This window comes from Cupriavidus sp. 05L411, assembly GCF_056398045.1.
Genome location: NZ_JBFTOQ010000028.1, coordinates 1 through 57,671, shown reverse-complemented (window position 1 = coordinate 57,671; position 57,671 = coordinate 1). Strand labels below are relative to the sequence as shown.

The 57,671-nt window shown below is 63.1% G+C and carries 49 protein-coding genes and 4 pseudogenes (1 of these 53 running past the window's edge); 34 read left to right on the top strand and 19 right to left on the bottom strand.

What is annotated here, in order from left to right:
- From AC1DQR_RS27560 to AC1DQR_RS27540, 5 genes and pseudogenes are all read left to right on the top strand, one after another.
- Window positions 1–515: the end of an efflux RND transporter periplasmic adaptor subunit gene (locus tag AC1DQR_RS27560; RefSeq protein WP_477134118.1), read on the top strand. It extends 685 nt beyond the left edge of the window; the window shows 515 of its 1,200 coding nt (coding positions 686–1,200); the start codon falls outside the window, past its left edge; it ends in the stop codon at window positions 513–515.
- Entirely contained in the window at window positions 512–3,703 is a 3,192-nt protein-coding gene (locus AC1DQR_RS27555; protein WP_477134117.1) for an efflux RND transporter permease subunit, read from the top strand. The genes AC1DQR_RS27560 and AC1DQR_RS27555 overlap by 4 nt, the downstream gene beginning before the upstream one ends.
- Window positions 3,700–5,091: an efflux transporter outer membrane subunit gene (locus AC1DQR_RS27550; RefSeq protein ID WP_477134116.1), complete on the top strand. Its 1,392-nt coding sequence runs from the start codon at window positions 3,700–3,702 to the stop codon at window positions 5,089–5,091. Before AC1DQR_RS27555 ends, AC1DQR_RS27550 begins: the two co-directional genes overlap by 4 nt.
- 91 nt (window positions 5,092–5,182) lie before the next feature.
- Window positions 5,183–5,344 (top strand): hypothetical protein, encoded by a 162-nt coding sequence (locus tag AC1DQR_RS27545; RefSeq protein WP_477134115.1) that lies wholly within the window; start codon window positions 5,183–5,185, stop codon window positions 5,342–5,344.
- Window positions 5,345–5,449 (top strand): annotated as a pseudogene (locus tag AC1DQR_RS27540) (IS5/IS1182 family transposase); the annotation flags it as partial. It lies immediately after the preceding gene.
- Window positions 5,450–5,725: 276 nt separating this feature from the next.
- Here AC1DQR_RS27540 and AC1DQR_RS27535 read toward each other — a convergent pair.
- The 8 genes from AC1DQR_RS27535 to AC1DQR_RS27500 form a co-directional block, all read right to left on the bottom strand.
- Entirely contained in the window at window positions 5,726–6,310 is a 585-nt protein-coding gene (locus tag AC1DQR_RS27535; protein WP_477134114.1) for a PPC domain-containing DNA-binding protein, read from the bottom strand.
- Window positions 6,311–6,375: 65 nt separating this feature from the next.
- Entirely contained in the window at window positions 6,376–7,659 is a 1,284-nt protein-coding gene (locus AC1DQR_RS27530) for a TRAP transporter large permease (RefSeq protein WP_477134113.1), read from the bottom strand.
- 16 nt (window positions 7,660–7,675) lie between these two features.
- Window positions 7,676–8,203, bottom strand: coding sequence for a TRAP transporter small permease (locus AC1DQR_RS27525; protein WP_477134112.1), 528 nt, complete (start codon window positions 8,201–8,203; stop codon window positions 7,676–7,678).
- A 17-nt stretch (window positions 8,204–8,220) separates the two neighbouring features.
- Window positions 8,221–9,153: an amidohydrolase family protein gene (locus AC1DQR_RS27520; protein ID WP_477134111.1), complete on the bottom strand. Its 933-nt coding sequence runs from the start codon at window positions 9,151–9,153 to the stop codon at window positions 8,221–8,223.
- 19 nt (window positions 9,154–9,172) lie between these two features.
- A complete protein-coding gene (locus AC1DQR_RS27515; protein WP_477134110.1) occupies window positions 9,173–10,165 on the bottom strand; it encodes a TRAP transporter substrate-binding protein in 993 nt (330 codons plus the stop codon).
- 74 nt (window positions 10,166–10,239) lie between these two features.
- The gene (locus AC1DQR_RS27510; protein WP_477134109.1) at window positions 10,240–11,430 is read right to left on the bottom strand and encodes a fumarylacetoacetate hydrolase family protein; all 1,191 of its coding nucleotides are present in this window, start codon (window positions 11,428–11,430) and stop codon (window positions 10,240–10,242) included.
- Between the two features lies 1 nt (window position 11,431).
- Window positions 11,432–12,403, bottom strand: coding sequence for a tripartite tricarboxylate transporter substrate binding protein (locus AC1DQR_RS27505; RefSeq protein ID WP_477134108.1), 972 nt, complete (start codon window positions 12,401–12,403; stop codon window positions 11,432–11,434).
- A gap of 111 nt (window positions 12,404–12,514) precedes the next feature.
- Entirely contained in the window at window positions 12,515–13,654 is a 1,140-nt protein-coding gene (locus tag AC1DQR_RS27500) for an iron-containing alcohol dehydrogenase (RefSeq protein ID WP_477134155.1), read from the bottom strand.
- A 320-nt stretch (window positions 13,655–13,974) separates the two neighbouring features.
- Between AC1DQR_RS27500 and AC1DQR_RS27495 the strand changes: the two genes are divergently transcribed.
- From AC1DQR_RS27495 to AC1DQR_RS27475, 5 genes are all read left to right on the top strand, one after another.
- Window positions 13,975–14,754, top strand: coding sequence for an enoyl-CoA hydratase-related protein (locus tag AC1DQR_RS27495; protein WP_477134107.1), 780 nt, complete (start codon window positions 13,975–13,977; stop codon window positions 14,752–14,754).
- A gap of 37 nt (window positions 14,755–14,791) precedes the next feature.
- Entirely contained in the window at window positions 14,792–16,024 is a 1,233-nt protein-coding gene (locus AC1DQR_RS27490) for a CaiB/BaiF CoA transferase family protein (protein WP_183032518.1), read from the top strand.
- 62 nt (window positions 16,025–16,086) lie between these two features.
- The gene (locus tag AC1DQR_RS27485) at window positions 16,087–17,067 is read left to right on the top strand and encodes a tripartite tricarboxylate transporter substrate binding protein (protein ID WP_183032517.1); all 981 of its coding nucleotides are present in this window, start codon (window positions 16,087–16,089) and stop codon (window positions 17,065–17,067) included.
- A 4-nt stretch (window positions 17,068–17,071) separates the two neighbouring features.
- On the top strand, window positions 17,072–18,007 hold the full coding sequence (locus AC1DQR_RS27480) for an amidohydrolase family protein (protein WP_477134106.1): 936 nt from the start codon (window positions 17,072–17,074) through the stop codon (window positions 18,005–18,007).
- Entirely contained in the window at window positions 18,004–18,411 is a 408-nt protein-coding gene (locus AC1DQR_RS27475; protein ID WP_477134105.1) for a thioesterase family protein, read from the top strand. Before AC1DQR_RS27480 ends, AC1DQR_RS27475 begins: the two co-directional genes overlap by 4 nt.
- A 28-nt stretch (window positions 18,412–18,439) precedes the next feature.
- On the opposite strand, the gene AC1DQR_RS27470 is transcribed toward AC1DQR_RS27475, so the two are convergent.
- Window positions 18,440–19,363: a transcriptional regulator GcvA gene (locus AC1DQR_RS27470; RefSeq protein WP_477134104.1), complete on the bottom strand. Its 924-nt coding sequence runs from the start codon at window positions 19,361–19,363 to the stop codon at window positions 18,440–18,442.
- A gap of 1,306 nt (window positions 19,364–20,669) precedes the next feature.
- Here AC1DQR_RS27470 and AC1DQR_RS27465 point away from each other — a divergent pair.
- A pseudogene (locus AC1DQR_RS27465) lies at window positions 20,670–20,964 on the top strand (DUF4172 domain-containing protein); the annotation flags it as partial.
- A 192-nt stretch (window positions 20,965–21,156) separates the two neighbouring features.
- Here AC1DQR_RS27465 and AC1DQR_RS27460 read toward each other — a convergent pair.
- Window positions 21,157–21,390, bottom strand: a complete 234-nt coding sequence (locus AC1DQR_RS27460) for a hypothetical protein (protein WP_477134158.1) — start codon at window positions 21,388–21,390, stop codon at window positions 21,157–21,159.
- A gap of 78 nt (window positions 21,391–21,468) precedes the next feature.
- On the opposite strand from AC1DQR_RS27460, the gene AC1DQR_RS27455 reads away from it, so the two are divergent.
- From AC1DQR_RS27455 to AC1DQR_RS27425, 7 genes are all read left to right on the top strand, one after another.
- Window positions 21,469–22,200 carry a hypothetical protein gene (locus AC1DQR_RS27455; protein ID WP_477134103.1) on the top strand — a complete coding sequence of 244 codons (732 nt, stop codon included), beginning with the start codon at window positions 21,469–21,471 and terminating at the stop codon, window positions 22,198–22,200.
- Between the two features lie 297 nt (window positions 22,201–22,497).
- Window positions 22,498–23,847: a short-chain fatty acid transporter gene (locus AC1DQR_RS27450; protein WP_477134102.1), complete on the top strand. Its 1,350-nt coding sequence runs from the start codon at window positions 22,498–22,500 to the stop codon at window positions 23,845–23,847.
- Window positions 23,848–23,912: 65 nt separating this feature from the next.
- Window positions 23,913–24,209 carry a YciI family protein gene (locus AC1DQR_RS27445; protein WP_183035488.1) on the top strand — a complete coding sequence of 99 codons (297 nt, stop codon included), beginning with the start codon at window positions 23,913–23,915 and terminating at the stop codon, window positions 24,207–24,209.
- A gap of 82 nt (window positions 24,210–24,291) precedes the next feature.
- Entirely contained in the window at window positions 24,292–25,338 is a 1,047-nt protein-coding gene (locus AC1DQR_RS27440) for a cyclase family protein (RefSeq protein ID WP_477134101.1), read from the top strand.
- Between the two features lie 56 nt (window positions 25,339–25,394).
- Complete coding sequence (catC, locus tag AC1DQR_RS27435) at window positions 25,395–25,679, top strand: muconolactone Delta-isomerase (protein ID WP_006157429.1); 285 nt, start codon at window positions 25,395–25,397, stop codon at window positions 25,677–25,679.
- Window positions 25,680–25,741: 62 nt separating this feature from the next.
- A complete protein-coding gene (gene pcaD / locus AC1DQR_RS27430) occupies window positions 25,742–26,521 on the top strand; it encodes a 3-oxoadipate enol-lactonase (protein ID WP_477134100.1) in 780 nt (259 codons plus the stop codon).
- Window positions 26,522–26,975: 454 nt separating this feature from the next.
- Window positions 26,976–28,100, top strand: coding sequence for a Fic family protein (locus AC1DQR_RS27425; RefSeq protein WP_477134099.1), 1,125 nt, complete (start codon window positions 26,976–26,978; stop codon window positions 28,098–28,100).
- A gap of 489 nt (window positions 28,101–28,589) precedes the next feature.
- On the opposite strand, the gene AC1DQR_RS27420 is transcribed toward AC1DQR_RS27425, so the two are convergent.
- Window positions 28,590–28,964: a hypothetical protein gene (locus AC1DQR_RS27420; RefSeq protein ID WP_045237334.1), complete on the bottom strand. Its 375-nt coding sequence runs from the start codon at window positions 28,962–28,964 to the stop codon at window positions 28,590–28,592.
- A 387-nt stretch (window positions 28,965–29,351) separates the two neighbouring features.
- Between AC1DQR_RS27420 and AC1DQR_RS27415 the strand changes: the two genes are divergently transcribed.
- Both AC1DQR_RS27415 and AC1DQR_RS27410 read left to right on the top strand, forming a co-directional pair.
- Window positions 29,352–29,675: an H-NS histone family protein gene (locus AC1DQR_RS27415; protein ID WP_416046761.1), complete on the top strand. Its 324-nt coding sequence runs from the start codon at window positions 29,352–29,354 to the stop codon at window positions 29,673–29,675.
- A gap of 1,042 nt (window positions 29,676–30,717) precedes the next feature.
- Window positions 30,718–32,040: an NAD(P)/FAD-dependent oxidoreductase gene (locus AC1DQR_RS27410; protein WP_477134098.1), complete on the top strand. Its 1,323-nt coding sequence runs from the start codon at window positions 30,718–30,720 to the stop codon at window positions 32,038–32,040.
- Between the two features lie 419 nt (window positions 32,041–32,459).
- On the opposite strand, the gene AC1DQR_RS27405 is transcribed toward AC1DQR_RS27410, so the two are convergent.
- Window positions 32,460–33,080 carry a TetR/AcrR family transcriptional regulator gene (locus AC1DQR_RS27405; RefSeq protein WP_477134097.1) on the bottom strand — a complete coding sequence of 207 codons (621 nt, stop codon included), beginning with the start codon at window positions 33,078–33,080 and terminating at the stop codon, window positions 32,460–32,462.
- Between the two features lie 344 nt (window positions 33,081–33,424).
- Here AC1DQR_RS27405 and AC1DQR_RS27400 point away from each other — a divergent pair, with 344 nt between their 5' ends.
- The 11 genes from AC1DQR_RS27400 (at window position 33,425) to AC1DQR_RS27350 (ending at window position 48,264) form a co-directional block, all read left to right on the top strand.
- Window positions 33,425–34,846, top strand: coding sequence for an MFS transporter (locus tag AC1DQR_RS27400; RefSeq protein WP_267601920.1), 1,422 nt, complete (start codon window positions 33,425–33,427; stop codon window positions 34,844–34,846).
- Window positions 34,803–37,097, top strand: coding sequence for a beta-glucosidase (locus AC1DQR_RS27395; protein WP_477134096.1), 2,295 nt, complete (start codon window positions 34,803–34,805; stop codon window positions 37,095–37,097). Before AC1DQR_RS27400 ends, AC1DQR_RS27395 begins: the two co-directional genes overlap by 44 nt.
- A gap of 196 nt (window positions 37,098–37,293) precedes the next feature.
- Entirely contained in the window at window positions 37,294–38,058 is a 765-nt protein-coding gene (locus AC1DQR_RS27390) for a class II aldolase/adducin family protein (RefSeq protein ID WP_477134095.1), read from the top strand.
- 129 nt (window positions 38,059–38,187) lie between these two features.
- Window positions 38,188–39,384 (top strand): porin, encoded by a 1,197-nt coding sequence (locus AC1DQR_RS27385; protein WP_477134094.1) that lies wholly within the window; start codon window positions 38,188–38,190, stop codon window positions 39,382–39,384.
- A 136-nt stretch (window positions 39,385–39,520) separates the two neighbouring features.
- The gene (locus tag AC1DQR_RS27380; protein ID WP_477134154.1) at window positions 39,521–40,726 is read left to right on the top strand and encodes a formylglycine-generating enzyme family protein; all 1,206 of its coding nucleotides are present in this window, start codon (window positions 39,521–39,523) and stop codon (window positions 40,724–40,726) included.
- 26 nt (window positions 40,727–40,752) lie between these two features.
- Entirely contained in the window at window positions 40,753–42,618 is a 1,866-nt protein-coding gene (locus tag AC1DQR_RS27375; protein WP_477134093.1) for a sulfatase family protein, read from the top strand.
- Between the two features lie 107 nt (window positions 42,619–42,725).
- Window positions 42,726–44,288 carry a sulfatase-like hydrolase/transferase gene (locus AC1DQR_RS27370; protein ID WP_477134092.1) on the top strand — a complete coding sequence of 521 codons (1,563 nt, stop codon included), beginning with the start codon at window positions 42,726–42,728 and terminating at the stop codon, window positions 44,286–44,288.
- A gap of 61 nt (window positions 44,289–44,349) precedes the next feature.
- Window positions 44,350–45,117 (top strand): SDR family NAD(P)-dependent oxidoreductase, encoded by a 768-nt coding sequence (locus tag AC1DQR_RS27365; protein ID WP_477134153.1) that lies wholly within the window; start codon window positions 44,350–44,352, stop codon window positions 45,115–45,117.
- Complete coding sequence (locus tag AC1DQR_RS27360; protein WP_477134091.1) at window positions 45,114–45,992, top strand: SMP-30/gluconolactonase/LRE family protein; 879 nt, start codon at window positions 45,114–45,116, stop codon at window positions 45,990–45,992. The genes AC1DQR_RS27365 and AC1DQR_RS27360 overlap by 4 nt, the downstream gene beginning before the upstream one ends.
- A 141-nt stretch (window positions 45,993–46,133) precedes the next feature.
- A complete protein-coding gene (locus tag AC1DQR_RS27355; RefSeq protein ID WP_477134090.1) occupies window positions 46,134–47,654 on the top strand; it encodes a sulfatase in 1,521 nt (506 codons plus the stop codon).
- 418 nt (window positions 47,655–48,072) lie between these two features.
- Entirely contained in the window at window positions 48,073–48,264 is a 192-nt protein-coding gene (locus tag AC1DQR_RS27350) for a hypothetical protein (RefSeq protein WP_477134157.1), read from the top strand.
- A gap of 224 nt (window positions 48,265–48,488) precedes the next feature.
- Here the strand turns inward: AC1DQR_RS27350 and AC1DQR_RS27345 are convergent, their stop codons facing one another.
- The 7 genes and pseudogenes from AC1DQR_RS27345 to AC1DQR_RS27315 all read right to left on the bottom strand — a co-directional run.
- Window positions 48,489–49,007 (bottom strand): NADH-quinone oxidoreductase subunit B family protein, encoded by a 519-nt coding sequence (locus AC1DQR_RS27345; protein WP_477134089.1) that lies wholly within the window; start codon window positions 49,005–49,007, stop codon window positions 48,489–48,491.
- Window positions 49,007–50,551, bottom strand: coding sequence for a hydrogenase large subunit (locus tag AC1DQR_RS27340; RefSeq protein ID WP_477134088.1), 1,545 nt, complete (start codon window positions 50,549–50,551; stop codon window positions 49,007–49,009). Before AC1DQR_RS27340 ends, AC1DQR_RS27345 begins: the two co-directional genes overlap by 1 nt.
- Window positions 50,552–50,555: 4 nt before the next feature.
- Complete coding sequence (locus AC1DQR_RS27335; RefSeq protein WP_477134087.1) at window positions 50,556–52,010, bottom strand: hydrogenase 4 subunit F; 1,455 nt, start codon at window positions 52,008–52,010, stop codon at window positions 50,556–50,558.
- 1 nt (window position 52,011) lies between these two features.
- The gene (locus AC1DQR_RS27330) at window positions 52,012–52,671 is read right to left on the bottom strand and encodes a formate hydrogenlyase (RefSeq protein WP_477134086.1); all 660 of its coding nucleotides are present in this window, start codon (window positions 52,669–52,671) and stop codon (window positions 52,012–52,014) included.
- Between the two features lies 1 nt (window position 52,672).
- Complete coding sequence (locus AC1DQR_RS27325) at window positions 52,673–53,620, bottom strand: respiratory chain complex I subunit 1 family protein (protein ID WP_477134085.1); 948 nt, start codon at window positions 53,618–53,620, stop codon at window positions 52,673–52,675.
- Between the two features lie 7 nt (window positions 53,621–53,627).
- The gene (gene hyfB / locus AC1DQR_RS27320) at window positions 53,628–55,652 is read right to left on the bottom strand and encodes a hydrogenase 4 subunit B (RefSeq protein ID WP_477134084.1); all 2,025 of its coding nucleotides are present in this window, start codon (window positions 55,650–55,652) and stop codon (window positions 53,628–53,630) included.
- A 132-nt stretch (window positions 55,653–55,784) separates the two neighbouring features.
- Window positions 55,785–55,934, bottom strand: a pseudogene (locus AC1DQR_RS27315) (ribbon-helix-helix protein, CopG family); the annotation flags it as partial.
- Between the two features lie 395 nt (window positions 55,935–56,329).
- Here AC1DQR_RS27315 and AC1DQR_RS27310 point away from each other — a divergent pair.
- The 3 genes and pseudogenes from AC1DQR_RS27310 to AC1DQR_RS27300 all read left to right on the top strand — a co-directional run.
- Entirely contained in the window at window positions 56,330–56,767 is a 438-nt protein-coding gene (locus AC1DQR_RS27310) for a universal stress protein (protein ID WP_477134083.1), read from the top strand.
- 152 nt (window positions 56,768–56,919) lie between these two features.
- Window positions 56,920–57,342: an ACT domain-containing protein gene (locus AC1DQR_RS27305; protein ID WP_477134152.1), complete on the top strand. Its 423-nt coding sequence runs from the start codon at window positions 56,920–56,922 to the stop codon at window positions 57,340–57,342.
- Window positions 57,343–57,503: 161 nt separating this feature from the next.
- Window positions 57,504–57,671: pseudogene (locus AC1DQR_RS27300) on the top strand (IS5/IS1182 family transposase); the annotation flags it as partial.

The following is a 57,671-nucleotide window of genomic DNA, read 5'->3' as shown; positions in this document are numbered from 1 at the left end:
TCAGGTACACCCGGGCACAAGGACCTTCCGGCCAAGGCGGGGGCGTGGGGACCGGGCAGGAAGTCTTGATCTCGCTGCCCGGTGATCTGCGGCCCACCCTCATCGGCAAGATGAACTTCATCGAGAATCGCCTCGACGGTTCCACCGGGACTCTCAGGCAGCGCGCCAGGGTGCCGAATCCGAAACTCGCGTTGAGTCCTGGCCAGTTCGGCCGCGTTGAGCTTTCCAGCAGCACGCCGCATGACGCGCTGCTGGTGCCCGATGCCGCCGTCGCCACTGACGCCACCCGCCGCGTGCTCTACCTCGTCAAGCCGGACCAGACGGTTGAAGTGCGTGCAGTGACGTTGGGCAAGTTGTTTGGCAACATGCGGGAGATTTCGTCAGGGCTGCATGCGGGTGATAACATCGTCGTCGAAGGTTTCCAGCGTGTGCGTGCCGGCGAGACCGTCAAGTCCCTGGTCCGGGCCCCGGAGCCTACACTTGCGAAGCAAGACGCGCCGGAGGCCAAGCCATGAATATCGGCCGCATATCCGTGGAGCAGCCGGTACTTGCCATCGTGCTGTCCATCGTCCTGACCATCGTCGGTGGCCTGGCCTACTTTTCACTCGCTGTGTCGGAGTACCCCGAGATCGCCCCTCCCACCGTGGTGATCCAGGCCAGCTATCCTGGCGCTTCGGCCGAAACGGTTTCAGAGACGGTGTCGACGCCGATCGAGTTGGAGGTCAACGGTGTGGAGGACATGATCTACATGTACAGCCAGACCACCTCCGACGGCGGCCTTAATATCACCGTCACCTTCAAGCCTGGCACCGACGTGGACAAGGCGCAGGTGCTGGTGCAGAACCGTGTCGCGCTGGCCACACCGCGCTTGCCGGAACCTGTCCAGCGCAGCGGGGTCTCCGTGCGCAAGTCGTCGCCGACCCAGTTGGCTACCATCTTCCTCTATTCGCCAGATAAGAGCTTCGACCAGCTCTACGTCTCGAACTACGCCATTCGCAACGTGGCCGATGCCCTCAAGCGCATCGACGGCGTTGGCGATATCAATCCGTTGGGTGCGCGTGAATACTCGATGCGCATTTGGCTGGATCCGGAGCGAGTTGCCTCGTTCAACCTCAGCCCGGGCGACGTGATAGCGGCGGTGCGCGCGCAGAACACGCAGGTTGCGGGCGGTGTTGTGGCACAGCCGCCGATCACTTCCCAGGCCTTCCAGCCGAACCTCATCTTCGAAGGGCGTCTGAAGGAACCCGCCGATTTCAGCAATATCGTCGTCAAGCAGGGCGAGGCCGGGCGTGTGGTCCGTCTCAAAGATGTCGCCCGCGTGGAAGTCGGCGCGCTCGCCTACGCCACCGACAGCTATATGCTGCGCAATCCCACCATTGCCCTTCAGGTGTTGCAGCGGCCGGGTGCGAACGCCGTAGCCACCATGGCGGCTGTGCAGAAGAAGATGGCCGAACTCAGCAAGGACTTCCCCAAGGGTATTGTCTACAACATCGGCTACAACCCGACGGAGTTCATCGGTGACAGTATTGACGAACTGGTGAAGACTATCTACGAGGCGGTGATACTGGTCGTGCTCGTGGTCCTGGTCTTCCTGCAGGGATGGCGGCCCTCCATCATTCCGATTCTCGCCATTCCGGTGTCGCTGGTGGGGACTTTCGCGGTGATGGCGATGCTAGGTTATTCGATCAATAACCTGACGCTGTTTGGCCTAGTCCTGGCGGTGGGCGTCGTGGTGGACAACGCCATCGTCGTGGTGGAGAACGTCGAGCGCCACCTGGCTACCGGCGCAAGCCCGAGGGACGCGACGCTGCTGACAATGAAGGAGGTAGGTGGCGCCTTGTTCGCCATCACGCTGGTGCTTTGCGCGGTGTTCGTGCCCACCGCCTTCATCACCGGCATCTCGGGGCAGTTCTTCCGGCAATTTGGCGTGACCATCGCCGTATCCACCGCGATTTCGTTCTTCAGCTCGATTACGCTGTCTCCGGCACTGGCGGCGGCGATCCTGAAGCGGCACGAGCATGGTGAGGAGCATGTGGCCTCAGGTGGTCAGCTGGCCGGGCTGCGCCGGCGCGCCCAGCGCGTGGCAGCGGGGTTCAACCAGGGATTCCAGCGCTTGTCCGAAGCTTACGGGCGGCTGGTTCGCCGCGTCGTGGCCGTGATACCGGCGATGCTGTGCCTGTATGTGCTGCTGATCGGCGCGACTATCTATCTGCTGGCATCGACGCCGAAGGGCTTTATCCCGCAGCAGGACCGTGGCTACCTAGTGGTACTTGTCCGGATGCCGGACGGCGCCACACTGGAACGCACCAGCGGAATGGCGAGAAAGATCGAGGACATTGCCCTGCAAGTTCCGGGTGTGGCGAGGGTGCCTGTTTTCTCCGGCGTCTCTGCGGCAACAGGCACCAACTCCGCCAACAATGCCGGCCTGTTCCCCGTGTTCAAGCCGTGGGCCGAGCGTAAGCCGCTGGGTCTCACCATCGAGAAGATCGCTGCAGATTTGCGCGGCCGTCTTGCGGGAATCACGGAAGCGTCGATCGTGGTCGCCATGCCACCACCGGTGCAGGGGCTCGGGAGCACGGGCGGTTTCGCCATGCGCCTGGAGGACCGTGGCGGTCTTGGTACCGCGGCCCTGGCCAAGGCAACCGAAGACCTGATCGCGGCGGCTAACAAGACTCCCGGTATGGTCGGGGTTTACTCACCCTATTCCGCTGCCACGCCGCAAGTCTTCGTCGAACTGGATCGCGAGAAGGCGGAAATGCTCGGCGTGCCAAGCCAGGAGATCAACGATGCGGTGGAGACGTACTTCGGGTCCACCTATATCAACGACTTCAACATCATCGGTCGCACCTACCGGGTCACTGCACAGGCAGACTTGCCGTTCCGTGTAACTGCCGAAGACCTGGCGCGCCTGAAGGTGAGGAACAAGGACGGGAACATGGTGCCGATCGGAAGCGTGACGCGTATCGAGGAAAAGCCGGGCGTAGATCGGGCCCCGCGTTACAACCTCTATCCCGCCACCGAGATCAGCGGCGATACCGAGCCTGGACTTGGTTCCGAGTATGCGATCAAGACCATGGAAAAACTTGCCGGTGAAGTCTTGCCTCCGGGCATTGCCTTCGAATGGACGGACCTGTCCTATCAGCAGACCACGGCGGGAAATTCCGGCCTGCTGGTTTTCCCGCTGTGCGTGCTGCTGGTCTACCTCGTGCTTGCCGCGCAGTATGGCAGCTGGAGCCTGCCGGTATCGATCCTGCTGATTGTGCCTATGTGCCTGCTAGCAGCCTCGCTGGGCGTTAAGAGCATGGGGCAGGATATCAATATCCTCACGCAGATCGGTTTCATCGTGCTGGTCGGGCTGGCGGCAAAGAACGCGATCCTGATCGTGGAAGTCGCACGGCAGCTCGAGATGCAGGGCGTCGCCTTGATCGAGGCGGTGGTGGAGGCATGCCAGCAACGGCTGCGCCCCATCATCATGACCTCGCTCGCCTTTATCCTGGGGGTGCTGCCGCTGGTGCTCTCCGAGGGGGCGGGTGCCGAGATGCGCCAGGCAGTGGGCGCCGCCGTATTCTTTGGCATGATTGGCGTCACGTTGTTTGGCCTACTCTTTACGCCCGTTTTTTATGTGGGCATTCGCAAGCTGGCTACGCGTCGGAAGACGCCACTGGCCGTCGGGCCGATGCTGGCGAAGGAGGTGGCGGAATGAAAGCGATACGCTTGATACCGGCTTTACTGGCAACGGCGGCACTGCTGACGGCCTGCGCCAGTCCTCAGCTGACAACGCCCACGCCATTGCCGCTGTCGGATGACTATGCCAATGCGTCGTTGACCAGCAGTGCGAGCATTCCGGACCTCGCCAACTGGTGGCAGGGCTTCAAGGATCCCGTGCTGGACAAGCTGGTTATGTCCGCCCTGGCTGAGAACCTGGACCTGAAGACGGCGGTTTCCCGCATTGATGCGGCCCGTGCATTGCGTGCCGGTGCCGCCGCGCAGGGGCTGCCGGACATCGGTCTGACCCTTGACGCCGGGAGGCAAAGGCAGTCCGCCGCGCAAGCGCCATTGGGCTTCCCGAGCACCGCCAACACGTTTGGTGCAGGCCTGGACGCAGCGTGGGAGATCGATATCTTTGGGCGTATCCGGCAGGGCGTGGTAGCGGCGGACGCCGATGTGCGTTCCGCACAGGAATCGGCGCAGGCAGTCAGGATCGCCGTGACCGCCGAGGTGGTGCAGACCTATCTCGCAGCGCGCAGCCTGGAGTACCGGCTGGCGCTGGTCAGCGAGAACGCACGCAACCAGACGGAGACGGAGAAGCTCACCCGCCTGATGTTCGAGGCCGGTGCGCTGCCGCTGGCGGATGTCGACCGCGCGCAAGCCCAGGCACAGACGACCCTCGCCCAGTTGCCATTGCTCGAACTGGAGCGGCAGAACGCGCTGCATCGTCTGTCCATCTTGGTGGCGGCCACGCCAAAGGACGTCTACGAGCAGATGGAGCCGCTCTCGGCGCGGCCGCGGTGGACGCCGCCGGCGGGCATTGGCACGCCAGCGGACCTGTTGCGCCGGCGTCCGGACGTCAGGGCGGCCGAGGCCAGAGTGGTCGCTGCGTACGCTAGGGTTGGCGTGGCGGAGGCGGACTTGCTGCCGCACCTGCAATTGGTTGGCGCAATCGGCGGCGTGGTCGACGGATTTTCTGGCGCGACGCTGGCTCGCTCGATTGCCTGGATGCTGGGCGCGGGCGCAGGCGCTCCAATCTTCGATGGCGGCCGCCGCCGCAGCGTGGTCATGCTGCGGCGCGCGGAAGCGGAGCAGGCGCTTTTCGCGTATCGTGCGGTTGTGCTCAGGGCAGTCGCCGAGGTCGAGAGTGCAGTTGCTGCGTCGGCTCGGAACCGAGACCGAGTGGCCCGGCTGGAAAGCGCGGCCTCAAGCGCTCGGTCTGCCTACGAGCAGATCAATCGCGCCTGGCGGGCAGGGGAGACGCCGTTCATCGATACGCTGCAAGTGCAGCGCGCACAGTTGGAGGCCGAGGATGCATTGTCCATCGCGCAGACGACGGAACAGCAGAGCCAGGTGAGTGTGATAACTGCATTGGGGCAGTAATTTTGCCGTTGCTGCGCTTGCGCAGTGACGGCAATGTCCGAAACCGCCGCTTAACCTAGGCACGTGCAGTGCCAGATCGAAGGACCATGTCATGAACTCACTCCGCCGCCAATTCCTTGGCCGTACCGTCACCTGCGTTGCCGCCGCCGGGCTGGTCAATGTGGCGCCACGCGCGCTAGCGCAGGCTGCGCCGCCGGTGGGCGGCCAGCGCGTGTTGGGCGTGTTGCCGATCGCCGAGCTTTCCCTGACGTGAAAGCTGTTTGACGAGATCGGAATTATGCTGCGCGAGCGCGGGTTGTTGATGAAGGAAGGGACCATTGTGAATGCCACCATTATCGCAGCGCCATCATCGACCAAGAAAGGCTGCACCCTGGTGAATGTACCTTCAGTTGGATGATTCGCTGGCGACGCCTGGTCATGGACCTCGTGCGGTGTCCCGATGTATCCGAGGCCATCTCGATGCTATCTTTTCCACCTCCGAACGTTAGAGTACATCTGCGGCGAATCTTCGAACGAGCTCGTAAAACCCGCTGCGTCCGAATGCCATCAGTTCCTAGCCGGATGTGGTCAAGGCGAGGCCATCACTTCTGTATATCCAGATGAACCTAGCCCCAAAGAAGATCTCACCTGCCGCCTACAACCCCAGAACATTTGCCCCAATGTTCGGATCAATCTCTCGTTCAAGACGTTGCGGATAAACAGTTACTGTAATCTCCAGCGATCCTGTCCCAACCTCCATCGCCAGGATATGCCCCCCGTAGGTGTCAAACAGCTTGTCCCCGGCAACCCCATGCGCATGAATAGAGGGTTTCCCATCTTTCCACGCCAGACTCCCTACAATACTCGCCATCTCCACATTCGGGAAAGTCTTCGGATTGAACGCCTTCTTTTCCGCATCCCAGAACCCAAAGGTCACATTGGCAAAGCCGATGGCGCTCAGGCTCGCGCTGGGCACGCGCTCACAGATGGCAAACGCTTCTATCTGCGCAAACACGTTGTCGCCCATACGCAGCACCAGCAGGTAGCCCGTTGGTGTTTTGATATAGCGCTTGACGCTGGCACTCGGGTAGGCGGGGTTCTGGCTGGCGGCCTGCGCGGCGGCGCATTCGCTCGATTGCGCGCGGGCGGGCGCGGACGAAAGGCCGAGCGCAAGGATGGCCACTGTCGCCAGGGCCATGCTGTGCCTTGGCAATTTGTTGGCGGTAGATGTTTGCTTCATGTGAGACTCCTTCTTGGGTACGTAGGTGGCAGTCATTGTTTGTATCGCGTCAGTCATGAAAGGGACTAGCGCAGCCAACTCGCGGGCACGAGGATGAGTTGGGGGAATAGTACGAACAGGAACATCAGCGCGGTGAGCGCCAGCAGGAAGGGCCACACGCCCGCGATCACACTATCGAGGCTGCAGCGCGAGGTTCCGGCCACCACGTTGAGCACGGTGCCCACCGGCGGTGTCAGCAGCCCGATGGCGTTGTTGAGGATGAACATCACGCCGAAGTACACGGGGTCGATGCCGGCTTTGGTGATCACGGGCATCAGGATCGGCGTCATGATCAGCACGGTGGGCATCAGGTCTAGCGCCGTGCCGACGATGATCACCAGGACCATGATCACGAACATCAGCAGGATCTTGTTGTCGATGAAGGGATCGAGCAGCGCCGTGACCTGCGCCGGGATATTGGCGATGGTGATGAGCCAGGCGGAGACCAGCGCGCAGGCAACCAGGAACAGCACCGTGCTGGAGGTCTTGGTGGCGGTGACGATCAGGCGGGGCAGGTCGCGCAGTTTCAGCTCTCCGTATACGAAGCGGCCGACGGCCATGGCGTAGGCAACGGCAACCACGGCGGCCTCGGTGGGCGTGAACACGCCGATCTTCATGCCGCCGATGATGACCACCGGCAGCACCAGCGCCCACACACCGTCCATCAGCGCCTGCCGCAGTCGGCGGAACTCGAAGCGTTGCGTGGCAGCAGCGGAGGCCGATTCCTTGCGGGCGCAGACGTACCACGTGGCGGTGAGCGTCAGTGCCATCATGGCGCCTGGCGCAATGCCGGCGAGGAACAACTTGGTGATGGATACCTGCGCCACCACGCCGAACACCACGATGGCGATCGATGGGGGGATAACCGGCGCGATGATGCCGCCCGCTGCGATCAATCCGGCGGAGCGCGGCACGTTGTAGCCGGCGTTGCGCATCATGGGGATGAGCAGTGCGGCCACCGCGGCTGTGTCCGCCACGGCCGAGCCGGAGATGCTGGCCACCACCGTAGCGGCGATGATCGCCACATAGCCGAGGCCACCGCGCACGTGGCCGACGGTAGCTTCCGCCACCTTGACGATGCGGCTCGACAGCCCGCCGGCGTTCATCAGCTCGCCGGCGAGCATGAAGAACGGGACGGCCATCAGCGGGTAGTTGTTCACGCCCTCCAGCATGTTCTGCGCAATGATCTGCGTATCGAAATTGCCGAGGTGGAACATCAGCGCGATGCCCGACACCAGCAGCGAGAATGCGATCGGCATGCCGAGCGCCATGGCGCCCAGCAAGGAGCCAACGAATACAACGATAGTCATGACAGGCTCCAGGAAATCATTCGCCGCTGACGCCGGACTCCGGCACCAGTTCCGCGCGTGGCATGCGCCCGCTCAGCAAGCGCCACAGCGAGTGCGCCAACAGGCCGGCCATGCCCAGGCTGCTGAACAGCAGGCAGGCGTAGACCAGGCCGATGGGCACGCCTGTCACCGGGGCCATGTCGTCCATGCCGATCACCACCAGTTTCCACGCGCCGTTGGCCAGCAGCAGGCAGCAGGCGAGCGCGCCGGCGTCCGAGATAAAGCGGCACAGGCGCTGTCCCGGCTCGCCGAGTCGGGACACGATGGTGGACATGCCAAGGTGCGCCTTGTCGCGCATGACCAGAAGGGCGCCGGTCAGCGTGAGCCACATGAAGACGAAGCGCGAGGCTTCCTCCGAGAATGCGATGCCTGAGTTGAAGGCGTAGCGCAGCACCACATTGGCGAACACCAGCACGATCATGACGGCCATCATGGCCACCATCGCGCCTTCCGCCGTGCGCACCATGACGCGGGTCACGGTGGGCTCGTCGCTTGTCGTTTCCATATTCGTTGTCTCTCTATTCATTGATTCGTCTGGCCGATCCGGTAGAAGCGCAGCGCGTTGCCGTGCCACACGGCGTGCGTCGCCTCAGCGCCCAGGCCATCCAGTCCTGCGGCCACCGTCGCGATCACTTCCCCGATGCCGGCGCGCAGCCCGGACACCGGCAGGTTGCTGGCAAACATGCAGCGCTGCCAGCCGAAGATGTCCAGCGCCTGCCGTATGACGCGCGCATTGCCGGCCTGGTCCCACGGTGCATCGGGAAGGCCGAATTCGGAGAGCTTCACGTGCACGTTGGGTAGGCGCGCTAGCGCTTCCATGCCGCCGCGCCACGCGGCAAGGCCTGCGTCGGAGCGGTCCCATGGCAGCCCGGTGTGTTCGAGCACCACGCGCAGCGTGGGAAACATCGCCGCCGCATCTGCCGCCTCTTGCAGATGCCAGAACGGCACGCGCAAGTCCCACGACAAGTCGTGCGTGGCCAGCAGGCCGAGGCCTCTCAGCCAGCGCGTATCCTGCAGCGTGCCGGCTTGCCCGCGCACGCTCTGGTCAGCGCGCCGGCTCGTCACCGGCTTGCAGCGCACGCCGCGCACCAGCGGAAAAGCCGCCTGCGCCAGCAAGCGCTGCTCCAACTCGGCGCCGTTGAAATCCGCGTGTGCCACGATGGCATTCGGAAAGCCGTGAACCGCGTGGATCCGGTGGAGCCAGCCGGTCTCCGCGAGGGACTCGTCGGGATGGCGCTCGGCTTCCACGTGCACGGTGGCGGCGATCGGCATGTTGCCCCAGCGCCTCTGGTAGGCGTCCGGGCCAAAGTCCTCACACAGCGTGGCGTAGTCGCCGAGGAAGAAGGCTTGCGGGTCGTACTTCTCCTGCAGCCACGGATAACGCGCGTCGTCGCTGAAGCGCCAGAGATGATGATGTGCGTCTACAATGACTGACGGCGAGGGCAGCGTTTGCATGTCCGGTCTCCGCGCGGCTTTAGCGTTGGGCGTCGATGGCGCGCAGCACGGTGTCGCCGTTTTTCTGCACGTAGAGCTGGCGCGTCTCTTCCTTGACGATCTTCTTGAGGCTAGCCACGTCCGGATGCTCGTTGACCTGCATGCCCTTGGCGCGCAGCTGGGCGATGGCCGCCGCTTCATTATCGGCGTTGAGCTTGCGCTGGAACGTGGCGGCGGCCGCGGCTTCTTCCAGCAGGATCTTCTGGTACTCCGGCTTGAGCGAGTCGAACTTCGCCTTGTTCATCAGTACCACAAGCGCGGTGTAGGCGTGGCGCGTGAGCGATAGGTATTTCTGCACCTCGTACATCTTGGACGACAGCATCAGCGTGGGCGGGTTTTCTTGCCCGTCCACCGCACCGGATTCCAGCGCACCGAAGACCTCGGCGAACGGCATCGGCTGAGGGCTTGCGCCGAGCAGCTGGAACGCCTTGATATGCGACGGGTTCGGCGTGGTGCGGATCTTTAGGCCGCGGATATCGTCGGCCTTGTTGATCTGGCGCTTGTTGTTGCCCAGGCTGCGAAAACCGATCTCCCAGAAGGCCAGGCCCTTGATCTGGTGCGAGCCCAGTTCATCGAGCAGCCCGCGGCCCACCGTGCCGTCCAGCGTGCGATAGGCCTGCGGGCCGTCGTCGAACTGGTAGGGCAGGTCCAGCACATTGAGCTTGGGCACGAGCCCGGTGACGAACGGATTGCCGGTGGCGCCGATATCGATGGTGCCGCTGCGGATGCCGGTGACCAGCGTGGTGTCGTTGCCGAGCTGGCTGTTGGCAAAGACTTGGATCTCGACAGCGCCTTGCGTGCGCTCCTTGACCTTCTTGCTGAACGATAGCGCGGCCAGGTGCTGGGAGTCGGTTTCGGGCACGGTATGGCTGAAGCGCAGCTTGATGGGTGTTTGCGCGTTGGCCAGGGTGGCTGTGGTGGTGGTGGCCGCGAACATCGCGGCCAGCACGATACGCGAGATGGCGTGTCTCATGGTGTCTCCTTCGAATTGTGTGTCGGTGTGGCGAGCCCGGGTGGTCCCGGGTCTCGCTGGGTCGGGCGAAAGGCTCAGGGAGGGGGGCCGAGCAGGCCGCGGCGTGCGAGGTTGCTCATCAGGGCGCCGATGCCGAACCGCCATGGCGGCAGGTTGGCGCTGCTGCCGACCCAGTTGACGAGGCCGCCGAGCCGAGCCGTGCGGATGGACACGCGGTCGCCCAGGTGATGCGTAAAGCCGGCGCCGGGCGCGTCGCGGTCCTGCACGGGCGCGAACATCGTGCCGCAGAACAGCATCATGCCGTCCGGATACTGGTGGTGCGGGCCCATGGCGTGGCCGACGAGTTCCTGCGGCGAGCGGCTGATCTGCGTCATGGAGCTGGCACCTTGCAGCACGAAGCCGTCGTCGCCTTCGATGGTGAGCTCGATGTCGGTCGCGCAGATGTCGTCGATGCCATACTCCGCGTCGCACAGGCGGATCCAGGGGCCGATGCTGCACGAGGCATTGTTGTCCTTGGCCTTGCCCAGCAGCAGCGCGCTGCGTCCTTCGAAGTCGCGCAGGTTGACGTCGTTGCCGAGCGCCGCCCCGACGATGGTGCCACGCGAGGATACCGCGAGCACCACCTCCGGCTCGGGGTTGTTCCACGACGAGCCCGGATGAATGCCCACGTCCACACCTGTGCCCATCGACGACAGCGGCGCCGCCTTGGTGAAGATCTCCGCATCCGTACCGATGCCCACTTCCAGGTATTGGGACCACAGCCCCTGGGCGAGCAGCACCTCCTTGATGCGCAGCGCCTGCGGCGAGCCCGGGCGCACGGCAGCGAGCCCGGCGTCGGCAAGGTGTGCCACGCTCTGGCGGACCGTCTCGGCCTTCGCGGCATCGCCGCGCGCCTGCTCCTCGATGACGCGCTCGATCATGCTGGCGGCAAAGGTTACGCCGGCAGCCTTCACGACCTGGAGGTCGTTCGGCGCGAGCAGGTGCCGGTAGCGGGGATCGGGGCTGTGCTCGCAGGTGGATGCCAGCCAGTCTGCTACCAGCCCAAGCGATGCACCTTCGGCACGCCTGACCGCGTCGGCCGGGTCAGGCAGATCAAGCAGGCTGGTGATGGTCGGATGCAGCGCGCTTAGGTCGAACAACTGGCCGTTGCGCACGACGACCGGCGTTGGGCCGCCTTGCGGTCCCGGTAGCCACACGCGGCCAACCAGCACCGCCTGCGCGGCGTCGCGCGGCAGGGTTTCCTCGATGGTGATGCGGCGCGCCATGTCAGACCTTCACCTGGCCGTCTTTGACCACCTTGGCCCACTTGGTGAGCTCGGCGCCGATAAAGGTGCCAAAGCGCGCGGCGCTACCGCCGCCATCCTCGGCGCCGAAGCTGGCCAGCTTGTCCGCCACCTCCGGCATCGCCAATACTTTGTTCATGTCGGCGTTCATCTTTTGCACCAAGCTCGGCGGCATGCCGGCGGGGCCGACCAGCCCGTACCAAGTGCTGGCGTCGAAGCCGGGGAAGCCCGATTCCGCGACGGTGGGCACGTTGGGGAAGCTCTTGGCGCGCCTGGGCCGGGTCTGTGCAATGGCGATCAGCTTGCCGCCCTGGATCTGCGGCGTGGCCGAGGTCATGGTCTCGAAGCTGAAATCGATCTGCCCGCCGATCAGGTCGGTGAGCATGGGCGCTGAGCCGCGATACGGCACATGCATCGCATCCACGCCGGCACGCAGCTTGAACAATTCGAGCGCCAGGTGCTGCGCCGCGCCCGCGCCAGACGAACCGAACGTGATCTTGCCCGGACTCTTGCGGCACTGGTCGATTACATCCTTCAGGGTCTTGGCGCCTTCCCGCGTATTGCAGATCAGCAGATTGGGCGTGACGCCCACCAGCATGATGGGCGTGAAGTCGCGCTCGACCACGTAGCCCAGCTTGGGATACAGGCTGGGCGCGATGGCGTGGTTGCTGATGTTGGTCATCAGCAGCGTGGTGCCGTCGGCGGGCTGCTTGACCGTATACTCGGCGGCAATCACGCCGGCGGCGCCGGGACGGTTGTCGACGATGACCGACGTATGCCAGAGCTCGCCGAGCTTGTTGGCCATCACGCGCGCCATCACATCGGTGCCGCCCCCGGGCGGAAAGCCCACGACGATGCGGATGGGGCCGGTTGGCAGCGCCTGCGCAAAGGCCAGGGGTGCAGCCAGCGAGGCGGCGCCGGCGGCCGTGGCAGTGAGGAACGTCCTGCGTAGCATGGCTTGTCTCCAGTTTGTTTTTATAGGTACAGCGGACTTCTTTGCGCTCTTATGCGGCGCTGGTTTGCCCCTCTCTCCTGCAAGCGGGAGAGAGGGGCAAACCACAAACACCTACATCGCCTCAGCCAGCATCGCCGCGTACTCCTCCGCGCTCGCAATGCGCGGATTGGTCTTGTGGCAGTGATCCGCCAGCGCGCCTTCAATAATCCGGGGGAACAGGGCGCTCGTCACGCCAAGCGCTGCCAGCCCGTTCGGCAGGCCCAGCTGTTGGTTCATGGCGACGATGGCCGAGCCGATGGCTTCGGGGCCGTCGAGTTGCATCGCCTGCGCCATGCGCTCCAGGCGCTGCTCGTCGCGCACCGAGGGGGCTGACGCATTGAAGCGGATCACGGTGGGCAGCAGGATGGCGTTCAGGGTGCCGTGGTGCAGCAGCGGATTGATCCCGCCTAGCGAATGGCTCAGGCTATGCACGCAGCCCAGCCCTTTCTGGAAGGCCAGGGCGCCTTGCATCGACGCGCTCATCATGTTCAGCCGCGCGCTGCGGTCTTGCGGCGAGGCGGTGGCGGTCTCGATATGCAGCCAGGCGCGGCGCAGACCGTCGAGTGCTATGCCGTCGGCGGGCGGGTTGAACGCCGGCGCCAGGAAGGTCTCGATGCAGTGGGCGATGGCGTCCATGCCGGTGGCTGCCGTCAGCCGTGGCGGCAGGCCAAAGGTCAGGTCCGGGTCGCAGATGGCTACGCGCGGCACCAGGTAGGGCGAGAGCACGCCCACCTTGCGTCCGTCGTCGAGGATCAGCACTGCGCCGCGGCCTACCTCGCTGCCGGTGCCGGCCGTGGTTGGCACGGCGATCAGCGGGGCGGTGGCTGCAGTGATGCGTGCCACGCCGCCTTCGATGGCGGCAAACGTTTTGAGCGGACCCAGGTGCGTGGCGCACACGGCAACCCCCTTGGCCAGGTCAATCGGCGAGCCGCCGCCTACCGCAATGATGCCGTCGCAGCGGTGCTCGATATAGAGCGCCACGGCTTCGCGCATGGCGCGCTCGGTCGGGTTGGAGGGGGTGCCGTCGAAGACGATGGCCTGGATGCCGGCAGGCAGTTGCGCCAGCACGCGCTCCAGGATGCCCGCTGCCTTGACGCCGGCATCGGTGACCACCAGCGGGCGCGCGATGCCAATGCGCTCGCATTCTTGCGGCAGCAGCGCAATCGCGCCGAAATCGATCTGGATCTGGGTGATGTAGTTGATCAGGGCCATGTTATCTGTTGTCTCCATGCGGTATGTGCTGTGCGTGCTGGGCGGCTTCTCGGACATTGCAGAGCGCTGCGTTGGTGACGAAGTCTAGAAACAAGCCGCCTGCGCCACAACGTGGATTTACTTGAAGCAGGCCCAAGTTTTTTTCATAGGCACGCCGGTCAGGCGGGGGCGTAGTTTTTCTTGAAGAACCGCTGAGTTTTTCTCGTTTGGCGGGCGGCGGCGGAAACCCTAGACTTCGCAAGGTCAAGGCACCGCCTCGAGCCTGCGCTAGCGGCAGGCGCCACCCAACATCCGCCGACATCCATCGACAAAAACAAACCATGAGACAAGCCATCCTGATCGAGTACGACGAGCGCATCGCCACCATTACGCTGAACAACCCGGACAAGCTGAACGCGCTCGACCTGGGCATGTGGCAGGGCCTGACCGACGCGTTCAAGTCGTTGTCAGCCAACGATGACCTGCGCTGCATCGTGCTGCGCGGCGCGGGCGACAAGGCCTTTGCCGCCGGGGCGGACATCGAGGAGTTCACCCGCATGCGTTCCAGCTCGGCGCAGGCGCAGGACTACGCGCAGATCACCCACGCGGCCATGGAGGCGATTGCCGGCAGCCGTCACCCTACGGTGGCGATGATCCAGGGCGCTTGCGTAGGCGGCGGACTGGAGATTGCCTCGATGTGCGACATGCGTATCTGCGGCGAGTCCAGCCGCTTCGGCGTGCCGGTCAACCGGCTCGGCCTTGTGATGTCGTATGGCGAGCTTGGCGGCTTGATGGCGCTGGCCGGCCCGGCCGTGGCGTTGGAGATCGTGCTGGAAGGGCGCGTGTTCGGGGCGTCCGAGGCGTTGGAGAAGCGCCTGGTCAACCGGGTTGTTCCGGATGCCGAGGTGCCGGTCGAAGCCTACGCCGCGGCACGCCGCATCGGCCAGGGTGCGCCGCTGGTCGCCCGCTGGCACAAGCAGTTCGTGCGCCGGCTGCTGAACCCCGCGCCGCTCAGTGCGCAAGAGCACGCCGAGGCCTATGCCTGCTTCGACACGGAGGACTTCCGCATCGGCTACCAGGCCTTCGTCAACAAATCGAAGCCAGCCTTCCAGGGCCGCTGATCCGCACGCCTCCCGTTACCAAGCCATAAGGTTTCCAATGAATTTGCCTTTGTCGAACATCAAGGTCCTCGATGTCAGCCAGATCATGGCTGGCCCTTTTTGCTGCATGCTGCTCGGCGACATGGGCGCGGACGTCATCAAGGTGGAAACGCCGGGCGTCGGCGACCAGACCCGCAAGGCCATGGGTTTCCGGCTCAAGGGCGAGGACAGCGGCGGCTTCCTGGCGCTGAATCGCAACAAGCGTAGCGTGGAGATCGACCTGAAGAATCCCGCCGGGCTGGAAGCGTTCTATGAACTGGTGCGCGGCGCCGATGTATTGGTGGAGAACAACCGCCCCGGCGTGGCCGCACGGCTGAAGATCGATTACCCGGTGCTGCGCGAGATCAATCCGCGGCTGGTCTATGCCAGCATCTCGGGCTTTGGCCAGACCGGCCCGTGGGCGCGCCGGCCCGGGCTGGACCTAATCGCGCAGGCGATGTCGGGCGTGATGAGCGTGATGGGCCATCCCGATGGGCCACCGGTGAAGTCGAGCGTGCCGATTGCCGACCTGGGCGCGGGCCTCTTTAGCGCCTACGGCATCCTGAGCGCGATCATCGGGCGCGGCCATACCGGGCAAGGCCAGTATGTGGACGCATCGCTGTTTGAAACCGCGCTGGGCCTGTCGGTGTGGGAGTCCGCCGAGTACTGGGGCACGGGCACGGTGCCGGTGCCGATCGGCAGTGCCAACCGCATGAGCGCGCCTTACCAGGCCGTGCGCGCGGCAGACCGGCACTTTGTCATCGGCGCCGCCAACCCCAAGCTGTGGGCCGCGCTGTGCGAGGTGATCGAGCGTACCGACCTGCTGCGGGATGCGCGCTTCACCGACAACGCAGCGCGCATCCGCAACCGCGATGTGCTGATCCGCGAAATCGAAGGCGAGTTCGCGCGCAAGCCCGCCGACGAATGGGTGGACGCCTTGCTCGCCGCGGGCGTGCCGGCCGCGCCGATCTACACCTATGACGAGGCGCTGGTGAGCGAGCAGGCCGTGGCGCGCGAGATGGTGCTGGAGATCGACCATCCCGTGGAAGGCCGCGTGAAGGCGCTCGGCTTTCCCGTTAAGCTTAGTGGCACGCCGCAGCAGGTCCGCTATCCGGCGCCCTTGCTCGGGCAGCACACGCAAGAGGTACTTGGCGAATTTGGCCTGGATGACATGGCGATCGAGGCACTACGCGAACGTGGCGCTTTCGGCCAGCCGGTTGCGCCACAAACGCTGAAAAACGGTACGGCTTGAGCAAGCCGGGGCAATAGAAGACACCAGAAGCACAAAGCATAAGAATCACGGAGACAAGCATCATGAAGTTCTACTCACACCCGTGGCGGGTGACGGCTTACGCCCTCATCGCCACCGTCGCCGGCTGGGCAGGCGTTGCCGCCGCGCAGGGCGATGCCTACCCTAATCACCGCATCGAGCTGATCGTGCCCTGGCAAGCCGGCGGCGGCGCGGATGTGGTCGCGCGCGCCTTGTCCGCTGCGGCCGCCAAGCATCTGTCGCAGCCGCTGGTGGTCATCAACAAGCCCGGCGCCACCGGCGCACTCGGCCTGGGCGAAGTCGTGCACGCCAAGCCGGACGGCTACAAGCTGGTGCTGTCTTCCAGCGAAGTGACCTTCCTCAACTACCTGGGCCTGGCCAAGTTTACCTACCAGGACCTGGTGCCGATCGCGCGGCTCAACGCGGATCCGGCAGCCATAGTGGTGCGCGCGGACGCACCCTACGCCACGCTGGAACAGTTCCTTGCGGAGTCTCGCAAGCCGGATTCGAACATCCGCGTGGGCAATGCCGGGCAGGGTTCCGCCTGGCACATGGCCGCCGCCGCGCTGGCGGAGAAGACCGGTGCCAAGTTCAATCACATACCTTATCCCGGTGGCGCGCCGGCCACAATGGCGCTCCTCGGTGGCCATATCGACGCGGTGACGGTGAGCACGGCCGAAGTCGCCACCTACGTGGCGGCGGGCAAGCTCAAGGTGCTGGCGGTGATGGCGGACAAGCGCGTCGCCGGCTACGAGAACGTGCCGACGCTCAAGGAGCGCAATATCGACCTCTCGATGGGCATCTGGCGGGGCATTTCGGCACCCAAGGGCACGCCGCCGGAAGTCATCAACATCCTCAAGGCTGCCGTGGCCAAATCCGTGCAGGAGCCGATCATGCGGCAGACGCTGGAGAAGCTGCACTTCAGCACGGATACCTACGCAGACGATGTGACGCTGCAGGCCGTGATGGCGAAGGAGTCCGCGCAATACAAGCAACTGGTCAGCCGGATCGCGGTGAAGGAATAGCGCGATGCCCGATTTCACATTCGATCAGCCGTTTATCGATGCGCATCATCACTTCTGGGACTTGCAAGCTAATTCTTATCCGTGGCTGCAGGGTGAAGAAGTCAGCGGGTTCCGCTACGGCGACTACTCCGCCCTGAAACGCAACTACTTGCCGGTGGATTTCGAGCGCGACACGCACGGCTTCGCGCCCGCGCAGACCGTGCATGTGGAAGCGGAATGGGCTCGCGCCAATCCGGTGGACGAGACCGCGTGGCTCACCGCACTGGCGGAGCGCGCGGGCCGTCCCTCTGCGCTGGTCGCGCACGCGCAGCTGGACCGTGGCGACGTGGCGGAGATCCTGGCGGCGCAAGCCGCCTTTCCGATGGTACGCGGGATCCGGCAGAAGCCGGTGACCAGCGCCACCCGCGAGGGCGCTGCGCGCGGCTTGAAGGGATCGATGGACGACGAGCGCTGGCGGCAGGGCTATGCCTTGCTGGCGCGCCACGGCCTGTCCTACGACCTGCAGGCGCCATGGTGGAACCTGGACCAGGCTGCGGCGCTGGCACGGGATTTTCCCGCTACGCAGATTATCCTCAACCATACGGGCTTGCCGTCGGACCGTAGCGAAGTGGGGCTGAGAGGCTGGCGCGATGCCATGGCGGTGCTCGCGGCGCAGCCCAATGTGGCGGTGAAGATCTCGGGGCTCGGGCTGCCGGGCTGCGCCTGGGAGGCGACGGATAACGTGCCGGTGATCCGCGATGCCATCGCGCTCTTCGGGACCGAGCGCTGCCTGTTCGCGAGCAACTACCCGGTGGACAGCCTGGTGGCCAGCTACGCGACGATCCTCGCCGGCTTCATCGAAGCCATCGACATCTATCCGCCAAACGATCAGCGCAAGCTGCTGCACGATAACGCGGCGCGCATCTACCGGCTTGCCGGTATTCCTGAGGAATCAAGATGAAAGACAGCCTGAAAACCGGTGCAGCGGCGACGCGCTCCCTGACCGTCGACCGCCCACGCACCATTGACTTCCTGGGCGAGACGCTGCGCATCTACGCCACGCCGGAGCTGATCCGCGATATCGAGCAGACCTGCCTGGACTTCCTGCAAGACCACGCGGACGCGGGCGAGAGCTCGGTCGGCACCGAGGTATCGATCCGGCACAGTGGTGCGACGCTGCTTGGCGGCGAGGTCCGGATCAACGCGGAGGTCACTGCCATCGAGGGCCGCAGCGTCACGTTCCGCGTGGCGGCCAGCGATGGCATTGAAGAGATCTGCACCGGCACGCACAGCCGCTTCATGGTGAACGTGGACAAGCTACGTACGCGGGTGCAAGCCAAGGCGGCGCGGGGACGCACCGGCTGAACCGCCGGCGCGGCGGGCTCAGGCAGGTTCAAGCGTGTTCGAGGTTGTCGCCTGCGGCGACCTCGGCACGCAGCCAGTTGACGAAGGTGGTCACGCGCGGATCGCTCAGACGTTCTTCCGGGAACACCACGAAGTAAGAAAATTCCACCGGCAGGTGGATCTGCTCGAACAATCGCACCAGCCGCCCTTGCCGCAGGTCTTCCTCGACCCAGTTCTTCTTGACCAGCGCCACGCCGAGGCCGCTGGTGGCGGCATTGATCACCAGGTGGCTCGGCCAGAACGACGGCCCGCGCGATGCGTCCACATCGGTCACGCCCGCATGGCTGAGCCACATGGACCAGTCCGGATTGCTCACATCGGTATAGGTGCTGTCGTCATGCAGCAAGGTGTGGTGCTTCAGGTCGCCCGGTTCCTTGAGCGGGCGGGGCCCGGCCAGCAGCGCGGGGCTGCACACGGGAATCACCTCGACCGACAAGCATAGCTCGGAATGCAGGCCTGGATAGTTGCCGCGGCCGTAACGGATGGCCAAGTCGAAATCGTCGCGGTCGAAGTTGATAGCGTGGTTGGAGGTGGAGACCTTGAGGTCGACCGCGGGGTAGTCCTTCATGAAGCGGTCCATGCGCGGGATCAGCCATTTCACGGCAAAGGTCGGCGGCATGTTGACCTTCAGTGCCGGCAGGTCCTTGCTGTGCAGGCGCTGCGTCGCGTCGGCCAACTGCTTGAACGCCTGCTGCACGCTCGGTAGGTATGCCATGCCGGCTGGTGTCAGCACGAGCGACTTGGCCTCGCGTAGGAACAACTGCACGCCAAGGCTTTCTTCCAGCGTCTTGATCTGGTGGCTGACGGCGGACGGCGTGACGTAGAGCTCGTCAGCCGCCCGCGTGAAGCTGAGATGCCGGGCCGCAACCTCGAAAGCTCGTAGAGGATTCAGAGGGGGCATTTGTCGCGACATGCGGGTCTTTCCAACGGAAACCAAAAGCAAGGGATCGAAAAAGCTGGCCTGGACGGCAATGCACCAAAACCAGGGTATGGCCCGGACCGAGGGGCGACACCAAGTTTGCCAGACTAGCAGTTAGCGCTTTCAGATGGAATAGGGATGAGCCCCGAGGGGGCAAGGCGAGAGGAAAGGGACGGAAGCATGGCCTGCGGGTCGCGCCCCGGGACGCTAGTCGCCGATGTCAAGCGTATCCCACCGGCTGCCGTGTCGTCCGCGTCATGAAAACGCAGCAGTATGAGCGCGGTGGGTGATCACACAGCGAGGTTCTCTTGGGCTCCATATTCGACTTGCCGGCCAAGTTGGCTGAGTTCAATGGGATCTCCTTTCTGCCGGACTCATAATCCGGTTCGACGGCCATCACGCTATGTTCAGAAGCTGCAGCGCCTCTCCTTTGGTGTCGGCTCGCACGGTCGTCATGCAGTTCTCCATTCGCATTCGTTCGCACAGGCAGATCGTCTGCCTGCTTCCGTCACCTATCGGCGCCGATCTTGCAGAGCATCATGGCAGGGGTATCGGTCATTGCTTGCAGGCACTGGTACCTATCTTGAAAGGGGTTGCAACGATGGTATGTGCGGGGAATCTGGCGCTGGCATGCCGGTGTGAGGATGCACGAGAGCGTGCCGAATATCCTTTGTGAGGGTCCTCTTGGCTATTAAAATGCAATTAATCGCCTGGATTTCCTCTCCAACCTTAAACCGGGGTTTGGCGGCACCGACCATTTGGCAGGTGAGCGACGTGGCGTGAGGGGCGGCCGGAAGGGCCTTCAGCGAGAGCGTGACATGTCCAATCCGCTGACGCGCCTGCGTGGCTTCGTGCCGCGCATCGCGCTCGCTGTGCAAATAGGCTGGTGGACCGAAGCGCCCTCCCATCTCAAGTGGCGAACATTGTCCTATCCGTCCGCCGTCCCAGCAAAACTGAACCGCGCTTGCCGGGCGTCGGGGAAACGGATTCCTTCACGACATGAAGATCTGTTGGGAGTGCCGGCGCCTGAGTCCAATGGAACCGCATCTTGCTTCATGTGGGCCTTTTTTCCGCGGTGGCGCCGATCCGGTGCCGTACCGATCACGCACGCGCTGGGCATGTGCCTGGATCGTGCCCGTACTAGGTGACCGTCCCGCTCGCCTTCCTGCAGTGAATATCAGGGCTATCACCGTACTATATGCAGTGAATAACTTGCGTCTGCGGAGAAAGCAGCTCATAAGCTCCGCATGGAAAGCGGAGATTGGACATCTGGTAGGCCAATGACTGGCCAAGCTGACACTTGGCGGCCCTGGCAGGGTCGATGGCCGAGGTTAGTCGCGCCCAAGCATTGCTGATGGGGCGCTTATCTGATGTCGGCATGGCGCTGCGCGATCAGGCGAGTTTCGCGGTCGCTCACGGAGGACGTGGTCAAGACCAGTGAGATCGAGGGCGAACAGCTCGGTGTCGCATCCGTGTGTTCGTCCATCGCCCGCCGCTTGGGCGTGGACATCGGCGCACTGGCCACAGTCTATCGTCACGTCGAAGGCGTGGTTGAAATGGTGCTCGACGCGGCCACCAATTGCCATGCACCGGTTCCTTGCATCCATTTGACGACGACAACGGCCATATACCCCGTACGATCGTGGCGCGTGCCGATAGCAGCCCACAGCGTTTCCACAGCCTGTCAGCTCAGATCCACGCGAACACCTCACTTTTGCGGAAACTATTGCTTACATTCGAGCTGCAATGCAGTGCGTATTCTTACTCTAAATGGAGGTCAAAATAAATCAGGAAGACTTATGAAATCCATTCTTGTGATGCTTGCCGCTTCTGTAGCGCTGCTCGGCGGCTGCGTTGTGGCGCCGTACGGTGATGAGCACCGCGGCGGCGGTTACTACGGCGGAGAACCCCACGGGGAGCATGATAAGGACCATGGCGATCGCGATCACGGCGATCGGCGGAACTACGGTGGGGATCGCGATGGGCGACACGATCAGTACTAAATTTCGAGCTGTGGTCACGCACGGTCCTTTTTGTTGAGCGAGTCGGCCACGCCGGCGCACTTCGTCTTGTACTTAGGCGGCTTTGGCAAGTGCTGCATGTCGGCCATCGGGTGTGCCAGCACGTCCATCTGCGCACACGGCCACATGCGGTCGGTGTCGCGCGCGCGGATTTTCGACGCCTCGTCCAACGTGTATTTGCCTCCCTCGTTGAGTCGCGTGATATCGCCGCTGTGGTCCTTGCCTCACCACATCACGCGGTTGCGGACGAACTGGTGGAACATCGGCACTGCGGGCGACGGTTCACTGCCCGTAGCAGACAGCACGCCCTGGGGCCAGTGGGTTGTGCAGCCGGCGGCGTACCAATCGCCGCCTGTCTTCGTGGCGGCCGGTTGCCTGCAGAAGGGGCATGGATTCGGCTTCTCGGCGCCCTTGGATATGGCTGGGTCCATTGGCGGTTGCGGCGTCGACGCACCTCCGAACGGCGTTGATAGTAAGTTTCCCTTGGCCTCGGAATGCTGCGCGGATGCGTCGCTGCGATTCTGTCAACGATTCACCGTTGGGATCGGCTACCAAGGCGCGGAAGGACGCAACGAAACGCTCCGCATTGCGTTTGTGCTCTTGCGCAATCAGGAACCGCTCGGTATCTGCGCCTCAGCCGCCAGCATCTTCCACGATCTGGCTCAGGGCGCGCTTGTCCTTGCCGGGCTGCGCTGTGGCCAAGAGGGCGTGGGCCTTTCCTTTCATCCATCCATGGCGTCGTGGCGGGCGCGGGTGACGCGGTCGTATGGAAACGCGTTCGTCGACCTCTGTAATCTGGGCAGAACTTGAACTCAACAGTCTATTCATACATAGACATAGCCTCATGAATCCCGCGATCCATTTCATCGAGGCTGCGGGCGTGTTTCGGCTAACGAGACAATGCTCCTCTCCGACCGGGTCTCGTTGGACTCGCAATGTCGCGCTGCACAAATTTCGTATATTTTCGTAAATCGCAATAATTCGCTGTTTTGTTGACTTGACGCCACAAACCTAAGCGTCTAGGATGCGCGCAACCGCCACATAGGTTCGCATATAGAACTAATGTTCGATATACGATGAGTTTGGCTACATTTAGGGGACAGTGAAGTGAACAAGATTGCCGGGTTCTTTACAGAACTGATGCGCCGGTATTTGCCGGATCCGTTTGTTTTCGCCATCGGGCTGACGCTGCTGACGATGGTTATGGCGATGCTAGTGCAAGGCCAGGCCGCGCCCGCCGTGATAGTTAGCTGGGGCAAGGGCTTCTGGAATCTGCTCGCGTTCACTACGCAGATGGCGGTGATCTTGGCCATGGGCTACGTGCTGGCCACCGCGCCACTGACCGACCGCCTGCTCGACCGGATCGTCGGCAAGGTCAACACGCCGCACGGCGCCATCATCGTCGCCACCCTGGTGGGTGGCATCGGCAGCTACCTGAACTGGGGCTTCGGTCTGGTCATCGGCGGCATCATCGCCAAGAAACTGGCCCGCCGCGTCAAGGGTGTGCACTACCCGCTGATCATCGCCTCGGCCTATAGCGGCTTCACGATGTATGGCCTCGGCCTGTCGGCCAGCATCCCGGTGCTGATCTCCACCAAGGGGCACCCAATGGAAAAGCTGATGGGCGTGATCCCCTTGTCGGAAACCATCTTTTCCACGCCGATGCTGCTAACCAGCCTGGCGGTCATCGTCACGCTGCCGCTGCTCAATGCCTGGCTGCACCCACGCGACGCCAAGGACGTGGTCGAGTTGGACACGCGCGCCGAGGACAAGGCCGAGGCTGCCGCTGCCGCTGCCGTCTCGCACAGCATCGGCGGCGACGGCACACTGGCTTGGCGCATGAACAACAGCCGGTTGCTGAGCCTCGTGATTGGCGTGTGCGGGCTCGCGTACGCCGTGCTGTACTTCACGCAGGGGGGCACACTGGACCTGAACCTGATCAACTTTCTGATCCTGTTCATCGGCGTGCTGCTGCTGGGCACGCCCGTCAAGTACGTGGCGAAGCTCAATGAGGGCATCAAGACGATCTCCGGCATCATCCTGCAATACCCGTTCTACGCCGGCATCATGGCGATCATGGCGGGCTCGGGCCTGGTCGATACCATATCGCGCGTGTTCGTCGATATCGCCACGCCGCAGACGCTGCCGTTCTGGGGCCTGGTCAGCTCGTTTGTGATCAACTTCTTCGCGCCGTCGGGCGGTGGTCACTGGGTGATCCAAGGTCCGTTCATGATCGACGCCGCCAAGGCGATCGGTAGCTCCGTGAGCCAGACCTCGATGTCGGTGATGCTTGGCAACGCCTGGAACGATCTTGTGCAGCCGTTCTGGATTCTGCCCGCGCTGGCGCTGTCCAAGCTCAGCCTGAAGGACGTGATGGGCTATACCGTCATCATGATGTTCTGGGTGGGCTTCATCTTCATTGTGTCGATGCTCTTGTGGGGCGCGCAGATCGTCTGACGACACGTCCGCTCTTTTTTTTGCCACGGCCCGCTGCCGGCGGGCCATTGACCAGGCGATGCTAGATGCCTTACTTTATCGAGACTTGGGACAAGCCGAACCACCAGACGGTCCGCCAGGCGACCCGCCAAGTCCACCTCGAGTTCCTTGAGCAACACAAGCAACTGCTGCTCGCGTGCGGTGCCAAGCTGAACGACGACGGCAGCGATGCGGGCGGCGGTGTCTATATCATTGATGTCGATACGCGTGAAGCAGCCCAATCGTTCATCGACGCCGACCCCTTCACGAAAGCCAGCCTGTTCGCCGAGGTCCGCATCACGCGCTGGCGAAAGGCCTATCTCGACGGCACCTGCTGCCTCTGAACCGCAATCAACGACAGGCCTCGGCGCCACGCGCGCGGCATGACATCATGCCGCCCCAGCCCGCTACTGGAAAACGCAAGCCATGCGATGGAAGAATCGGCCGGAAGGCTCCAACTGGGGCGACTTCGGCCATGACGACCAGCTTGGTCGCCTGAACCTGCTCACCGCCGAGCGGATCCGCGCCGCGGCGCGCGAAATCCGCACCGGCCAGCGCTTCTGCCTGTCATTGCCGCTGGACTATCCCGGCGGCAACGGTCTCAACGTCCGGCGACATCCGCCGGTACTGCGCCCCACGTACCGTGAGGATATCGCGTACGTCAACTTTCCCCTCACCAAGGTGGATCCTCGCGCGACCGACGTGCTCAGCGACGACCAAGTGTTGTTGTCGCTCCAATATTCGACCCAGTGGGATTCGCTGGCCCATGTCGGCGCCCTGTTCGACGCCGACGGCGATGGCGTGCCGGAGCGCGTCTACTACAACGGCTACCGTCCCAATGCTGACATCGTCGGACCGGTCGACTACCGCGAGGACGATGGTTTCGCTGCTCACGCTTGCGGACATGATCACAGCCGCGCCAATGCGCTGGGCATCGAGACCCTGGCCGAGCACAGCATCCAGGGCCGTGGCGTGTTGGTTGACCTGGCCGAGTATTTCGGGCGGGAGTTCCGGACGATTGGCTACGATGACCTGATGCGCTTGATGGAGGCCCACCAGGTCGATGTCGAATCAGGCGACATTCTGGTACTGCGCACCGGCTTTGCCGAGATGGTGCTGGAAATGCAGCGCGAACCCGACCCTCATCGCTTGCACAACAGTTGCGCCGCGCTAGATGGCCGCGACGAACGGCTGCTGCAATGGATCACCGACTCCGGCATCGCCGCCATCGCGGCCGATAACTACGCCGTCGAACGATTCCCGGCGCGCGAGGCGGCCGGCGCTGCGCCGGCGTTGCCGCTGCACCACCATTGCCTGTTCAAGCTGGGATTGCCGCTTGGCGAACTCTGGTACCTGCGCGAGTTGGCGACGTGGCTGCGCAGCCACCGCCGCACGCGATTTTTCCTCACCGCGCCGCCGCTGCGGTTGCCGGGCGCAATGGGTTCGCCCGTCACGCCCGTCGCCACTGTCTAGGCGTTAGGCACCGGTCACCCCAATATCCCCAATACCGCTAGCAAAAGGAGACCTCTATGTTGTTCATGGCCGAAATGACCGTCCGCATTCCGCACGATCTCGATCCGCAAGTCGCCGAGAAACTGAAGGCGAACGAAAAAGCGCTGTCGCAGCAGTTGCAGCGGGAAGGCAAGTGGCGCCATCTGTGGCGTGTGGCTGGAAAGTACGCCAACGTCAGCATCTTCGATGTGCGCGACAACGACGAGTTGCATACGCTGCTGACGTCGCTGCCGCTGTATCCGTACATGGAGATCAGCGTCACGGCGCTGGCCCAGCACGGCTCGGCCATTGCCCAGAACTAAGACTGCCGTTCCGTCAATCCGGCGCGCGCCTTGTCCGTCGCGCCCTTAACCTGCTATCGTTCATGCCCTTTGCTGAATTTTCCGGCGTGCGCCTGCACTACCGCCTCGACGGGGACGACACGCTTCCCGTTCTCGTTCTGGCCAATTCGCTTGGCACCAACCTCGACATGTGGAATCCGCAGATCGAGGCCTTCGCTAAACACTTCCGCGTGCTGCGCTACGACACGCGCGGCCATGGCCAGTCGTCCGTCACGCCTGGTCCGTACACGATCCCGCAGCTCGGCGAAGATGTGATCGCATTGCTCGACGCATTGAAGATCGATCGCGCGCATTTCTGCGGCCTCTCGATGGGCGGTATCACGGGCATGTGGCTTGCGTTGAACCATGCCGGCCGATTCGACAAGGTTGTGCTGTGCAACACGGCTGCCTATATTGGCCCACCGGAAAACTGGACGAATCGCGCAGCCGCGGTGGAACGCGACGGTGTGGGTTCGATCGCCGACGCCGTGGTCGACAAATGGCTGACGCCGGGCTATGCCGCGGGCCAGCCCGCGTTGGTGCAATTGCTGCAAGCCATGTTGTCCGCCACCGATGCCGCCGGCTACGCCGCCAACTGTCGCGCGGTGCGGGACTCGGATCTGCGCGATACCGTGGCGGGCATTACCCGCCCGACGCTGGTGATCGCCGGCTCCGGCGACATCCCCACGCCGCCGCGCGACGGCCAGTATTTGGCGCAGACGATTCCGGGCGCACGTTATGCCGAACTGGACGCAGCGCACCTTTCGAACCTCGAACAGGTCGAACGGTTCACGGACACCGTGCTGGAATTCTTGCAGAATTGAGCTGTTCTGGCTGGAATGCTAGGGAGGCACCTCCCAGCGGAGGACTGCGGAGTGAGAGCCGAACGGGGGGCTTTCGCATCAGGGGGACGCCCACTTCATCCACGCTATGCGAGATGTACCGTTCTGAATGGCCAGGATTTACACAATTTCAAGCATTGGTATCCGCCTGAAAGTCGAATCGATGGATTTGTGGCTGCAACTCCTGCGTTATAGAAGGCGGCCTCGATTTGGCCATTGGGCGGCCAGAAGGGTATTCAGCGTGAGCGAGACGCCCGCCCAATCCGCCGGTACGGCATCAGATTGGTGCCACTGTGGAAACGGCCCACGCAAAGCTGGGTTCCCGTGCTAGATGACCGTTCCGCTTTGCCTTCCTGCGGTGAATACCAGGGTCTATCACCGTATTATGTGCGGTGAATAACTTGCGGCTGCGGAGAACGTGGCTCATAATCTCCGCATGGAAAGCGGAGATTGTGCATATATCTGGCAGGCCAGTGAGTGGCCGAGCTGGCACTACGATCTGGCGGCCCTGGCAAGGCCAATGGCCGAGGTTAGTCGCGCCCAAGGACTACTGATGGGGCGCTTGGCTGATGTCGGCATGGCTCTACGCGATCAGGCAAGTCTCGCGGCGCTCACCGAGGACGTGGTCAAGACCAGCGAGATCGAGGGCGAACAGCTCAGCGTCGCATCCGTGCGTTCGTCCATCGCCCGTCGCCTGGGTGTGGATATTGGCGCACTGGCCCCTGTCGATCGTCACGTCGAAGGCGTGGTTGAAATGGTGCTCGACGCGACCGCCAATTGCCATGCACCGGTCACTCGGGAGCGATTGTTTGGCTGGCATGCCGCACTGTTCCCCACCGGCTGCTCTGGCCTTGCGCGGATCAAGGTCGGTGGCTGGCGTGACGACACCAGCGGTCCGATGCAGGTGGTGTCCGGCCCCATCGGCCGGCAACGTGTGCATTTCGAAGCGCCGCCAGCCAATCACCTGGAAGCTGAAACAAGCCGATTTCTCGACTGGGTCAATGGTGCATCGAACGATCCTCCTCTGCTCAAGGCAGGCCTCGGCCATTTGTGGCTCGTCACCTTGCATCCGTTTGACGACGGCAACGGCCGTATAGCCCGGACGATCGGCGACCTGTTGCTGGCGCGTGCCGATGGTAGCCCACAGCGTTTCTACAGCCTGTCGGCGCAGATCCAGCGGGAGCGCAAGGCCTACTACGATATCCTGGAGCGGACCCAGAAGCGGTCGATGGATGTCACCGAGTGGCTGGCCTGGTTCCTCGATACGCTGCATCGCGCCCTCGATCAGGCGCAGAACACCCTTGATGCTGTGCTGGTCAAGGCGCGGTTCTGGCAGCGCTGGGCGACCACGCCACTGAACGAGCGGCAAGTGAAGCTGCTCAACCGACTGCTCGATGGCTTCGAAGGCAAGCTCACCAGCTCCAAGTGGGCGGCGATCGCCAAATGCTCCCCGGACACCGCGCTGCGTGACATCACTGATCTGCTCGCACGTGGCGTCTTGCGGAAATCGGATGCAGGCGGGCGCAGTACCAGCTATGAGTTGGACGACCTATCCGAGTAGGCACCCCGCCGACCGATCTAGTAGCGAGCGCGCTCATGCCGCGGCAAACGAGCCGGTGAGCGGTGACTACAAGCGAATGTCGAGGGCAATGTGGATAATGTGCTTTCCGAACGACTGTTGCGCCAGCATCGTCCCGCCCATGCGCTGTTCCAAGTTGACCGCGGGAATCCGTAGAGTGCTGTGCGGAGGCCGGGTAGTTGAGTACTGTCTTGTCGAATGTCTAGTGCTTCGCATAAGGCGCTTCGTAACGTGCGCGTTGGGAACGCACCGGTGCAACATTGACCGCTTGGGACACCCGTCCTTGAGTTGAGCGCACGTCGTCTGCTTGCCTGCACTCGAAGTAGCAGCATAACGAAATCAGAGGCCTCAAGGTTATGGCCTGACCACGGTTACACGGCACATTGCACTTTTTTGGGGCGGCTTGTACGCCCAGGCTTTTTCTGCACTAAGGTGTCAAGTCCGGTGGCAGGGTGCCAGGGGGAAACGTATTTAATCTTCCCATACCGCCTCCACTTCCCGCATCAAACGCCCGGCAAGGATATAGTCACCCAGTTTGGACGCCTTCGCCTCCAAGCTCTCCAGCGCGGCTGTCGGCAGTTCGCTCAACTCAAACTGGCAATAGAGGTTTCGCTGCCGGAAGGTCGCTTTTGGCCGCATTAGGCCGGCAACCAATGCCGTTGGAGATTTGACTGCGACGTTCTCTTGCCCGCGATATTCCACGCGTATCCCTGCCTTCTGGCCGAGCCGACCAAGTTCAATCGCATCTTGCCAGCCAGCCTCATAGTCCAGTTCCACCACCGTCACGCCTTCTGTCCCAAGGAGTCTTAGTGCCTCCCCTTTGGTGCCAGCTCGAGCTGTCGCCATTTACTTCTCCACTCACATTCTCGGCGCACAGGCCCTGCGCCCTCACAGTATTGTAGCCGCCGGGGGAGCCATCGAGCCCGATGGCCCTCCCGGAGATTGACAGGTGGGGGCACTGCAGAATGCGGGGGCGGACTTGGTGGCACAAGGAGAGGGGAGCCGCGATTTCGTCGCTCTTCTGAAACACCCTTCATTCAGCTAGTTGGATGTTCGCCTGGCCAGATTCTCCCAGTGCCACGGTCACAGCGAGGCCCTTGTTGGCTGCTTGTTCTGAATTCACTCGCCAGAATTCTGGCTTAATATTGGCCGGTGGAATACAAGCAAGGAGTTGATGAAAGTTCGGTGTTGTGTTGTAGGATATCGAACTGATCTTAATTGATGGAGACCGACATGGCTACCTACAAACAATTGCTGGCAGAAAAAGAAAAGCTCGAAACCCAGCTCGCTGAGGTTCGTCAAAGCGAGGTCGCTGGAGTTATCGCGAAGATCCAGGGTTTGATGGCGGAGTACGAACTAACCGTTGAGGACTTGGCTCCGAAACGACGCCGTGGGCGCCCAGCAGCTAGCGATCAGGCTAAGGCTCCGGCAAAAGAGAAAACCTCGCTGCCGCCAAAGTACATGGACCCGAAGACCGGCGCCACTTGGACCGGACGTGGTCGTGCACCGGCGTGGCTGGGGAAGAATCGCGACAAATTTCTGATTCCAGAGGCGTGAGCACGAATACCGGAATCCGTTTGCCGAGTTGAAATTCCTTGGCTTGAGGAGTTGCTGCCAAAGCTGTTTCTTGGCGTCAGCGACGCGGCAATATCCCCGCACGTCTAGGTTTGCCCGCTCACTAGTTGCGTTTCTTTCACATCGCGGCATTAGTGAAGCGGGTAGTCTTTTTTGCGCGTACTGAGCAATATAAAGAGATGGATTTTTTGCGGTCCGTCCTCGCCACGCTAGTGACTCCCGGGTCAGACAAGGCGTCCCCAGGAAGGCTCGTAGCCGGAGAGCTGATCAAGCGCGGCACGCGCACCAACATCAAGGCATCGACGCAGTAACGCTGGTTTCCCTCGGGGGATTTAACGGGAAGCCGGTAGAAAAAGGGGTGTAGGCGGCAGGGTTGGCGCCCACACCCTCGAGGAATGGCAACACGGGGTCAGTCAAGTCGCCGTTGGCAAGTATGTTGCATTGCAGCAGTTTCGGTATCCCGCAAATGGAGGGATTGTCCGAGGGGAAAAATAGTCCCCCCGACAAATGGCTGGGGAGGCTGGGCAGGGCCGCTCGATGATAAGAGGGCCTACCGCTTGCTGTGCCCAGCAATCGCTTGACCTTGTCCAATTGGGACGCTGGTGCGACCAGCGTACTTGCTAGTCATAGAATCCCATCCGCGCCTACGATCGGGTCAAAAATGCTCAGGGCAAGTGGGGCGCTGTGCATGAGGATGGTGGCGTCCGAGAAGCTTCCAGCTGTGCGCGCCTGGCCTGTCAGCGCTCTTCTACGTTTCCGGTGTGCTCAGCGTACCGGTCAATGTCGTCATTGGGGTGCTCTGGATTGGCCTGAAGGCACTTCCCGGGCCGCTGTGAGTGGTGGCACAGGCGTCGGCCAGGGTGCTGATTTTGCAGATCGAAAAAGGCCTGACATCCCAGGGCGCATAGGAGAATAGGACCAGACGGCCGTGACCGGCCAACCCTGATTCCCCCTGCTAATCGCCATGCCAGGCTCACTATGTGTATAGAATGGCGGCTGCTCTTCCCGGGCAGCCAACTTATCAATGCAAGCCATACACAAACGACCGGCCATCGACGGTGATCTCGGCTGGTATGAATCGTTACCTTCCCGTCATTCCCGTCTCGGCGCGCGCCTCAAGGGGGAACAGCATTTCGATGTCGCCATCGTAGGGGCCGGCTTCACCGGCCTCTCGCTGGCACGCCGGCTGGCGGAGATCCGCCCGCAGGCAAGGATCGCCCTCATCGATGCACTCGATATCGGCCAGGGCACTTCGGGCCGAAACGCCGGCTTTCTGATCGATGTTCCGCACAACGTGGATGGTGGACAGCCGAACGTCGAATACCAGCGCCAGCTGTTCGCGCTGAACAATTTCGCCATTAGCCAGTTGCGCGGCCTGAAAGAACGATACCGCATAGATTGCGGTTGGCACGACGCGGGGAAATACATGTCGGCGCACGAGGAAGGCAACCTTGCCAGGCTCGAGTGCTTTGCCGATTCCCTGAAGGCCGCTGGCTTTGAATATGAAGTTGTGGAAGGACAGGTACTCTCCCGGCGGCTCGGCACCGGCTATTACAAGGCGGCGGTCTATACGCCCGGTAACGTGCTGGTAAATCCTGCGGCCTTGGTTCGCGGTCTCGCTGCGACGCTGCCGGACTCAGTTACGCTATTCACGGCGAGCCCGGTAGTGGCATGCGACTACGGGCCCGTCCATACCCTAAGGTTCCTGGGCGGCACCTTGCGTGCTGACATGCTGGCGCTAACCGTCGGCAGTTTCAGCGGAGCATTTGGCCGCGTCGGGGACCGGCTGGCTTCACTCTTCACCTATGCGAGCCTGACCGAACCGTTATCCGACAGCGAAGTCGCAGCCCATTTCAGCGGGGTACGGCCCTGGGGAACCACATCGGCGCACCCGGCCGGCACCACCGTCCGCTACACGCCTGACGGGCGCATCTTTGTGCGCAACACGTTTCACCTTCTGCCTTCGCTGCGTAGCAGCGACACCGGCCTGCAGGCCGCATGGGCGAAGCACCGCCGGTCATTCGAGGCGCGCTTTCCCACCATTGCCGGAAAGCACTTCGAATACACGTGGGGCGGGCTCATCAGCATGACGCTCAACCATCACTCCGTGTTCCGCAAAGATGGAGACAACTTCTTCAGCACTGTGGGCTGCAACGGTGTTGGCGTCGTCAAGGGCACGTATCTCGGCCACTTCATGGGCGACTACATGAACGGCCTGCGGAGCAGGGAGCTTGACTTCATCATGGCAAACAGCCATCCAAGCTGGATGCCGCCCGAACCTTTCAAGCGCATCGGTGCATCGCTTCGCCTCAGGAGTGAAGTAGCAGGCGCGGGCGGGGATATCTAAGGGGGCTTGAGGGATCGGGCCTTCTTCAGACAGGCGGGTTAAACAGTTAGCCGAGGAAGTTAACAGCCCCCTTCGGGGTCTTTTTGAAATGGTCTCTAAGTTAGTTGTGCGCTCGGGCGTCTTCTCGTCCTCGCTCCCTTACAGCGACAGAGCCCAATAGCGCTCAACCGCCTGGCGCGGCGGAGTACCGGCGTACCAAGCACGCAAGGCGGCCAACGAGGCCGCGTCGGGCATGTCTGGAGATGTGGGCGAGGCTGGCATCGGGAAGCCATCCGGCCGGGCATTGGTGGGAAGGCTCCCCCCGCGCTAGAGCCGCGCTGGCTTCGCTAGCGGTGCGCTTGCGCGGACCGTCACGGTGCTAACGTTAGGAAAGCCATCTCTGTGTGCGATTGCCCGCCCAAGGGATGTGGCGCGGAGCGCTACCGGAAGATGAACGCCAATACGGCCTCGCAATGGGCCTCGATCGCGTTCTCACGCATCGCATGGATTCCATGCGCGTACTTCATTTCTGCAGTGAGCAGATAGGGAACTTGGGCGATAGCAGTGACCATATACAGTAGCATCACGGGATCGATCTGCTCGAGCCCCTCGGTCAGCATGCGAACATCCTGGATCAGGGGGACGGTCAGGTCATGGCGCGGCCGGATGAATGCTTCTGCCATCCACTTCAAGCGTTCGGAGTCTCGGTTCGCTTCCTGCATCATCAGGCGGGCGTGTTCCGGGTGGCGCGCGCAATAGCGGACATAGTTGCGGATGTACTCCTTCGTTGCTTCCGGGGAGTATCCCTGTGCGCCACGAAGTGGTGGCGCGATTTCTTGCGCGAACCGGTCGAACAAATAGGTCACGCTTTCGCGCCAGAGGCTCTCCTTGCCGCCGAAGTAGTAACGAATCATGGCGTGATTGACACCCGCCATTTCCGCGATCTCGCGCAGACTCACCGCGTCGAACCCACGCGTCGAGAACTGCTCCAGTGCAATGCCAAGTATCTCGGCGCGAGTCTTTTCACTTCGTCCTTGCTGTGCCTGCCTGACAACCCGCATCTCCAATTTCCTCAGTAGGGTGCCCCGAATGGTCTGATCACGCCGGCGAAGCTGCATCGTGAACGCGTCGTGGGAGCGTTCACGTGCAACGCTATCTGCGACCTCCTGACAACGCCTTGGCATCCTTAGCCGCTGACCGCGTCCGCCGGTTCAGGGATTGTACTGAGACGGGAGCGCCGCGTCGTCCTTGACGCCCACATAGTGCGCTTGGTAAATTATCCACATGGTGAGTTTTTGGGGCCGAACGTGATCGAGAGGTGGCCTTGACGACCATTCGGCCGGTCCGATTGCGTTGAGCGCAATGCGGCGTTCGCGAACATTTTCGTGTTGGTGGAGCTAGTTCGATGACAGCAGCAAATCTGGACGCCGTCGGGTCGCAAACGGCGTCAGCGCCTTCGGCGCTCATTCAGGAACAGGATGGAAGGCTTCCGCTGCGGACCAAAATTGGCTTCGGCATCGGTGATTTCGCCTTCAACCTGTACTGGCAGGCGACCACGATGTATCTCCTGTACTACTACACCGACGTCGTCGGGCTCTCTCCCGCCACCGCCGGCTGGATATTCGGAGGGGCCATGTTGTGGGATGCCCTCTGCGACCCGGTGGCTGGCTACATCGCCAACCGCACGCGCACCCGCTGGGGCCGCTATCGGCCTTACCTGCTGTTCGGCTGCGTGCCACTTGCCGCCAGCTTTGTCGCGATGTTTTTTCCCACCGGGGCAATGGGAACCGGCCTGCTGGCCTTCGTAATGGGGACGCACATGCTGTTCAGGACCACCTATACCGTGCTGTCGATGCCCTATAACGCGCTGATGGCAACCCTGACGAACGACAGTCGGGAGCGGGGAAGTCTTGCAGCCTACCGGATGGTCTGTGCAAGCACCGCCGGCCTCGTCGTGGCGCTGTCCACACTGAAGTTGGTGCACATCTTCGGCCCGGCGGACGAGAAGCAGGGCTTCCTGGTGGTGATGACCCTCTATGCCGTGGTCTCGCTTCCGGTGTTCCTTCTCACGTTCTTTTCCACCCGGGAACGGGTCCAGCCCGATGCGCATGCTCCTTCGGTGCGGGACGCGCTGGCCGTCGTGCTGCGCAATCGTGCCTTCCTGCTGGTTTGCGGCATGGGGGTGGCGCTGTCTGCCGCGGGCACGTTCCTGTCCAAGACACTTCCCTATGTGCTGAAGTACGCATTGCACAGGGAGGATCTGATCGGGTTAGCGCTCGGGGTCGTCGCGCTCCAGGTGTTCATCGCGATCCCGTTCTGGGCATGGGTCATGCGGCGCACCTCGAAGCGGCTGGTCGCTCTGACCGGCGGCTGCCTGGGCATCGGCACCTATGCCCTCCTGGGCGGGCTGGGCACGCCGAGCGTCAGCGTCTTCCTGCTCCTGCTCGGCGTGATCGGCTTCGCCAGCGCCGCAACTTTGCTCGCGATGTGGGCCATGATTCCCGATACCGTGGAGTACGGCGAATGGCGCACCGGCATCCGTGGCGAAGGAACGATCTTCGGCGTGATTGCCTTCGCGCAGAAAGGAGCGCTAGCCATCGCGGTCGGCGGTGTCGGCCACTCGCTCGGCGCGGTCGGGTTCATTGCGAACCAAGCTCAGGCGCAAGCGGCGATCGATGGGATGTGGGCGATGCTGTGGCAGGGGCCCATGGTGCTGCTAGCCATCGGCGTACTGTTCGCCTTCTTCTACCCGATCTCGCCCGGCGCACACCGCGGAATCCTGAGTGATCTGCGCCAACGCCGGACGGCCTCCGGCACATCCATCTGATTTCACCGTTGCCGGCGCGTTCCAGGCCGCAACCCCTCCGTCGCCACCGACGCAGCAACTGCAAGCAAGGTTACACCTGATGCCTGACCGTCTCCACTCCACCATGGATTCCCTACCGCCTGTCCTGTCAGCAGATTCGCGCGCCGCCACGCATGAGGATCCCGACCAGCGCGCCCGCGACACCGAAGCGCGCATGACGGATGATGAGCGGTTCTCAATGCTATATAGCCTGATGGTGCGAGTATTCGGCAGGTCCACGCGCGAGCCACGCGTGCCGCCCGAGCTACCTGTCATCGCTGGCTATACGCGCGGCGTGCCGCGTCTCGACATCCCGGCGCTGAGGCTGGCGGACGCCAGCCTCGGGCTGCGCCACACGGGCGGCCCGGATGACGTTGCCACCGCCTTTCCCGCTGGCCTCGCATTTGGCGCGAGCTTCAATCCGGAGCTGGTCCGAGTGGTCGGCAGTCTCATCGGCAAGGAAGCACGTGCGCGCGATTTCAACGTCGCGCTGGGCGGCGGCATCAATCTGGTGCGCGACGTGCGAAATGGCAGGAACTTCGAGTACATCTCCGAGGACCCTCTGCTTTCCGGCCTGATGGGAGCAGCGATGGTCTGCGGTACGCAGGAGCAGGGTGTGATCGCCGTGCTCAAGCATGTCTCGCTCAATGCCACCGAAACGAACAAGTTCTTCCTGGACGCCATCATTGATCCTGCCGCGCATCGGGAGAGCGATCTACTGGCCTTTCAGATCGCCATCGAAAAGAGCGAGCCCGGTGCGCTGATGGGGGCCTACAACCTCATCAATGGCGTGTACGCCTGCGGCAGCCGCACCATCCTGCAGGAGACGGTAAAGGACGCGATGGGCTTCAAGGGCTGGGTAATGTCAGACTGGCTGGCTGTCTACGGGTGGGAATTCGCCTTGCATGGTCTCGATCAGCACTCGGGCGCGCAGCTGGACGCGCAGGAGTGGTTCACCGGGCCGCTCCGGCAAGCCTATGCGAAAGGCAAGGTGCCAAAGGCGCGCATCAGCGAGATGGTACGGCGCATGCTTCGCTCCTACTATGCGGTCGGCATCGACCGGCACTCTCCTGCCGCGCCGGTCGACTTCACCGCGCACCACGCCGTGGCCCTGGAAGCGGCCCGTCAAGGCATCGTGCTCCTGAAAAACGAGGCGCAGGCGCTGCCGCTGGCGCCGGGCAAACAGCGCATCGCCGTTATCGGAGGTTATGCGCAGACCGGCGTGCTGTCCGGCGACGGCTCGAGCCAGGTCATGCCGCCGGGCGGGTACGCCGCACAAGTGCCATCGAGCAGCCATCCCTTGCTGGGACCCACCACCCTGCGCTTGTTCGGGCCCTCACCATTGTCGGAACTGCGCAAGCGATTGCCGAATACGCTGGTCGAGTTCGACAGCGGGGCCCATATCGCCGGCGCGCTCGCTTTGGCGCAGCGAGCCGACGTGGTGATCGTGCATGCCATCCGCCACGAGGGGGAGCGCTTCGACAGCCCGGACATGACGCTGCCATTCGGCCAGGATGCCTTGATTGATGCCCTTGCCAGCGCTCACCCCAACGTTATCGTGGTTCTGCAGACCGGCAATCCCGTGGCGATGCCCTGGCACGGCAAGGTACGCGCCATCGTGCAGGCCTGGTTTCCCGGCCAGGCTGGGGCGCAGGCCATTGCCGAAATGCTGGCGGGTGAAGTCAATCCGTCCGGCCGCCTGCCTGTCACGTTCCCCGCCAGCCTCGAGCAGACACCGCATCCGGCATTGCCCGGGGCCGAAGTCGAACTGGGCACCCCCATCCAGGTCCGCTACCACGAGGGCGCCGAAGTCGGCTACCGCTGGTTCGCCAAGACGGACCAGCGACCTCTCTTCAGCTTCGGCCATGGCCTGAGCTACACCAGCTTCGCCTACGCTGACCTACAGGTTAGCGTGGACGAGACCGTCACCGCGAGCTTCACCGTGACCAATACGGGGACGCGCACGGGCGCCGATGTCCCGCAGGTGTACCTGACCGAAGCGGCCGGCGAATGTCGCACGCGCCTGCTCGGATTCCAGCGTGTCAGCCTCCGGCCCGGCGAGTCGTGCCGCGTCAGCGTGCGCGCCGATCCGCGCCTGCTCGCGCGCTTTCAGGCTGCGCAGGCGTGCTGGCGCATCGACCCCGGCCGGTACCGCCTGGCACTCGGGCATTCCGCAGGGGAGCTTGTCTTGCACGCGGATGCCAGTCTGAAAGGCCAAGACTTCGGACGCTGAAGCGTGCATTGCCAGCGATGGGGCGCATGGCCCGGCATGGCGTGCTGCCTTGAGCAAGCGTTCCGAGTGACAGCGCCCCCCGAGTATGGCGCCACGGGTTCCTCCGTCGTGGGGGGGAGGGGCTCGCGTTCCCGGCGGACCCGCTGCTCCCCGACCCCAAGATTGCTTCGTCCTGATTTCTGATAGGAGACAAACCATGACATCTACCCCTTGCGCAAGCATTCAGGAGTGCATTAGTCCCGAGGAATGGCAGTTGCGCGTCGACCTCGCCGCTTGCTATCGGCTGGTTGCGCGGCACGGCTGGTCCGACCTGGTCTTCACCCACATCAGCGCACGCGTGCCTGGGCAGGAAGACCACTTCCTGATCAATCCCTATGGGCTGATGTTCGAGGAGATCACGGCTTCGAATCTGCTGAAGATCGACGCCCGTTGCAACAAGGTCCTCGAATCGCCCTACCCGGTCAACCCGGCGGGCTTTGTCATTCATAGCGCCGTGCATGAAGCGCGCGAGGATGCCCGATGCGTGCTGCACACCCACACGCGCTGCGGCGTGGCCGTGAGCGCGCAGAAGGCCGGCCTGCTGCCGCTCAGCCAGCAGTCCACCTTCATCCTCGGTTCGCTTGGCTACCACGACTACGAAGGCGTCGCCATGCACGAGGCCGAGAAGCCGCGCCTGCAGACGGACTTGGGTCACGCCAACCACCTGATTCTGCGTAACCACGGACTGCTGACGGTCGGCGGGACGGTGGCCGACGCATTCATGAGTATGTACGTCCTGGAATCCGCATGCCAGATTCAGATCGCTGCGCAGACAGGGGGCGAACTGACATATGTATCCGCAGATATTGTCAGGGACGTATCGAATGCGATCCGAGTCCAGACCGGCGGGCTCGGTTCCGCCTTTGTCTGGCCTGCGCTCCTTCGCATGCTGGATCGGAGCGACGCGGGATATCGAAGCTAGCTGAGCTGCTTGTGCGGCGAGTTGCGTGCCGGAATCCGAAGTGAAGGGAAGACTACGCCCTGCACGACTCGAAGTATGGGTCCCGCGGTTGCATAAGGACGATAAACAAGAAGAAGATGGAGGAGAATTGTGAAAGGAAAGATCTACTTTGCGAGTGGTGCCGCGTTGACGCTCGCTATCGGCAGCACGGGCATGGCCTATGCCCAATCGAGCGTGACAATATATGGCGTCATCGACGTGCCGGTCGAGTATGTCAACCACCAGGCGCAGATTGCGCCAGTGATCAACCCTGTCACTGGGGCTGTAACCCGACAGCCCGGGGGCAACAAGTTCTCCCTGGAAACGGCCGGCGGCATGTCGGGCTCACGTTGGGGGATACGTGGCGTAGAAGATTTGGGTACAGGCCTCAAGGCGTTGTTTGTCCTCGAGAGCGGCTTTGGGGCCGACACGGGACAAGTGTCGCGAGCAGGAACCATGTTCGGAAGGCAGGCGTACGTTGGCCTGCAAAGCAATCGACTTGGCGAGATCACGCTCGGCCGGCAGAACACCAGCATGTATGAAACGCTGGGAAATTTCATGCCGGCCAAGTTCGCCCCCTTGTTCGAGCCCTCGGTTGCTTTGCTTGGCGGAACGGCCAGTGGCGGAGGGCTGGACAATGCCGTGAAGTACACCGCAGTTGCAGGGCCGCTCACGGCGAAAGCGCACTACAGCTTTGGGGCAGGACTGAGCAGATTCGGCCTGACTCCCGTTGCCGGGCAAGGCGCAGGGGAAACACCCGGGCATGCCAAGGACAATACCGCCTACGGTGCTGGCCTGATGTACCTGGGAGCAGGCCTTGGCCTCGCCGCCACCTATGATCAATGGAATCCTGCGTTCACGCCGGGAAGCACTGGCACGTCAAAGAAGCTGGCTCTGGCCGCAAGCTATGAGCTGGGCCGGACAAAGTGGATGGCCGGCTATCGCTGGGGACAAAACAAGGACGCTACGGGCCGCACCTTGGTGCGTGACGATTTCTGGTGGGCCGGCGTCAATTTCAGCGCCACGCCTGCCGTGACACTGACGTTGGGTTACTACTACGACGATCGCAAGACGTTGAAGACCAACTCCGCACAGCCTGATGTCAATCCGGTGAACCCGTGGCAATTGAACTTCATCGCCGACTACGCGCTTTCTAAACGTACCGACATATATCTGACAGTTGGCTACGCGAGGAATTCCGGACTGAACCTTGATTCCCCGGCAATCGGGTTCGCAAACGGTGCTTTCCTTGCCGAGGGAGCGAACAGCCAGACGGGCATTGCGGCTGGCATCCGTCACAAGTTCTAATTTCGTGAAGCCGCATCATGGCCGCTATCTCGGCTGGCCAGTGGAGACTAGTATGAAGAATGCCAGAGAGCATAGCGGATTGCGTACCGCAGGGATCGCGGGTGTAGCACGCACTCCGGAAAGCGCGAAGCGGCCGTTGCGTCGTGCTTCACTCTGGATCGCGGCGATAATCGTCACGCCGGTGGCAATCGGCGTTGTCGCGATCGGTTGCGTGAGAGCGGGTGGTCATTCCGCCGTGCCTTCGGCGCATCGGATCATCGTCGGTGATGGCATCAAAGGCCCGCAGGACATGGCCTGGATTCCTGGCGGCTCCTTCCTGATGGGCAGCGACCACCAACTCGCACAGCCCAATGAGCGTCCGGCGCACAAGGTGCGCGTGCACGGATTCTGGATCGACCGGCACCACGTGACCAATGCCGAGTTCCGCGCCTTCGTGGCGGCCACCGGCTATGTCACTACCGCGGAACAGAAGCCGGATTGGGAAACGATCAAGGTGCAAGTGCCGCTGGGTACGCCGCGCCCGCCCGACAGCGCACTGGTGCCGGGCGCCATGGTCTTCGTCGGCACCGACCGGCCGGTGCCCTTGCAGGATTACTCACGCTGGTGGCGCTTTGTCGCCGGCGCGGACTGGCGCCATCCGCAGGGCCCGGGCAGTTCCATCGACGGCAAGGATGACCATCCCGTCGTGCAGGTGTCCTATGCAGACGCACAGGCCTATGCCAAGTGGGTTGGCAAGCGATTACCGACCGAGGCCGAATGGGAGCTCGCCGCGCGCGGCGGCCTGGAGCAGGCCACGTATGCCTGGGGCGACCAGTTCGCGCCTGGCGGCAGGCAGATGGCCAACGTCTGGCAGGGGCAGCAGGCGCGGCCGTTCCCGGTGGTCAGCCCCAAGGCGGGGGGCGCGCTGGGCACGAGCCCGGCCGGCACCTTCCCCGCCAACGGCTACGGGCTGTACGACATGACCGGGAATGCCTGGCAATGGGTGACCGACTGGTACCGTGCCGACCAGTTCCGGCGTGTCGCGGGCAGTGGCGGCGAAGACACCGACCCGCAAGGGCCGGCCGACAGCTGGGATCCCTCGGAGCCCGGTGTACCCGAGCGCGCGCCCAGACGCGTGATCCGGGGCGGCTCCTTCCTCTGCAACCAAGACTATTGTCTGAGTTACCGCCCGAGCGCGAGGCGCGGGGCGGATCCCTACACCGGCATGTCGCACCTGGGCTTCCGCCTGGTGATGGACGTGGATAGGTGGCAGGCGCAGCAGAAGCGCAAGCCGTCGGCCGATGCACCGGCCGACGGCGGCAGTAAAGCGGGCCTTGTGGGCAGAATGGATCGGAAGGGATAGCAACGTATCAGGGGTGAGAAAGAAGCATGAAAGTGAATGCCAGAAACAGCATGATGTCCTCGGGCGCAGCATCGACAGGTCCGCAGCGCTGGATGCGGCGCGCCGCCGCGCTGCTGCTCGCCTTGCAGGCGGGCCTGCTCCATGCGCAAGCCCATCAAGACAAGCCGAATATCCTCTGGATCACGGTCGAGGACATCACCACCTTCATCGGCGCCTATGGCGACCGCCAGGCCAGAACGCCGAACATCGACCAACTGGCCAGGGAAGGCGTGCTCTACACCCACGCCTACCAGGCCGCTGGCGTATGCGCACCAGCACGCGCCGCCATGATCACCGGGATGTACCCGACCTCGGTGGGCGCACACCACATGCGCACCCTCAGTGGAGAGCTCTCGAGCGCCGGCGACGGCGCCAAGTCGAAGCCCCCCGGCATTCCGCCGATCTATTCGGTGGTGCTGCCGGAGCCGGTCAAGGCCTTCCCGGAATACCTGCGCAAGGCGGGGTACTACACCACCAACAACCAGAAGCAGGATTACCAGTTCGAAGCGCCGGTGACTGTCTGGGACGAGAACGGTCCGGCTGCGTCCTTCCGCAACCGCCCGAAGGGCAAGCCTTTTTTCTCCGTCTTCAATTTCTTCCTGACCCACGAGTCCATGGTGGCCTTGCGCAAGGACCCGCTGCTCGCGGATCCCGCCAACGTCGCCGTGCCGCCGATCTATCCCGATACCGCGACCGTGCGCGGCGACGTCGCCCGCATGTACACAAATATCGAGCTGATGGACCGGCAGGTCGGCGAGTTGATCCGGATGCTCAAGGATGACGACCTCTACGACAACACGGTCATCTTCTTCTTCGCCGACAACGGCGGCAACCTGCCATGGATGAAGCGCGAGATCCTGGAGCGGGGTACGCACGTGCCGCTCATCGTGCGCTTTCCCGGCGCGATGCGCGCAGGCGGCCGCAGCGACGAGCTGGTGAGCGGGGTCGACCTCGCGCCGACCGTGCTGTCCCTGGCGGGCGTGCCGATTCCCGCCTATATGCAGGGCCAGTCCTTCCTGGGCGAGCAGCGGGCAGGTGCGCCGCGGCAGTACGTCTTTGCGGCGCGCGACCGCATGGATACCGAGTACGACCGGGTCCGCATGGTGCGCGACGCGCGCTACCGCTACCTGTACAACTACATGCCGGACAAGCCGTACTACCAGAACCTGAAATTCCGCCTGATGCTGCCGATGATGCGCGAGCTTCTGGCGCTCAATACCGAGGGCAAGCTCGAGCCTGCGGCCGCCGCGTGGTTCAAGACCAAGCCGGTGGAAGAACTCTACGACGCCGAACAAGATCCTTGGGAGCAGCACAACCTGGCGGATGACCCGAAGTACCGGGACAAGATCGAAGAGCTCCGGCATGCCTTCAAGGCGTGGACGGCCAAGGTCGGCGACATGGGCGGCATTCCCGAGCGAGAGATGCTGAGGCACATGTGGCAGGGCGGCAGCGAACCACCCGCGACCGCGATTCCTGAAGTGCGCAAGGAGGGCGATGGCGTGCAGATCGCCTGCGCCACGCCGGGGGCCTCCATCGGCTACTGGATCGAGCGGCCCGCTGGGCCATCCACGGGCGCCAGCCACGTGGTGCAGAGCTGGGACTACGAGCGCCTGGCCGGCGAGCTGTTCGGTAAGGGCTTTGCCAAGATCGGCGACATGCGTCCCGTCCCACCCAACTGGTCTGTCTATGGCGGCGAGACCATTCCGCTCAGGCCGGGAGAGATCCTGCATGTCAATGCGATGCGCATCGGATTCAAGCCGGCAGCGATCGACTATGCGGACGGCGCGATCGTATCGCCGGCAGGGAAGCAGGACGCGAGCCGCAACGACGCAAGATTCACCTCGAAGAGATAGGAGAAAAGACAATGCAAGAGGCTTGCATCACGATCCGGAACAGGATGACAGGGCGCGCAGGCATGGCACTGTCGGGCCCCCATGCGACGGCGCCTGGGAGCGGCGCGATGCGTCCGCGCAGGATGCTACTGGCAGCCCTGGCACTCGCCGTGCCGTTGTCCCAAGTGCAGGCGGCACCCGATACCGGCCGGCACACTAACCCACACAGCCGCCCCAACATCATCCTGCTGATCGCGGACGACCTTGGTTGGGGAGATCTCGGCAGCTACGGCCATCCGGCGTTCAGCACGCCCAACCTGGACCGAATGGCGGCGGAAGGCCAGCGCTGGACCAACTTCTACGTCAGTTCGCCGGTCTGTTCGCCCAGCCGCGGCGCCATGCTGACGGGGCGGGTAGAGACCCGTTCCGGCCTGTATGGCGCCCTCAACAGCGTACAGGTCGAAGACGATTCCTATGGCTTTCCCGATCGCGAGGTGACCGTCGCCAGCCTGCTGCACGATGCCGGCTACGCCACCGCCCTGTTCGGCAAATGGCACCTGGGCGATGCCCCGCGCGCCTACCCGACGCGGCACGGTTTCGATTCCTGGTGGGGCATGCCGATGTCGAACGATGCGTACTTCGCCGGGATTCCCGGCGGCGTTAGTATCAAGGAACTACGCCAGCGCTTCGCGAAGGGCGAGTCGCCAAAGGAGCTGTTCGCCTTGTACTACCGGCAGGCGGTCGCAGCCTTCCGCAATCCGAAGAACGCGTACTGGAACTCGCCGCTGATCGCTAGCGAACGGGTGGAGACCAACGGCCGGGTGGACTACCGTGATCAGGTGGTCGAGCGTCCGGTGGACCAGCCCAGCTTCAACAAGCGGCTGACCGACAAGGTGGTTGACTTCATCGGCAGCAAGCGCGATCAACCCTACCTGGCCTGGGTGGGCTACGAGAAACCCCACCTGCCCCATATGCCGGCACCCGAGTTCGTAGGCAGCAGCAAGGGCGGCCCGGTGGGAGACGCCATCGCGGAACTCGACTACAGCGTGGGGCGGGTACTGGATGCCGTGCGGCGCAGCCCCGATGCCAGCAATACGCTGGTCGTGTTCGTCAGCGACAACGGTCCCTGGATCCTTTATGAAGAGCTCGTGGGATCAGCCGGCATGTTGCGCGACGGCAAGGGATCGACTTACGAAGGCGGCGCGCGTGTTCCGGCGCTGTTTTGGTGGCCGGGCACCATCCGTCCTGCGGTGGTGGACGGCATCGGTGCGACCTACGATTTCCTGCCCACCTTCGCTGCGCTGGCCAAGGCCAGGCTGCCCGACACGGTCGTTGACGGCAGCGACCTGAGCAAGACGCTGCACGGGCAGGCGCCGAGCCCGCGCCAGGTGCTTCCCTACTTTTACCGCGGCCGCCTGCAGGCCTGGCGCGAGGGCGAGTGGAAGGTGAACTTCTACGACGTCAGCGGCCGCAATCCGGAGGGCGGCCTGCAAGCCAGGATGGCCAAGCCAACGCTGTACAACCTGGGCCGGGACCCGGGAGAGAAGTTCGACAAGGCCTCGAGCGAACCTGCGACCCTGCAGCGCCTGCAGCAGCATGCCGAGGCATTCGAGCGCTCGATCGTGAAATCGGCGCCGGAGTTCGACCGGGTCACCATCGAGCGGGGCATGGCGCGACCGGGCGCGGACTGAGGCCTTGGCGGCTCGAGCCGATGAGCCTCTTCGCCGATTCATGGAAGTACCGGAGATTCAGATGTCTTATGCGATTTATCCCAGCTTGAAAGAAGAATCCGTCGTCATCACGGGCGGCGGCAGCGGCATCGGCGCGGAAATGGTGGACGCCTTCGCGCGGCAGGGGGCACACCTCCATTTCATCGATGTGTGCGAGGAGGACGCAAGGCAGCTGCAGGACACGCTGGCCGCCGAGGGGCTGCATACTGTCTTTCACCTATGCGACCTGCGGGATGTGGGTGCGACGACCGCTGTGTTCGAACGGATCACTGATGCCTGCGGTCCGATCGGCGTGCTGGTCAACAATGCGGGCAGGGACGACCGTCACCAGATCAATGCCGTCACGCCTGCCTATTGGGAGGACTGCCTGGCGGTCAATCTGCGCCATCAGTTCTTCTGCGCGCAGTTGGCAGCCGCCGGCATGCGTACGGCCAGGAAAGGCGTCATCCTCAATATGGGCTCGGCCTCATGGCACGTTGCGGTGCCCGATCTCTCCATCTACATGACGGCCAAAGCCGGCATCGAGGGGCTGACACGCGGGCTGGCGCGGGACCTTGGCCGCGACGGCATCCGCGTGAACTGCATCGTCCCGGGCGCCGTGCGCACGCCGCGACAGACCCGGCTCTGGCAGACATTAGAGAGCGAAGCGCGGCTGCTGCAGAGCCAATGCCTCCCCGCGCGGATCGAGCCGCGGCATGTGGCAAGCATGGCGCTGTTCCTGGCGTCGGACGACGGGGCGCGCTGCTCCGGACGTGAGTATTTTGTCGATGCGGGGTACTTTGGCGTATGAGAAACGGCCACCCCATCTGCCTGTGGCAACTCGGCGCCGAGCTTGGCGAGGGACCGGTTTGGCATCAACGCTCGAACTCAGTCTACTTCGTCGACATCAAGGGCAGGAAGATCCATCGTTATTCCACCGCGACGGGAGAGAAGCACTCCTGGCCGGTCGACGGCCAGCCCGGCTTTGTCGTTCCGCTTGCCGACGAGCATTTCCTTTGCGGCATGCAGGACGCGCTCTATCTCTTCGATCCGGCGGACGGTGCCTGCCGCCGACTGAAGGAGATGGAGCCCGGCCTGCCGGGCAACCGGATTAACGATGGCTTCGTCGATCCAGCCGGCCGCCTCTGGTTCGGCACGATGGATGACAGTGAAGCCTCACCGACCGGTTCGCTCTACCGAGTCGACGACGATGGCCAGCCAAGGCGCTGCGACAGCGGCTATGTCATCACCAACGGCCCCGCCATGAGCCCGGACGCACGAACGCTTTATCACGCCGACACCGTCAAGCGCCTCGTCTACTCCTTCGACGTAGGGCAGGACGGATCGTTGTCACGCAGGCGCGTATTTGCACGGCTCTCCGGCAAGGGTTATCCGGACGGGATGGTGGTCGACGCCGATGGCCATCTCTGGATCGCCGTCTTCGGCGGGGCGAGGATCGAGCGATGGTCACCAGGCGGCTCGCTGGTCGATGTCGTTCGCTTCCAGTGCGACAACATCACCAAGCTGGCTTTCGGCGGCGACGACCTCAGGACCGTCTACGTCACGACTGCCCGCAAAGGACTCTCCCTCAGGGAGCGCGAGCAGCAGCCGCTTGCCGGCGGGCTGTTCTCGTTCCGGGCGCCGGTGAGCGGCCTGCCGCAGACGGCATGCAAAGCATGGATCTGACAAGATGCGCGACAAAGGACGCAGGCGAGCTTGCCCTCGATCCGGTATTGCGGGCGCCCGGTTCGATCGACCGGGCAGGGACAGCAAGGACTTGTGGCAGATGCCCGCCTGCACCGCAACAACAAGTGGAGACAACTCTCGATGCGACTGATCTACATTGACATTGACACGCTGCGGCCCGATCACCTCGGGTGCTATGGGTACCATCGCAAGACAAGCCCTAACATCGACAAGCTCGCTGGCAAGAGCGTGCTGTTTCGCAATGTCCATGCTTCGGACACGCCTTGCCTGCCAAGCCGAACAGCGTTGCTTACCGGCCGCTTCGGCATCCACAACGGTGTCGTCAATCATGGCGGTGAAGACGCCGATCCGGTGATCGGCGGCCCCGACCGGAAATTCTGGTCGCAGCTCCATTTCGACAGTTTCCCGTTCCGCCTTCAGCAGGCTGGACTGAAGACCGTGAGTGTCAGTTCATTCGCGCACCGACACTCGGCGTTTCACTGGTATGCCGGTTTCGACGAATCCTACAACGTCGGCAAGTTCGGGCGGGAAACGGCGGATGAGGTCTTTGCCCTCGCGTCGGACTGGCTGGCGCGGCACGGGAAGGAGGACAACTGGTTCCTGCACGTGCATATGTGGGATCCGCATACGCCATACCGAGCGGCTCCGGAGTATGGAGAGCCCTTCGCCAACGATCCCTTGCCAGCATGGCTGACGGAAGCGGTACGCGCGGGCCACTGGCAGGGGTGCGGCCCTCACAGCGCACAGGAGAGCACGGGCTTCGCTCCAAACGAGGCCGCCCGCGCCTGGTATCCACGCCAGCCTCAGAGCATCCCGGACATGGCGGCGGTTCGTGCGATGTTCGACGGCTACGATACAGGGGTGCTGGTAGCCGATGAGTATGTGGGAAGGCTGCTCGCGCAACTCACGGAACTCGGTGTCGACGACGAGACTGCGGTTCTCCTGTCATCCGATCATGGCGAGACCCTTGGCGAGCTGAATATCTACGGTGATCACCAGACGGCGGATCAGTTCACCACGAACGTCCCGTTGCTTCTTAAATGGCCAGGCATCGAGGCCGGGCGCGAGTATCACGCTTTCCACTACCAGGTCGATATCACGGCGACCATCCTTGAATTGCTTGGCCAGGGGGTTCCAGAATCCTGGGACGGAATTTCGTTCGCGCAGAGCCTAGCGGCCGGGGTGGATGAAGGGCGTGACCACCTCGTCGTTTCGCAAGGTGCATGGACCTGCCAGCGTGGCGTTCGCTTCGGGAACTGGATGATGATCTACACCCTGCATGATGGATACCACTTGTTCGACGACGTCCTGCTGTTCGACCTGGGCACGGATCCGCACGAGCAGCACAATCTCGCCAGCCACCGGCCCGATATCGTAGAAATGGGGATGGGCCTGCTCAAAGCCTGGGAGGCGGAAATGCTGCCCGCGGCGGCGCGCGGAAGAGATCCGCTCGTCAATGTCGTGAAGGAAGGTGGGCCCTACCACGTTCGCGGGAAGCTGCGGGCCTACCTAGATCGCCTGAGAGAAACGGGAAGGGAGGCCAAGGCCGAGGCGCTCGCTCTAAAGTACGCAAAGGATTTAGAGCGGCCTGTGGAGCCGGGCAAGCCGCCTTTTCCTGTTCGTAACCTCCGCCTTGTCTGAGTCTTGGCGAGGTCGACAAGTATTTGAATCGTCATGGCGTGATGGTTTACCTTCAGCGCGGCAATCGGCATTCCGCTGGTTGCCGCCGTATCCTCAGGGATGTGAACTCGGCGGGGAACTCGCTCGCCTTGGCGCCGTGCACCTTCTGCTCGCTGCCATCGCTGGAAAGCGGCGTCGTCGCTGCGCCCGCCGAAGTCGGGGTCGCGCACACCAGTCAGGATGGCATGCGCGCGCTGGCTATCCTTGGCCTGAGCGCATCGCGCATGGGACAGGAAGCTCGCCTCCGAGGCCTCGCTGAGTTCGGCCAGCAGAGGCGCGGGCCTTCGAGCGCAGTCGCGCCAGGTCTTGCTGCCATCGTCGGGGCGCTTCTGAAAACCGAAACTGCTTTGAGCTTGCGCCCAACGGGGACACCCTTGTAGTGCAGTACTTCCCGAAGCGCGCCCATCCTGCGCAGGCTGGGCGCGGAAAGCGCCACGCCGAGGTGCTCAAGGCGCTGTCGCCCCACCGGCGCGAGCACATCACCCGGCTGGGCGATTACCTGCTAGACGTGCAGCGGCGCGTGCTGCCGCTGGAGCCAGCGATTGATTTTTCCTTCAAATCAGCCGCTTAGCGGAGATGCGGCGGATTTTTTCGAATCCCGGCCGACCCTCAATGCCGTGCTTGAATATTTAGCAGATCAGATCCCGTGCCGGTCAGTGTGCATCTTTGCGTCTAGAAGGGAGAATTATCGACAGAAGCTGTGGATAATTAAGTGCTGCAGGCGACCACAACGACAAGGATTCGGGGCACGTCACCTCCCTTATCGTCATCCTCCAGGATTATCGTTTAGATGGCTTAGCTTTTTCGCCGCTGCACGGCGGTTAGTATCCCCCGCAGGATCTCGATGGGGGGAGGCGGGCAGCCAGCCACAGCGACGTCGACGGGGATGACGTTGGCGACGCGACCGCAACTCGCATAGCTCTCGCCGAAGATGCCGCCCGTACAGCCGCAGTCGCCCACCGCGACCACGAGCTTTGGGTCTGGCGTCGCGTCATAGGTACGTCGCAAAGCCTCTTCCATGTGACGCGAGACCGGTCCGGTCACCAGCAACATGTCTGCATGCCGCGGACTGGCAACAAATTTGATACCAAGCCCCTCAATGTTGTAGTAGGGGTTGTTGAGCGCGTGGATTTCCAGTTCACAGCCGTTGCACGAGCCCGCATCGACCTCCCTGATCGTGAGTGCCTGACCGAGAATATCGAGGATGTCCTGGTGGATACGTTGCATCGCGGCGCCGCCACCGGCATCGACGGCACGGGGCGGCGGCTCGGTCACGATGCCAGTGCGGACGATTTGTCTGAGGATGCGCCACATCAGAGGTCGTGTCCCGAATAGCTGAGGTTGAAGGACTTGTTGATCAGCGGAAAGTCTGGAACGATGTTGCCAATGACGGCGTGCTCAAGCACCGGCCAGTTCTGCCAGGAGGGATCATGGCAGTGGCAACGCAGGATTCTGCCGTCAGCGCCGATTTCGAGCGCCACAAGGACTTCGCCGCGCCAGCCCTCCACCCAGCCTGCTCCGACGGAGCTCGCGTCCTGCGCACGGATACCTGCATGGGTCGCGCCGCCCGGTAACTCCGAGCAGATGGCGCGAATAAGCCGCAGCGATTCAATGGTCTCGTCAAAGCGCATCGCCACGCGTGCGGCGACATCGCCATCGCGGTGCGTGGCCATCGCGACGTTTAACCGGTCATAGGGCGGCCACGCGTGGTCGCAGCGCAAGTCCGCCGCTTGCGCGCTGGCGCGCCCGGCGAGCCCCGCGAGGCCAAGCCGGGCGGCAAGTTGTGGTGTTACCCGTCCTGTGGCGCGAAAGCGGTCTTGCAGACCAGCATGCTCGTCGTAGACGCGCCGCAGCGTGAGAACCTCAAGTTCGATGCCGTCGCACTGCTCGCGTAGCCGATTCATCATGGGCGGCGCCGGATCGGTCGCTACCCCCCCGGGCACCACCGCATCCATCATGAAGCGGTGTCCGAAGGCTTCCCCGGACAGCCGCTGCCAATCCTCGCGCAGCCGCGAGAACTGAGCCAGTCCAAAGGCCAGTCCGGCATCGTTGCCCAACGCACCGAGGTCGCCCAAGTGGTTGGCCACGCGCTCGCGCTCCAGCATCAGGGCGCGCAGCGAGGCCGCCCTTGCCGGTATTTCGCTCCCCGACGCCGATTCCAACGCCATACAGTAGGCCCAGGCATAAGCCACCGTCGAGTCGCCCGAAATGCGGCCCGCGAGCCGGTAAGCCTCAGTCGGCGCCACCTCGGTGAAGCGGCGCTCGATGCCCTTGTGCGTATAGCCAAGGTGGGCTTCGAGGCGCAGCACCTTTTCGCCGACGACGGAGAAGCGGAAGTGGCCGGGTTCGATGATGCCGGCATGCACCGGGCCGACGGCTATCTCATGCACCCCATCGCCGTCGACGCGTACGAAGGCGTAGTCCGCGGGCAGCCTGCCCGCAGCGGCCAGCGGTTGCGTCCCATGTTGCAGGGGGAATGACCTGGGGGCCCATAGGCCATGGTCGAGCCACGGGCGCTGGTCGTGGCTGCCTTGCACCCGGATGCCCGAGAGGTCGGCCATGGCGCGCTGCATCCGCCCGGCACACGGGAAGATGCCGGCCAGATCCGGAACCCCTTGAGGGCCGCAGAGCCGCAGTTCGAGCCAGATCAGTCCTTCCGGTACGGCATACGCGGCGCATGTCGCCAACGTCCCACCCACAGCGCTGCGATCGGCGCCCCACACGGAAATCAGTCGTCCGCCCGTGTCCGCGACCGTGCGCGCTGCTGCGCTCCATGCATCGGGACCGGCGAGCCCGTGCCATACCGGCAGCGGCGCGGGGAGGCGATGCAGGTTGAGTCCGAGTTCAGGCAGGGCCATGCGCTCAACTCCCCAGCATGGCGGCCGCCTGGCGGTACCACGCATCCAGATATGGCGGGATATAGAGACCCAGCATCAAACCGAATGCGAGGTGCAAGAACACCGGGATCAGCGCCGGTGTGTGCGCCAGGGGCTTCAGGGTGGTCTCGCCGAAGACCATCGGCTGCACGCGACTGAACACGGACGCAAAGGCCAGGCCGAGCGCGACCAGCAGGAAGGGCGTGGCCCAAGGTTGCTCACGCATCGCGGTGGTGACGATCAGGAACTCGCTGGCGAAAACGCCGAAGGGCGGCATGCCCAGGATGGCCAGTACGCCTAGCATCAGGCCCCAGCCGACCGTGGGGCTGACCCGGATCAGGCCGCGGATCTCGTCCATGACCTGTGTGCCCGCTTTCTGCGCCGCATGGCCGACGGCGAAGAAGATCGCGGACTTGACCAGCGAATGCACCGTCATGTGCAGAAGTCCGGCGAAGCTGGCGATCGGCCCTCCCATGCCGAAAGCGAAGGTCATCATGCCCATATGTTCGATGGACGAGTAGGCGAACATGCGCTTGACGTCCCGCTGGCGGATGAGGAGGAAGACCGCCGCCACGACGGAAACCAGGCCGAAGCCCATCATCAGGTGGCCGGTGAGATGGTTGTTCAGCGCGCCGTCCGTCAACACCTTGCAGCGCAGGATGGCATAGAGGGCCACATTGAGCAGCAAGCCGGACAGCACTGCAGACACCGGGGTCGGCCCCTCCGCATGCGCGTCCGGCAGCCAGTTGTGCACCGGCACCAGTCCGACTTTGGTGCCATAGCCGATGAACAGGAAGGCGAAGGCCAGGGTGATGATATTCGGGTCCAGCCGGCCCTTGACCGCATCGAGGTTGGTCCACAGCAGCGCGCCGCCCTCGGGGCCAATGACCTGTTCGGCCGTCATGTAGAGCAGCACCGTGCCGAAGAGCGCTTGGGCGATACCCACGCCACACAAGATGAAGTACTTCCAGGCAGCCTCGAGGCTGGCTGCGGTCCGATAGACGCTGACCAGCAGTACCGTGGTCAGCGTGGCGGCCTCCATTGCCACCCACACGATGCCCATGTTGTTGGTCGTCAACGCCAGTAGCATCGTAAATGTGAATAGCTGGTACATGCTGTGGTACAGGCGCAGCCGCTGCGGCGTCATCTTGCCGTGGTCGCGCTCCACGCGCATGTAAGGGCGGGAGAAGATCGACGTGGTCAGGCCCACGAACGCGGTCAGGGTGACGAGAAACACGTTCAGGGCATCGATGTAGAACGCACGGTCCCACACGAGCGTGGGACCGTCGTCGAAGATCCGTCGGGTGAGCAAGCAGGCCGCGACGAAGGTGCCCAGACTGAACGCGACATTGACGTCGCGCGCATGATCGCGATGACCGACCAGCGCCAGCACCAGCCCGCCGGCGAGCGGGGTTGCAAGCAGGAAGGCTAGCGCTATCAACTCAGTCCTCCTTCAGCTTCTCGAGGTGGCGAATGTCCAGACTGTCGAATTGTTCGCGTATCTGGAACATAAAGACACCCAGGATCAGCACGCCAATCAGCACGTCCAGGGCGATGCCAAGCTCGACCACCATTGGCATGCCGTAAGTCGCTGAGGTTGCGGCGAAGAACAAGCCGTTCTCCATTGCCAGGAAGCCGATGACCTGCGGTACTGCCTTCGAGCGGGTAATCATCATCAAGAACGACAGCAGTACGCAGGCCAGTGCGATGCCGAGCGTGCCGCTGGCCAGCTTTACCGACAGCCGCGAGATCGGCATGGCCAGGTTGAACGCGAAAATCACCACCAGAATGCCAATCATCATGATGGTCGGGATGTTGATTAGCGTCTCTACGTCCCAGCGGATATCAAGCCGGTCGATGACGCGGTGCAGGAGATAGGGGATCAGCAGCACCTTGAGCAGGAAGGTCACGCCGGCGGACAGGTACAGGTCCGGCTGCCGGGTCACGTAGCCGACCACGGCCGTCGCCAGCGCCAGGGTGGCGCCCTGCAGCGTGAACAGGTGGATCAGCGATAGGACGCGGCGCTGCGAGATCATCCCGAAGGCGAGGATGAGCAGCACCGCACCAAGCAGGTTGACGAACTGGGTCAGCAAGGCGCTCATGTCAGCGGGCAAGCAGCAAATGCACCAGCGTGCCAATCACCGCCAGCAAGAAGGCGGTGGCCAGGAACTCGGGGACGCGGAAGATGCGCATCTTGGCGCTCACGGTCTCGAGCGTGGCAAGCAGGATGCCGCCCACGGTCAGTTCGAGCAGCAGCGCCGGCAGCGCCAGCAGCATGGACATCGGCGCCTGGGCCTCTGCAATGCCCCAGGGGAGGAACAACGCCAGTCCGATACAGGAGTAGGCGAACAATTTCAGGCTTGAAGCCCATTCGATGAGTGCCAGGTGGCGGCCCGAATACTCCAGGAGGAGTGCTTCATGGATCATCGTCAGCTCCAGATGCGTGGCGGGGTTGTCAACTGGCACGCGGGCGTTCTCTGCCAGCGACACCATGGTGAAGGCAACGCCGGAAAAGGCCAACCCGGGGTAGATTGCCAGTTCGCGATGGGCGAGTGTCTCGACAATGGTGGTGAGCGATGTCGACTTGGAGACTAGCGAGGCCGAGAACAGCACCATCAGCAATGCGGGTTCGGCAAGAAACCCGATCAGCATCTCGCGCCGCGCCCCCAGGGTGCCGAAGGCCGTGCCGATGTCCATCGCGGCCAGCGAAATGAAAACCCGCGCCAACGCGAACAGGCCGACCAGCGCGATCGCATCGGCCGCGGGCGCCAGCGGGAGGTCGGTCGAGAGCGTCGGGATGATCGCGCACGCCAGGGCCATACAGCCGAACACCACATAGGGTGTGGCACGGAACAGCGGCGATGCGTTGTCGGCCACCACCGACTCCTTGTTGAACAGTTTGTGCAACGTGCGATATGGCTGCCAGAGGCTGGGCGCGGATTTGTTTTGCAGCCAGGCACGCCATTGATTGACCCAGCCCGTCAGTAGCGGCGCCAGGGCGATCGAAATCACGATTTCGAGCGACTGCGACAGCAAGCCGGAGACCGTCATGGAAGCCTCATCGCATCACCGCCAGCAGCGTGGCAATCAGGGTCAGGAAGCTATACAGCAGATACACCGAGATGCGCCCCTGCTGCATCAGGCCGGCCAGTCGCGCCAGGTATGAAGCCAATTCGACAGTGGGTAGGTACAGCCAGCGCCAGAAGCGGTCCTCGATGGTCACGCGGTAGCGCGGCTGTTCGTCGAATGGCGTCGGCAGTTCGCGCTGCATCAGGAAGAAGGGTTCGAAGATCTGACGGATCGGCTGGCCGAAACCTTCGGCGGTATCCTGCATGCGCGCAGTGCCCCAGGGAAACCCGCAGGCCCATGGTGGGCTGCGGCGCAGCCGGCCATGGTACAGCCAGCGGACCAGCAGGTAGGCGAGCGCAAAGCTAGCCAGGATGCCGAGGAGGAAGATCACCGGCCCGTAACTGGCCCTACCCAGGCTGGTCGGCACCAGCAGCCAGCTGCTGGTAGCCGCTCGAGCGCCCAGGCCGGCGGCAACCAGTTGCTTCGTTACCGGGTCGATCAGCTGGATGAACTGCGTCGGCAGCAGACCAAGTGCCAGACAGCCGAGGGCCAGCCATACCATGCCTGCGCGCTCCCAGGGACCGGCGTCATGCGCATGGGCGAGTTTGTGCTCGCGTGGCTGGCCGAGGAAGATCACGCCGAAGAACTTGACCATCGTGTAGCCGGCCAGGGCCGCCACCAGTGCGATCAGCGCAGCGACCACCGGGATCAGCATCGTCAGCAGCGGAACCGGCAGGCCTGGCGTGAACAGGAAGCTCTGCAGCAGCAGCCACTCCGACACGAAACCGCCGAGCGGAGGCAGCCCGGCGCTAGCCAGCACGCCCAGTAGCGTGAGCCAGCTAACCCAAGGCATATACCGAATCAGCCCGCCCAGCTTGCCGAGACTTCGCTCGGCGGTGGCATGCAGTACGCTGCCTGTGCCGAGGAAGAGCAGGCTCTTGAAGAAGGCATGGCTTGCGACGTGATAGAGCGTCGCGGTCAGGGCCAGTGCCGCCATTGGCCTCATGCCGTAGGCCGAAAAGACCAGCGTCAGGCCCATGGCGACGAAAAGCAGGCCCATGTTCTCGATCGACGAGTAAGCCAGCAGTCGCTTCATATCGGTTTGCACCGCAGCAAAGACGACGCCGAAAAGGGCGGTGGCCAGACCAACGGCCAGAAGCAGTGCGCCCCACCACCACAGACGCAGGCTCAGCAGGTCGAAGGACACGCGCAACAGCCCGTAGATGGCTGTATTGAGCATGACGCCGCTCATCATTGCCGAGACCGGCGAGGGCGCGGCCGGATGCGCCTCCGGCAGCCAGACATGCAAAGGCAGGACGCCGGCCTTGGCGCCGAAGCCGAACACGGCAAGCAGGAAGCCGACCGAGGCCCAGAAGGGCGTCAGCGCCTGGTCACGCATGTTCGTGAAGGTGTAGTCACCGGTGTTGGCCTGCAGCACACCGAAGCAGAGCAGAATCGCGATCGCGCCGATATGCGCCATCGTGATATAGAGGTAGCCGGCGCTGCGCACCTCCGGAATGCGGTGGTTTGCGGTCACCAGGAAGAACGACGACAACGCCATGGTCTCCCACATCACCATGAACGAGTAGGCATCGTCGGCCAGGATGACACCGGCCATGCTAGCCAGGAACAAGTGATACTCCAGGCACAGCAAGCCCGGCGGTGTGCCCTCGCCCTTGCGGAAATATCCGGCTGCGAATGTAGAGATGCCCGCCGCCGTGCCACCGATCACCATTAGGAAATAGGCGGAGAGGCTATCGAGCCGGATGTGGAAGGGCAGCGCTGGCAGTCCAATGGCCAGTACGGCGACCTCGGGCGTGCCAAGCAGCGCGGCAAGTGCCAGGCCAAAAAGTGCCAGTCCAAGCAATCCACCGAGCGGGAATAGAACGCGAGACACCAGGGTCAGCCGCTGCAACGCGAGAACGCCCGCGACCCCGACGAGCAGCCAAGCCCCCACAACAACAAGCATCCAGTCGATATGGAGCCAGTGTGAGACAGGGGGCACGTTGCTCATGGCCTAGGCCTTGCGACGTGTGGCGCGCCGTTTAGTGGGAGGAGGAGCTTCGGGTTGCGCCGGCGCCTGCACTCGCGGCGATGCCCCCTCGTCAGCAGGCTCGGCATTGTCCACGTTCAACCCGCTGGGCACGTACTGGACCCCATGCTGAGCGAGGTATTCGCGGATGAGCTGACGCACCACCTGCGATGCCGTCAGATCCTGTTGTGCGCAAAGGAGCTCGAAGGCGGCCTTCTTGTTTGGATCGATGAGCAGCGTTAGTCGAGCAGTCTTGATCTCCATGGAGCCTCAACATGCCAATACGATGGTCAGATGCAACACATCATACATGAACGGCGTGCGGCCCAAAAGTGCTTGGCGCTGCCGCCGCTCACCACCGATGAAGCGGCGACAAAGGTCGCTATTTGCCTGCGACGACCTAGCATATAGGATGAAGATTGCATATGCTAAAAACATAATGCAATGTGGCAGTCGTGTAATTAGTATGTGACTGCGATTAACATAAAGCAAGCCAAACTGATCTTGCACCAAGGTGCCCTTTAGCTGGTCTTTTTGAGCCTTACTCACGTGGCATTTCGCGAGAACCCTCGCCTGCCGGAGGGGGACAAGGTGTGGGCGAAAAGAACGGTGATCGACGTTATCGATGGTCTCGAACCMTGGCAGACAAGGAGAAAGATATGTTCATGCACCTTCTGCTTGCGGTGGATGGCTCCTCTCTATCCAATGCTGCCTCTCATAGGGCTCTCGCCCTTGCGCAGCAAATGAACGCCCGGGTCACAGCACTTCGGGTTGGCCCGCACTACCATGTTCTTACCTATCACACTGAAATGCTGACGGACACTCGAGAGCGCTTCATCAAGGAATCCTGGGAGGAGGCCACGAAACATCTCCAAGGTGTGGCGCGCGACGCCGCCGCCGCAGGGGTGCCCTGCGATACGACATACTTGGTTAACGATCACCCGTACGAAGCCATCATCAAGACGGCCGAGGATAAGGGATGTGACCTCATCGTGATGGCGTCGCATGGGCGGCGCGGCGTGCAGGGACTCGTGATTGGCAGTGAAACGCACAAGGTCCTGACTCACAGCAAGATCCCAGTGCTGGTGTATCGCTAGACGCCATGGCATCAAAGCGCGTGAGGCATTGGCGACAATGGGCTGGCAATGCCATGGACGTCCATTCGTTTGGAAGCAAGCGGCGACAGGACTACGAACTGGTCGAGGGAATGACCATCTCCGCCGGCCGTATGGAGGACGCAGAGGCGACCATGGAACTGCTTGTGGAACAGGTGGAGGTTTGGGTGGCAGGGATTCCGGATAAGCCTGGTGGACTGGCCAGGGCCTTGGCCCCCTTACGCGATGCGGGAGCCGACCTGCAACTCATCATCGCGCGGCGCAATCCGGACAAGCCTGGCGAGGGCGTTGTCTTTGTCACCCCACTACAGGGCGATCGAGAAATTGTGGCGGCCGCTCTGGTGGGCTTCAACATGACACAAACGCTGCACTGCGTTCGTGTGATGGGGATCAACCAGCCGGGCATCGCAGTGGCGCTGACGGAGAAGTTTGCCGAAGCGGGTATGAATCTTCGCGGATTCTCTGCTTCGGTAATCGGTACGCAGTTTGTTGCCTATGTGGCAGTCGACTCGCAGGCGGAAGCAAATCAGGCAATTGACCTTCTCCGGGCCGCTTGAGATTGTGCGGTCAAGCATCAAGGAACGCGGTAGTGGCGCGATGGAGGGGCGTTGTTGCATAAATCCGGSTGTGCTAGCTGACGTTTACGCGCAACAGCCAGGGTGGCACGTCTGTTAACTTTCCGGGGACTTGCGTAGATTCTCGACTTTTTCCCGAGAAGATGCGCAAGGACGAACACRAGCGAAGCGAGCCGAAAGGTGTCTATCGTGTCAGGAACTGGGCGAGCTACAACGCTGGCTTGATTGCGAGAGGCGACGTGACGATGTGGATTGACGAAAGCGTACTGGGCACGGCGCCCGAGGGCACATCGCCCAGGCGGGGGCGGCCG

Excerpts from the sequence above, each read along its gene's own strand:
- AC1DQR_RS27555 (WP_477134117.1), top strand. The coding sequence starts at position 512 with ATGAATATCGGCCGCATATCCGTGGAGCAGCCGGTACTTGCCATCGTG.
- AC1DQR_RS27550 (WP_477134116.1), top strand. The coding sequence starts at position 3,700 with ATGAAAGCGATACGCTTGATACCGGCTTTACTGGCAACGGCGGCACTG.
- AC1DQR_RS27545 (WP_477134115.1), top strand. The coding sequence starts at position 5,183 with ATGAACTCACTCCGCCGCCAATTCCTTGGCCGTACCGTCACCTGCGTT.
- AC1DQR_RS27535 (WP_477134114.1), bottom strand. The coding sequence starts at position 6,310 with ATGAAGCAAACATCTACCGCCAACAAATTGCCAAGGCACAGCATGGCC.
- AC1DQR_RS27530 (WP_477134113.1), bottom strand. The coding sequence starts at position 7,659 with ATGACTATCGTTGTATTCGTTGGCTCCTTGCTGGGCGCCATGGCGCTC.
- AC1DQR_RS27525 (WP_477134112.1), bottom strand. The coding sequence starts at position 8,203 with ATGGAAACGACAAGCGACGAGCCCACCGTGACCCGCGTCATGGTGCGC.
- AC1DQR_RS27520 (WP_477134111.1), bottom strand. The coding sequence starts at position 9,153 with ATGCAAACGCTGCCCTCGCCGTCAGTCATTGTAGACGCACATCATCAT.
- AC1DQR_RS27515 (WP_477134110.1), bottom strand. The coding sequence starts at position 10,165 with ATGAGACACGCCATCTCGCGTATCGTGCTGGCCGCGATGTTCGCGGCC.
- AC1DQR_RS27510 (WP_477134109.1), bottom strand. The coding sequence starts at position 11,430 with ATGGCGCGCCGCATCACCATCGAGGAAACCCTGCCGCGCGACGCCGCG.
- AC1DQR_RS27505 (WP_477134108.1), bottom strand. The coding sequence starts at position 12,403 with ATGCTACGCAGGACGTTCCTCACTGCCACGGCCGCCGGCGCCGCCTCG.
- AC1DQR_RS27500 (WP_477134155.1), bottom strand. The coding sequence starts at position 13,654 with ATGGCCCTGATCAACTACATCACCCAGATCCAGATCGATTTCGGCGCG.
- AC1DQR_RS27495 (WP_477134107.1), top strand. The coding sequence starts at position 13,975 with ATGAGACAAGCCATCCTGATCGAGTACGACGAGCGCATCGCCACCATT.
- AC1DQR_RS27490 (WP_183032518.1), top strand. The coding sequence starts at position 14,792 with ATGAATTTGCCTTTGTCGAACATCAAGGTCCTCGATGTCAGCCAGATC.
- AC1DQR_RS27485 (WP_183032517.1), top strand. The coding sequence starts at position 16,087 with ATGAAGTTCTACTCACACCCGTGGCGGGTGACGGCTTACGCCCTCATC.
- AC1DQR_RS27480 (WP_477134106.1), top strand. The coding sequence starts at position 17,072 with ATGCCCGATTTCACATTCGATCAGCCGTTTATCGATGCGCATCATCAC.
- AC1DQR_RS27475 (WP_477134105.1), top strand. The coding sequence starts at position 18,004 with ATGAAAGACAGCCTGAAAACCGGTGCAGCGGCGACGCGCTCCCTGACC.
- AC1DQR_RS27470 (WP_477134104.1), bottom strand. The coding sequence starts at position 19,363 with ATGTCGCGACAAATGCCCCCTCTGAATCCTCTACGAGCTTTCGAGGTT.
- AC1DQR_RS27455 (WP_477134103.1), top strand. The coding sequence starts at position 21,469 with ATGTCGGCCATCGGGTGTGCCAGCACGTCCATCTGCGCACACGGCCAC.
- AC1DQR_RS27445 (WP_183035488.1), top strand. The coding sequence starts at position 23,913 with ATGCCTTACTTTATCGAGACTTGGGACAAGCCGAACCACCAGACGGTC.
- AC1DQR_RS27440 (WP_477134101.1), top strand. The coding sequence starts at position 24,292 with ATGCGATGGAAGAATCGGCCGGAAGGCTCCAACTGGGGCGACTTCGGC.
- catC (WP_006157429.1), top strand. The coding sequence starts at position 25,395 with ATGTTGTTCATGGCCGAAATGACCGTCCGCATTCCGCACGATCTCGAT.
- pcaD (WP_477134100.1), top strand. The coding sequence starts at position 25,742 with ATGCCCTTTGCTGAATTTTCCGGCGTGCGCCTGCACTACCGCCTCGAC.
- AC1DQR_RS27425 (WP_477134099.1), top strand. The coding sequence starts at position 26,976 with ATGGAAAGCGGAGATTGTGCATATATCTGGCAGGCCAGTGAGTGGCCG.
- AC1DQR_RS27420 (WP_045237334.1), bottom strand. The coding sequence starts at position 28,964 with ATGGCGACAGCTCGAGCTGGCACCAAAGGGGAGGCACTAAGACTCCTT.
- AC1DQR_RS27415 (WP_416046761.1), top strand. The coding sequence starts at position 29,352 with ATGGCTACCTACAAACAATTGCTGGCAGAAAAAGAAAAGCTCGAAACC.
- AC1DQR_RS27410 (WP_477134098.1), top strand. The coding sequence starts at position 30,718 with ATGCAAGCCATACACAAACGACCGGCCATCGACGGTGATCTCGGCTGG.
- AC1DQR_RS27405 (WP_477134097.1), bottom strand. The coding sequence starts at position 33,080 with ATGCGGGTTGTCAGGCAGGCACAGCAAGGACGAAGTGAAAAGACTCGC.
- AC1DQR_RS27400 (WP_267601920.1), top strand. The coding sequence starts at position 33,425 with ATGACAGCAGCAAATCTGGACGCCGTCGGGTCGCAAACGGCGTCAGCG.
- AC1DQR_RS27390 (WP_477134095.1), top strand. The coding sequence starts at position 37,294 with ATGACATCTACCCCTTGCGCAAGCATTCAGGAGTGCATTAGTCCCGAG.
- AC1DQR_RS27375 (WP_477134093.1), top strand. The coding sequence starts at position 40,753 with ATGAAAGTGAATGCCAGAAACAGCATGATGTCCTCGGGCGCAGCATCG.
- AC1DQR_RS27370 (WP_477134092.1), top strand. The coding sequence starts at position 42,726 with ATGCGTCCGCGCAGGATGCTACTGGCAGCCCTGGCACTCGCCGTGCCG.
- AC1DQR_RS27365 (WP_477134153.1), top strand. The coding sequence starts at position 44,350 with ATGTCTTATGCGATTTATCCCAGCTTGAAAGAAGAATCCGTCGTCATC.
- AC1DQR_RS27360 (WP_477134091.1), top strand. The coding sequence starts at position 45,114 with ATGAGAAACGGCCACCCCATCTGCCTGTGGCAACTCGGCGCCGAGCTT.
- AC1DQR_RS27355 (WP_477134090.1), top strand. The coding sequence starts at position 46,134 with ATGCGACTGATCTACATTGACATTGACACGCTGCGGCCCGATCACCTC.
- AC1DQR_RS27345 (WP_477134089.1), bottom strand. The coding sequence starts at position 49,007 with ATGTGGCGCATCCTCAGACAAATCGTCCGCACTGGCATCGTGACCGAG.
- AC1DQR_RS27340 (WP_477134088.1), bottom strand. The coding sequence starts at position 50,551 with ATGGCCCTGCCTGAACTCGGACTCAACCTGCATCGCCTCCCCGCGCCG.
- AC1DQR_RS27330 (WP_477134086.1), bottom strand. The coding sequence starts at position 52,671 with ATGAGCGCCTTGCTGACCCAGTTCGTCAACCTGCTTGGTGCGGTGCTG.
- AC1DQR_RS27325 (WP_477134085.1), bottom strand. The coding sequence starts at position 53,620 with ATGACGGTCTCCGGCTTGCTGTCGCAGTCGCTCGAAATCGTGATTTCG.
- hyfB (WP_477134084.1), bottom strand. The coding sequence starts at position 55,652 with ATGAGCAACGTGCCCCCTGTCTCACACTGGCTCCATATCGACTGGATG.
- AC1DQR_RS27310 (WP_477134083.1), top strand. The coding sequence starts at position 56,330 with ATGTTCATGCACCTTCTGCTTGCGGTGGATGGCTCCTCTCTATCCAAT.
- AC1DQR_RS27305 (WP_477134152.1), top strand. The coding sequence starts at position 56,920 with ATGGAACTGCTTGTGGAACAGGTGGAGGTTTGGGTGGCAGGGATTCCG.